The organism is Pseudomonas sp. SWRI18 (genome assembly GCF_014268345.1).
Lineage (GTDB): Bacteria > Pseudomonadota > Gammaproteobacteria > Pseudomonadales > Pseudomonadaceae > Aquipseudomonas > Aquipseudomonas cedrina.
In genome coordinates, this window is record NZ_JACCQQ010000015.1 from 1 (window position 1) to 57,671 (window position 57,671).

The following is a 57,671-nucleotide window of genomic DNA, read 5'->3' on the forward strand; positions in this document are numbered from 1 at the left end:
GATTTGCGGTCTAGCGACTGGCCCAATTCGAGCCGCTCCGCAGCTCAACTGTGGGAGCTGTCGAGCCCCGGCGAGGCTGCGAAGGCGGCGGAATTGCTGGCATTTTTTTCGCCTGACCCACCGCTTTCGCAGCCTCGCTAAAGCTCGACAGCTCCCACAGGGGATCGGCTGTGTACGCTGGATTTGCGGTTTGGCGGCGGGCGCAATATCAGCAGCACCGCAACTCAACTGTGGGAGCTGTCGAGCCCCGGCGAGGCTGCGAAGGCGGCGGAATTGCTGGCATTTTTTTCGCCTGACACTCCGCTATCGCTGCCTCGCTAAAGCTCGAGAGCTCCCACAGGGGCTCGGCTGTGTGGGTTGGATTTGCGGTCTAGCGACTGGCCCAATTCGAGCCGCTCCGCAGCTCAACTGTGGGAGCTGTCGAGCCCCGGCGAGGCTGCGAAGGCGGCGGCATTGCTGGCATTTTCATCGCCTGACACACCGCTATCGCTGCCTCGCTAAAGCTCGAGAGCTCCCACAGGGATCGGCTGTGTTAGTTAGATGTGCCAACTTCGGGCTATCGCAGCTCGCGAATGACCCGGCAAAACACCGGGTCATCCAGGTAGGCCACGTTCAGGCGGGTCCAGGGCGAAGTGCTTTTGGGTTGGGTCGAGAAGATCGAGCCCGGCGCCAGCATCACGCCTTGGGTCAGGCAGTGTCGGGTGAGGGCATTGGCGTCTTCGATATGCGGGAAGCGCGCCCACAGGTACAGGCTCTGTTCGGGGCGGCAAAACACCTCGGCGCCAAGTTCGTCGAGCAAGTCGAGGCCACGCGCGGTGGCGTGGCGCAGGCGGTCTTGCAGGCGCGACAGGTGTCGCAGGAATTGCCCTTCGCCCAGGATCACGTCAATGGTGCGCTCGCTGTATTCGGCGCCGCTGTTGTGCAGGATCATCTTGATATCCGCCAATTCCTCCACGCGTTGTTTGCTGCCGGCGATAAACCCCACGCGCAACGCTGCCGATACCGATTTGGAAAAACTGCCCACGTACAGCGTGCGGTTGAGCTGGTCGAGGGCCGACAGCTTGATCGCGGAGCTGGGCTTGAAGTCGGCCATTGCGTCGTTCTCCACCAGCAGCAGGTCGTAGGTCTCGGCAATGCGCAGCAGTTGGTGCGCCTTGGCCGGCGACAGGTCCGAGCCGGTGGGGTTATGGCCGATGGACTGCAAAAAGAACAGGCGCGGGCGATGGGCCTTGATCAACTGTTCCAGCGCCTGCAGGTTCGGCCCATCGGGCTCGCGGGGCACGCCGAACATGCGTGCGCCTTGCAATTGCAGCTTGCCGAACAGCGGGTAGTAGCCCGGGTCTTCCACCAGCACCGGATCGCCGGGGTTGAGGTACCGCCGGATGATCAGGTCCATGGCGTGGTTGGCGCCCAGGGTGGTCACCAGTTGCCGGGGCGAAACGGGCAGCGCGTAGTCCGCCAGCTTCTGCACAAGGCGTGCGCGCAGGCCTGCGTTGCCCAGGCGCGTGCCGTAGCGAAACAACGTGGTCACGCCGGCACGCACGACCTGGCGGTGGAACTTGTCCAGACGCATGTCCATCAGCCATTCCACGGGGGGAAAGCCTTCGCCCAGGTGCGAATGGCCCGGGTCGCGCACGAACTGCTGGCGCATCATCCAGATGGTGTCCAGGGCTCGGTTGTAGGGCTGACTGTCTTCCTCTTCGCTGGTATGCGCCACGCGCTTGATCACGAAAAAGCCCTGGCCGTGGCGCGCCTCGATCAGACCGTCGGCGGCCAAGTGCTCGTAGGCGGTGATCACCGTGTTCTTTGAATGCCCATGCAGGCGCATGTATTCGCGCAGCGACGGCAGCTTTTCGCCGGCCTTAAGCGCGCCATCGGTAATCTGCTGGGCGATGGCGCTGGCCACCTGGTGCGCGAGGGTCGGGCGCGACATCTGCAATTCCTTCTGAAGCTCTTGTTATGGGTACAGTGGCTGAACTGTCCGGCAAAACTGTACCTTCTTTAAGGGCTACAGATGGGGCAATTTGAAGGCATCCAATAACAAATGACTCCTTGAGGAGCCCCGAATGTCTATCGATTCCCGCTTGCCGAACTTCCGCAGCCTCACTCCCAGCCAGCGCCTTGAGCACCTGCAGCCCTTGCTCGGCTTGAGCGACGAAGACCTGGCGCTGCTGCGCGATGCCGGTGCGCTGCCGCTGGAAATCGCCGACGGCATGATCGAGAACGTCATCGGCAAATTCGAACTGCCGTATGCCGTCGCCAGCAACTTTCGCATCAACGGTCGCGATGTGGTGATCCCGCTGGTGGTGGAAGAACCTTCGGTGGTCGCCGCCGCGTCGTTCATGGCCAAGCTGACGCGCCCGGCCGGTGGGTTCCAGACTTCCAGCAGCGCACCGCTGATGCGCGCGCAGGTGCAGATCATCGGCATCAGCGACCCGTTCAACGCGCGTTTGAGCCTGTTGCGCAATAAAGACGAAATCATCGCCCTGGCCAACAGCAAGGACCAGTTGCTCAACACCCTGGGCGGCGGTTGCCGGGACGTCGAAGTGCATACCTTTGCCGACAGCCCGCGCGGGCCGATGCTGGTGGCGCACCTGATCGTCGATGTGCGCGATGCCATGGGCGCCAACACGGTCAACACCATGGCCGAGGCCGTGGCGCCGCTGATGGAGCGCCTCACCGGCGGCAGGGTGCGCCTGCGCATCCTGTCCAACCTCGCCGACCTGCGCCTGTGCCGCGCACAACTGCGCATTGCCCCTGAACACCTGGCCACCGCCGAGTACAGCGGCGAAGAGGTCATCGAGGGCGTGATCGACGCCTATGCCTTTGCCGCCATCGACCCGTACCGCGCCGCCACTCACAACAAGGGCATCATGAATGGCATCGACCCGTTGGTGGTCGCCACCGGCAATGATTGGCGCGCCGTCGAAGCGGGCGCACATGCCTATGCCTGCCGCAGCGGCCATTACGGTTCGCTGACCACCTGGGAAAAAGACCGCCAGGGCCACTTGGTGGGCACCCTGGAAATGCCCATGCCCCTGGGCCTGGTCGGCGGCGCCACCAAGACCCATCCGCTGGCGCAACTGTCGTTGCGCATTCTGGGCGTGAAAACCGCCCAGGAGCTGGGCGAAATCGCTGTTGCCGTGGGCCTGGCGCAAAACCTTGGCGCCTTGCGTGCCCTGGCCACCGAAGGCATCCAGCGCGGGCATATGGCGTTGCATGCGCGCAATGTGGCGCTGTCGGCCGGCGCTCGGGGAGACGAAGTGCAGTGGCTGGTCGAACGCATGGTGGCCACTCACGACGTGCGCGCCGACAGTGCCCGTGCGTTGCTGCTTGATAAGCGCGGTCAGTGAACATGGACCGCGTCAGGCTGGTGGAAGTGGGCGCGCGGGATGGCTTGCAGAACGAAGCCCGGTGCCTGCCGGTACATACCCGCATAGCCTTGGTGGAGCGCCTGGCCGACGCCGGTTTGCGCAGCATCGAGGCGGGCGCATTCGTGTCGCCGCGCTGGGTGCCGCAGATGGCGGGTTCGGATGCGGTGCTGCGCGGCCTCGGCCGGCGCCCCGGCGTGAGCTACACCGCGCTGGTGCCGAACTTGCAAGGCCTGGACATGGCCCTGGCCGCCGGTTGCCGCGAGGTGGCGGTGTTTGCGGCGGCCTCCGAGGCGTTCTCGCAGAAGAATATCAATTGCTCGATCGCCCAGAGCCTGGAGCGCTTCGAACCGGTGCTGGCCAGGGCCCTGGAGGCGGGCGTTGCCGTGCGCGGCTACGTATCCTGTGTGCTCGGCTGTCCGTTTACCGGTGTCGTGCCCGTCGAGCAAGTGGTTGCGGTCACCCAAGCCCTGTATGCCATGGGCTGCTATGAAGTCAGCCTGGGTGACACTATCGGCAGCGGCACGCCGGGCGCGACCACGCGGTTGATCCAGGCCTGTTCCGACGCGGTGCCGCTCGGTGCCCTGGCCGGGCATTTCCATGACACCTACGGCATGGCGGTGGCCAATGTGCAGGCCGCCTGGCAGGCCGGTGTGCGGGTGTTCGACAGTTCCGTCTCGGGTTTGGGCGGTTGCCCCTATTCGCCGGGCGCCACGGGCAACGTGGCGACCGAAGAGCTGGTGTACCTGTTTGAAGGGCAAGGCATCGCCACCGGCGTCGACCTTGCAAAATTGATCGAGGCAGGCGTCTTTATTGATAGCCAGCTGCAACGCAGCGGCGCATCGCGGGTCGCCCAGGCACTGCGCGCCCGCATCCAATAACAATAAACGGAGCACCCATGAACCCTCTTGCAACCACCCTGGCCGGCTTCGGCCCGCTCCAGGGCGTCACCATCCTCGACCTGACCCGCGTCGTGGCCGGGCCTTATTGCGCCATGCTGCTGGCAGACATGGGCGCCCAGGTGATCAAGATCGAACACCCCACCGATCCCGACCTGACCCGCGAATTCCCGCCCATGAGCCGCAGCGCCAGCGCCCCGGTCAGTGGTTTTTTCGCCCAGTTCAACCGTAACAAAACCGCGGTTTGCCTGGACCTCAAGCACCCGGACGGCAAGGCGACCTTCCTGGAAATGGTGCGCAAGGCCGATATCGTCATCGAAAATTTCCGCCCCGGTACCATGGACAAGCTGGGCCTGGGCTATGCGGTACTCAAGGCGGTCAACCCGGCGCTGGTCTTCACCGCCATCAGCGGCTTCGGCCAGCACGGGCCCAACTCTTCACGCCCGGCATTCGACAGCAGTGCCCAGGCCGCCGGCGGCTTGTGGTCGATGAATGGCACTGTCGAGGAACCGATGCGCGTCGGCACGGTGCTGGGGGATTTGTCCGCGGCGCTGTACGCGGCGATTGGCACCCTCGGCGCCTTGCGCGAAGCCGAGCGCAGCGGGCAGGGGCAACTGGTGGATGTGTCCCAGCAGGACTCGATCATCTCCCTGACCGAAAACGCCCTGGTCACCTACACCGAAACCGGCGAAGTGGTCGGGCCTACCGGCAACGGCCATCCCTTCGTCAAACCCTACGGCCGCTATGCGTGCAAGGACGGCTTCGTGTTCTTTGGCGCCTACACCGACAAGTTCTGGCGCGAGGCCTGCCATGCCTTCGGCGATGCGGCCCTCTCCATCGACCCGGAAATCGACACCATGGCCAAGCGTTTTGAGCACGCCACTTACCTGCGCCGGGTCAAGCCCATCGTCGAAGGCTGGTGTGCGGCCTACACCAAGGCCGAGCTGGAGGCGCTGACCGGCGACCGATTCCCGCTGTCGCCGATCAAAAGCATGGACGAAGTGGTGGCCGATCCCCATGTGCGCGAGCGGGACATGGTGATCAGCGTCGAATGCCAGGGCGCGCATTTCGAAGTGTTCGGCAACCCGGTCAAGCTTTCCGGCGGCACCCGTGAGAAGGGCGCCAGTGCCCCCGGCGTCGGTCAGCACAACCAACAGGTCTACCGTGAATGGCTGGGCCTGGACCAGGCCCAGTACGACCAATTGGTCGAGCGAGGTGTGATTTGAGCCTGCTCACCGAAGCGATCATGGGCTGCATCGGCCTGGCGTTGCCGCCGGTGCGCTTTGAAGTCAGCCGCCAGGACATCCGCAAATACGCGGTCGCCACCGGCCAGCGCCAGGCACGGTTCCTGGCGGGTGATGAAGCACCGTTGATGTTTCTGTTCAGCGTGCTGATGCCGGTATTGCCCCTGGAGCAACTGCGCGAAGACGGCCACTTCCCGGACAGCCCGCTGCTGCCGGAACTGCCGCTCAAGCGCATTCTGGCCGGGGGCAGCCGCTACCAGGTGCACCGACGGATTTATCCCGGTGATGTGCTGGTCTGCCGCCAGACGCTGGTGGATATCCACGAAAAACAGGGCAGCGATGGCCCGTTGATTTTCCTGGTGTTCGAAAACCGTTTCGAGAACGAGGCGGGCGAGCCGCTGGTGATCGAACACCTGACCCGGATAGCGAGATAACCATGCCCATTATCGAAATCGGCCAGGCCTTGCCCGAACGCCAGTACACCCCGGACACGGTGCAATTGTTCTTGTACAACGCGGCGATCTGGAACGCTCACCGCATCCACTACGACCTTGCCTACGCCCAGCAGAACGAGGGCCACCCTGCGCTGTTGGTGGACGGCCCGTTGCAGGGCGACTGGTTGACGCAGTTGCTTTACGACTGGATGCAGGGCACCGACGAACTGCTGGCGTTCGAGTACAGCAACCGCCGTGCGGCCTATATCGGTGATGTGCTCACCGCCAAGGGTGAAATCCTCGCGGTGGAAGGCGACTGCATCACGCTGGCGTTGCAGGTTGTCAATCAACAGGGCCAGGCGACCACGGTCGGTCGCGCCACCGTTCGAACGACGTGAAGGCTTCACCCCCCTTATAAAAACAACAAGCCCGAAAGGGCCGGAGGGCACCATGCAGCAAGACCTCAGGCAAAAACCGCTTTTACCGTCGGACCAGCAACATTTGTATGAAGTCTGGGGCGACACCATCGATGCGCGTCACCTTGCGCTGTCCATCGGGATTGGCGCGGTGGTCAGTCTTGGCGCTTACTTTGCCGCGCAACACCTGTTGCACTACCTGGTGGAATCGGCGCAGATGGCGCGTGCCTACGCCATGCTGATCGGCATCCTCGGCTGCCTGGCCGGTGGCGCGATCAGTGCCAAGCTGTTTGCACCCAAGCGTGACGTGCAGGAAAACGTGGCCGACCAGAGTTTCCGCGAGCAAGTGGTGACCGACCTGCTCAAGGAATACGGCAGCCTGGGACGCCTGGAGGATGTGTCCGCCGAGGTGATCGCCGAGCTGCGCGAGCTGCAGCTGTATGACTTGTTCCGCGAAGCCCAGTCCCGCGAAGAAAACCTACCCACTACGTCGGCGCCCGTACTCACGCCCAGCCTCAGCGGAGGGCGTGGGTGATGGAAATCCTACTGCATGAAATCATGATGGCCTTTGCGCTCGGCCTGCTCGGCGCAGTGGTGTTTGCCGCCATCGGCCTGGTCTCCGGCACCGACGAAACCACCACCCTCGCACCCCTGACCATGCTGGTGGTGCTGCTGGGCGCGCCACCGGCCGGGGTGCTGACGTTCTTCCTGGCAGGGGCGGTCGCCAAGCACATGACCCATGCCGTGCCCACCGCGTTGCTCGGGATTCCCGGTGACACCTCGGCCACGGCCTTGCTCGCCGATGCGAACTACCTGCGCAAACTCGGCGTGCCGCATATCGCCTTGCGCAAAATGATTTCCGGTGGCGCGGTGGCGGCGCTTATTGCCGTACCGCTGTCGGTGCTGTTCGCGGTGTTGCTGGCGCCGTTCGGTGGGGTGATCAAGCAGTTCGCACCCTGGGTGTTCCTGTGCGCTGCGTTCACCATCGCCTACTTCTCTGCCGGGCGTTGGGCCGCAGTATTGGCCCTGGTGCCGTTCGTGGTGGTGATCGTGGCATTGCAGGCGTTGACCGGGCAGTACGGGGTCAAGCTGTCGGTGAGCTACTTCCTCGGCATTGCCGTGGCGCCATTGATTGCCTCGCTGTTTTCCCTGCTGGCGCCCAGCGAGCGCCAGCGCATGCGCCGCGATCAATACCGGGTGTTTTCCCTGGCGCCGGACGTGAAGGGCTGGAGCGGCTATTTTCCGAACCCGTTCAAGGTCATCAACCCGCGCCAGGTACGCGTGACAGCCATGGCCGCCAGCGTGACCAGCGCCACCTTCGTGTTCAGCCCGGTGGCGATGACGGTGATCATGGGCGAAATCATCGGTTCACGGATCAAGCACGCCTATGACCGCCTGACCACGGTGATCACCGCGCGTAATGGCGTGACCGAGTCGACCTACATCGCCGAAACCCTGATCCCGCTGATCGCCTTCGGACTACCGCTTAGCCCGGTCGCGGCCGGCCCGGCCGCACCGTTGTTCAACGCACCGCCGCGCTTTTTCGTCGACAACGCCACCGGTGAGATCAACAACCTGCATAACCTGCTCAACACCTGGGAGTTCCTCGGCTACGGCATGCTCGCGGTGATCGTCGCAATCCTGGTGGCGTACCCGTTCACCATGAACTTTGCCCACGGCGCGGCGGCCTATGTGGTGCGCAAGATCAGCCATGAAGCGGTGATCACGACGTTCATCGGCCTGGTGCTGGTGATCGGCATCTGGGAAGGCGGCCTGCTCGGGTTGCTGGTGATTGTCACCGTGGGCTTGCTCGGCGGGTTCCTCGCGCGCTTCCTGGGGTTCAACATCGGCGTGCAATTCATGGGCTACTACACGGCGGTCCTCACGGTGCCTGCGATCATCGCGCTGACCGGCAACTGACCCGCAACACCTCACCTCAACCCTAAAGCCAGCGGATACCCGTTATCTGCGACGGGAGGCGTTTGCCTCCCAGAAAGGAATAATAAAAATGAAGATCCTTTTGCGCGCCAACCCTGTGGTTCTCACCTGCCTGGCGTTCAGCGCCAGCAGCAGCTATGCCGACGGCTTCCTGGAAGACAGCAAAGCCTCGCTGAACCTGCGCAACTTTTACCTGAACCGCAACTTCGTGGATGGCAACAACCCCCAGGCCAAGGCCGAAGAGTGGACCCAGAGCTTTATCCTCGATGCGCGCTCCGGCTATACGGCAGGCGTGGTCGGCTTTGGCGTGGACGTCTTGGGGCTGTATTCAGTGAAGCTTGATGGCGGCAGGGGCACCGCCAATACCCAACTGCTGCCGGTGCACGGTGACGGGCGCCCGGCGGACGATTTCGGTCGGTTGGGGGTGGCGCTCAAGGCCAAGCTTGCGAACACCGAACTGAAGGCCGGGGAGTGGGCGCCGGCCTTGCCGGTGTTGCGTTCGGATGACGGCCGTTCGCTGACCCAGACCTTTCGCGGCGCGCAGTTGACCTCCAAGGAAATCAGCGGCGTGACCCTGTACGGTGGTCAATTCCGGGCCAACAGCCCGCGCAACGATGCAAGCATGGAGGACATGTTCATGGGCGGCCGCCCGGATGCCACCTCCGACCGCTTCAGCTTCGGCGGCGCCGAGTACCTGTTCAATGACAAGAAAACCCAGGTCGGCGCCTGGTATTCGGAACTCGCCGACATCTACCAGCAGCGCTATTTCAACCTGACCCACAGCCAACCGGTGGGCGGCTGGGTGCTGGGCGCCAACCTCGGGTTTTTCTCCGGTGAGGAGAACGGCAAGGCCCTGGCCGGCGCCCTGGAGAACCGCGCCTTGTCGGCCATGCTCTCGGCCAGGACCGGCGCCCATACGGTCTACGTCGGCCTGCAACGCATGTCCGGCGACAACGGCTGGATGCGCGTCAATGGCACCGCCGGCACCAGCCTGGCCAACGACAGCTACAACTCCAGCTATGACGCGGCCAGGGAGCGCTCCTGGCAACTGCGCTATGACTACGATTTCGCCGCCCAAGGCCTGCCGGGCCTGACCTTGATGACGCGCTATATCCGCGGCAGCAATGCGCATGTCGGCACCGTCACCGATGGCGAGGAATGGGGCCGCGAATCGGAGCTGGCGTATGTGGTACAGAGCGGCCCGGCCAAGCTTCTCAATGTGCGCTGGCGCAACTCGACCTTGCGTCGGGACTTCAGCACTAACGAGTTTGATGAGAACCGGTTGATCATCAGTTATCCGCTGTCGTTGTTGTAGTCAGGGCCGCTGCGGCTTCACCGACGTACCGAACGTGTTGCCCATGCGCACGCTGGTCGCCGCCGGGGTGGATAAACCCACCGCGTTCGGCGGCCTTTTTTCGATGGGGATGTTTTGCGCTTCGCGGTTTTTGCTGGCGGCCTTGGTCGCATTTGTGTCATTGCCCATCTGCTGGCTCAGGCAACCATAGTTGGGTGCCTTATACCCGTCCACCGTGACTTCGGCGCAGCTGTCGGCGTGGGCAAACAGGGGCAGGGCGGCGCACAGCATCACGCTGGCAAAGGTCGTTAATAGCTTCATCGGGCCTCCTGGCGGGCCCGTAGGAGTGGCCCGGTAAGGCTTGAAAGTCTAGCGCAGCGGGCCTCTCGTCACCGTGATGTTTTTTTTGCTATCACCGTAACATCAGGTTCATAAACTGGCCTCAGGATGACGGTTTTCTAGGGCGCGTCGGCCGTGCAGCGATGCAGAGCAGGGGGTGAATGGGGAGTGTGGAGGCGCGCCGCATGCGCCCTGGTCTTGCTGTTGCTGCTGGCTGGCGGCCGTGCGGCGCAGGCAGAGTCGCCGTTGTTGACCTTGGATTTGCCGGCGCAAGACCTGGAACACGCCCTGCAAGCCTACAGCCGCGCCACCGGGATGGCGGTGCTGGTGGACCGCGAATTGACGCGCGGCCGGCGCTCCATTGGGGTGCGCGGGCGTTTTACGGCGCAAGAAGCACTGGCGATGTTGCTGACAGGGAGTGGCCTGATGGCACGTTATGCACGCAGCGATGCGTTCACCTTGCAGGCGCCGCAGCTCAGCCAGCCGCCGCCCACCAAGGGCGCGGCGGCTCGCAGCGCCGCGCGGATCAACAACAGCTACGCGACGGCGTTGCAGCAAGCGATCGAGACCAGCCTGTGCCGTTCGCCCTTGACCCGCCCCGGCAGTTTCCGGGCGCTGGTGCAGGTTTGGGTGAACCCGGACGGGGTGATTGAACACAGTCGGCTGGTCAGTTCCACCGGCGATGAACAACGCGATGAAGCACTGGTACGCAGCCTGGCAACGGCACGGGTGGAACGCCCGGCGCCGAGCTCACTGCGTCAACCGGTGACTTTACTTCTGATGCCTGACACAACGGGAACACGCATGGAATGCACAGCAGCAAAAGGAGCCTGGGGCGGATGAAAAATACCGGGCACAGTCCGATGGTCAGCTTGTTCCTGGCCTCCTACGAAGACTTCAAGGTGCGTTTGCGCAAGCGCCTGGGCTCGGAAGACCTGGCCAACGACGTGCTGCACGAAACCTACCTGCGGGTCGATCGCATGGACGTGCCGGCGAACCTGCAACAGCCCAACGCCTATCTGTATCGCATGGCCTTGAACATCGCCGCCGACCGCCGCCAGGCCGACGCGCGCCTGCTCACCGGCAGCGAAGTGCAAGAGCTGCTGCAAAGCGCCGACGAAGCCCAGGACCCCTCGCGGGTAGTGGGCGGCCAGAAAGAAATCCAGTCCCTGGTCAAGGCCCTCTACGAACTGCCGGCGCGCCGCCGCAAGATCCTCATCGCCGCCCGCCTGGAAGAAGCGCCACACCTGGAAATCTCCCAGCGCTTCGGCATTTCAACGCGCATGGTCGAGAAGGAAATCAAGGCCGCCCTGGGCCATTGTGCCAAGCGCCTGGAAAGAAAAGTGATTCAGCGGTTCGGTCCCGGGGCCGGAAAACCGTCTTAGTGTCGAGTCCCTGATAAATCCGTGAGTACGTGCGCGCTTGAATATTTTTAACCTCTCCACCGCCCGGCCATCTAACGCCAGCCCCCTGCACGATGAAGCCCGTGACTGGCTGGTCCTGCTGACGTCGGGCCGGGCCACCGTGGCCGATGCCAAGGCCCTGAAAGCCTGGTGCGCCCGAAGCCCGGAGCATGCCCAGGCGTTCGAGCAGGCCAGGACGTTGTGGCAGCAGTTGGCGCCGGCCCTCGATCAAGTGTCGCAACCGCGCAGCTTCGGCCGGCGTGCCTTCCTGGGCGGTGCGATTGCCGCTTCGGCGGCCGTGGTGATGGTGCGCGTCGGCGTGCCGGGCGGCTTTGCCGGGCTCACGGCCGACTACCGCACCGAGGTCGGCGAGCAGCGCCAAGTGTTGTTGAGCGAGGGCGTAAGCCTGGAACTCAATACCCAGACCCGCATCAGTCGGGTAGGGCAGGGCATCGAATTGTTCGAAGGTGAAGTCGAGGTCGTCGCCCACGTTGCACAACCGCTCAAGGTCCAGGCTGGCGAAGGCTGGGTAAGCGCGGCCCAGGCGCGCTTCAATGTGCGCAACACCGATCAAAATGTCTGCGTGACCTGCATCGAGGGTTCGCTGTCGGTGGACATTGCCGGTCGCAGTGTGCGCCTGGACGGTGGACGGCAACTGACCTATGGCGCTACCGGAGTCAGTGAAGTGACCACGGTGGACACCCAGGCCGTGGTGGCCTGGCGTGAACAGGTGCTGGTGTTCAACAACGCCACGCTGGCGACGGTGGTGGATGAGATCAACCGCTATCGGCCGGGGATGCTGGTGTTGTTGAATAAACAACTTGGCCAGCGCCGTGTGCAGGCGCGGTTCAGCTTGCAGCAACTGGCGGGCGTGGCGTTGTTGATTCGCGATGCGTATGGCGCCAAATGTACGGAGTTGCCGGGTGGGGTGGTGTTGTTGAGCTGACTCACTTTAACGGCCCCACCACCTGCCGATACTTTTCCACCCCCTGTGGCGTCTGTCGTACCAGCTTGATCTCCAGCCCCGCTGGATCGTCACGCCGGTTCCCGCTCAACTGCCGCCAGCCCTTGTCCGTCTCCCATACGCGCACCTGCAAGTCGCTGACGCCCGTCAGCACCACCACTGCGTCTTTCGCCGCCGGCAGCGGAAACCGGTCGCGTGCCGGCGCGGCTGCCCGATACAGCGAATCGCCCTTGAGCCACCAGCGCACCCGTTGCAGCCCGTCCCCGGTAACCGGGGCGCTGCGGATCACGTCCAGGCGAAAGCCCTTGCTGTCGGAACTGCGCACCGTGACCGCCGCCAATCCCTCGTCGCTCGGTGCATCCGGGGCCGTCAGTTCGACGCTGGCCCGCAAGCTGATATCGCGCTGCATCTGGTTCAGCGCGCGCAGCAATACCTCGGTCTGCTCGGTACTGGCCTGCAGGTGCTGGTCGGCGCGGGTCACGCTGTCGAGGCCGCGCCAGGCGATCAGGCTGACCAGCGCCATCAGCATGATCGCCACCATCACTTCGATCAGGGTGAAGCCTTGCTGGGTCCGGTTCATGGCAGGGCTTCCACGCGCATCAGGCCGGCGGCGTCGCGTTGCAGGCTGAGGCTGTGTTGCCCGTCGGACAGCACCACCCGCAGCGGCGGGTTGATCCATTCGGCGTTGAGCACCAGGGTTTGCCGGGGTTCGACAGTGACCTGCATCGGTGTGCTTTCCCATAGGCGCGGGCGCAGTTGGCTGTCGCCCTGGAAGGCTTCCACGCTCGTTCCATCATCACTGCGGCGGTTGAAGCGGAAGCCCTTGGCGTCGGCGCGCCAGGTAATGGGGCGGCCGTCGGCGTGGGCTTCGGCCTGGGCGACTTGCAGCAGTTGGCTCAGGCGCTCGGCGTCCTTGCGCAGCAGGTGCAGCGGGTCGGGCTTGATGGTGAGGCTGATGGCGGCGCTGGCGATGCCGATGATCACCAGCACCACCATCAGCTCGATCAGGGTGAAGCCTTGCTGTTTCATCGTGCGTTTCCTGGAAACTGGGGAGTGTGTGAAATAAAAGCGTGCGAATTGACCTGTAGGCTGGTGCGACGGACAAACAGGAGGTCCTGCCCATGACATTCGCCCCTCGTTTCACCCTGGCCCATGGCGTGCAGGCGCTGGGTGTGCTGGCGGCCTTGGCGGGCGCGGCGGTGTGGATGCCACTGCTGCTCACCAGCGCCGAGTCCCACACGCCCAGCGCCACGCCCCAGGCATTGGCGGCGCGCAGCGATAACCCGGCGCTGCAATGGTTTTCCAACGCGCCGACGGCGCTGCAGGTCAAAGTGACCGGCGTGCTGGCGGGCGCGCGTGGCGCGGTGGCGATCCTCAGCCTTAACGATGGGCCGCCGCGCAGTTTCCTGCTGGGCGAGCGCCTCAGCCCCGGCGTGCGGCTGACCGCCATCGAAGGCGATGGGGTAGAGATAGAACGCGGTGGCGAGAAGCTGCGCGTCAACCTCGAAAAGTTGCCGCAGGGGCCGGCGTTACCGTTGCTCACTCGGCCATGACCTGGGTGTCCAGGCGCGCCAGGGGCGGTGCTTCGCGGCTGGCGTCAAGCACCTGCAGGTTGACCTGAAACAGGCGGCCATCGGCGTTGATGGTCTGTTCGCAGCGCAGTTTCAGGCGGCCTTGATCGCACTCGAAGGTTTTCTTGCCGCTGCGCAGGTGGCCCTCCAGGCGCAGCTCCGCCAGGCGACTCTGCGCCGCCAGCAGCGCGATGGATTTGTCGCGCAGCAGGCCGTTGCTCTGGGCCATCAGCCCGGCCACGCGCACGGCGGCGGCCATGGCCACGGCAATGATCGCCAGCGCCACCAGCACCTCGATCAGGGTAAAACCTTGCTCCTTGCGACGGCCGTACATGGCGCTCTCAAAGCCGGGAAACAGGCCCGCAGACTAGCGCCGGCAGTTGACCGATTGGCGACCGAAACTCCCGAGCATTTTCAATACGACTGACATGTGTTCTTGCAACACTGCGCCCCCATTGCACTCAAGCCAAGGAATGTCGAGATGGATATCGCACGCCTAACGTCACCGCTGCCAGGCCCTCGCGGGCAACGTGGCTTCACTTTGATCGAGATCATGGTGGTGGTGGTCATCCTCGGGATCCTCGCCGCGATGGTGGTGCCCAAGGTCCTTGATCGGCCGGACCAGGCGCGCGCCACCGCGGCCAAGCAGGACATCGGCGGGTTGATGCAGGCGTTGAAACTCTACCGCCTGGACCACGGCAGTTACCCGAACATGAACCAGGGTTTGAAGGTGTTGGTGGAGCGCCCGGCGGATGCGAAGAACACCAACTGGCGCGCCTACCTCGACCGCCTGCCCAACGATCCGTGGGGCCACCCTTATCACTACCTCAACCCGGGCGCCAACGGTGAAGTGGACGTGTTCTCTCTCGGCGCCGACGGCCAGCCGGATGGCGATGGCGTGAATGCCGATATCGGCTCCTGGCAGCTCTAAGGCCCGCCATGAAAGGGTATTCGCCCCCAGCGGCGAAGCAGCGCGGCATGGCGATTATCAGCGCCTTGCTGATCGCGGCGGTGGTGGCGGTGTTGGCCGGCGCCATGCTCACGCGCCAGAGCGTATTCACCCGCAGCCTGGAGGCCGAGCAGTCGCGCATCCAGGGGCAATGGCTGTTGCAAGGTGGCCTTGAACACAGCCGTCAGATGCTCTGGGACGCACGCCGCAAGGACGTGCTGACCCGCCTCGATCAGCCCTGGGCGCACGCTCAAGTCGGTGCGTTTGCGGGGCGGATCGAGGACGAGCAGGGCAAGTTCAACCTGCGCAACCTGGTCAATCGCCAGCAGGTGGACGCCGAGCAATTGCAGAGCTTTGAGCGCCTGTGCCGGCTGATCGGCGTCGACCCGGCGGTGAGCCGGCGGATCAGCCAGCGGGTGATCGCTTCTTATGAGCCGTCCGCCAAATACCCGATGCTGCGCAGCCTGGATGACTTGAGCGGGATCGAAGGCCTGGACCCCGTTGTGCTGCAGCGCATGCAGGCGTACATCAGCGTGTTGCCCGGCCCTACCTGGGTCAATGGCAATACCGCCAGCGCCGAAGTGCTCAGTGCGGTGGTGCCGCAGCTCAGCCTGGCCCAGGCCCACGGGCTGGTGGCCGAGCGTGACAGCGGGCAGTGGTTTATCAACCGGGGGGATTTCGTCAACCGCCTGCGCTTGCCCCAGGTAGCGGTGGATGCGGTGCAAGTGGGCATCACCAGCGAGTGGTTCCGCCTGCAGGGCCAGGCGCGGCGTGAGCAAAGGCGGGTGACGATCGATGCATTGTTGCATCGTCCCGAAGACCGCGAACCGCGCGTGATCTGGTCGCGGGTGGGCGTATGAAACGCCTGCGCATTGGCTTACCGCCGCTGGATCAACTGAGCGCCGAGAGCCAGGTCAAATTTGCCTGGTTGGACCGTGGCGTGGTCATTGAAGAGGGTTATGCAAGCCTGGCGCAGTTGGGTAAGCCCCGCCAGGCCGTGGAATGTTTTCTGCACCCGCGTGACAGCCTGCTCACCAGCCTGGAGCTGCCGCCGTTACCGGCCGCGAAAACCGCTGCCGCTGTGGCCTGTGCCGCCCAAGCGTTGATCCTCGGCCCGGTGGAACACATGCACGTGGCCCACGGCCCGCGTGAAAGCGATGGACGCGTGCAGGTGGCCTGGGTGCCCAAGGCCGGGTTGGAGCGGCTGGCCCGGATGCCACTCAAACTGCGCGGCCTGTACCCGGCGCCCTTTGCCTTGCCGCTGGGCGCTGCTGCGTTGGACGACGGCTATCTGCTGACACGCGAGAGCCCGCAACAAGGCGCGGTGCACCCCTTGGGCGCGCAGACGCTGGACGCGCAGCTGGTAGACGCGGCACAGCGCTGGAGTGGGCCGTTGCCCGCGTGGGGGTTGCACGGCCACCTCAGCCAACCCTCGACCGGCGGATGGGGCCGGGCACTGGCCTGTGTGGCGCTGGCCACGGCCATTTGGGTTGTGGGCCTCAACCTCTATGCCGCACGCCAAGTGGACGAGGGCCAACGGCTCAAGGCGTTGATGAGCCAGCAGGTGCGCCAGGCGTTTCCCGAATTGCCGGTGGTGCTCAACCCTTTGCAGCAGGCCCGCCAGCAATTGGCCGCACGCCAGAGCGGCGCCGCCGGCGACCCCGGTCAACGCTTTGCCAGCCTGTTGCAACTGGCGGGCAGCAACCTGCCGTTCATGGTCGGCAGCGTCGCCAACCTGAGCTTTGAACAGGGGCGCTTGCGGGTTGAATTGGTCGCCGACAGTCGCAGCCCGAAAGCCGAGGGTGAATGGCAGGCGGCGTTGGCCCAGGCCGGTTTCACCGCCAACCGCGATGAGCAGGCCTGGGTCATTGGGCCGGCGCAGGCTGCGGAAAAACCGGGTGCCGACGATGAATAAAGCCCAGCGACTGCGCAGCCAGGCCCAGGTGTTCTGGAGCGGCCTGGCCCTGCGCGAAAAACGCCTGCTCAGCGGCGCCGGTCTGATTCTGGCGGGCCTGCTGACCTGGCTGGTGCTGGTGCAACCGGCGTTGAAGAAGATCGACTACTGGCAGGCTGAAACCCCCAAGTTGCGCGCCCAGGCCGCAGCCCTGCAGATGCTGTTGCAGGACGTATCCGCGCCAAGGCCGGGCGACGAAACCGCGCTGCGCCAGGCCCTGGATAACGCCGGCCTCAAAGGGCATTACCAATTGCAGGCGCTGGAACCCGGCGGCTGGCGGCTGACGTTCGACAACGCCCCGGCCGATGCGGTGGTGGGCTGGCTGCTGGGCAATCCCCGTTCGTTTTCCCTGGAGGTGTCCGAAGCGCGTTTGCAGCGTGCGATGGATGCCGTCGATAACTCGGCCGGCACTGTGTCCGGGATCGTTCGCATGGATCAGGCGCTTGGCGCTAAGGAAGCTTCATGAAGTGGTCAGTCCCCCCGTTTCGCATGCTCGCGCCGCTGCTGGTGCTGGCCCTGAGTGCGTGCAGCAACCCGTCAACCACGCCATTGCTGGTGGACAGTGAGCTTGGCCAACCCCTGGCGGAGACTCGTCGCAGCGCTGAGACGGTGCTGGACCGCCAAGGTGAACGTCCGCCCAGACCTCCCGTACAGCACCGCATCACCGACACCGCGCGCGGCCATGCCCCGGCGGCCGTCAAGGCGCGCAACCCGCTGGGTGACCAGCCGGTACAGCTCAATTTTGTCGATGCGGATATCCAGGCGGTGGTGCGCGCGCTGTCCCGCGCCACCGGGCTGCAATTTTTGGTGGACCCGCGCGTGAAAGGCAACCTCACCCTGGTCAGCGAAGGGCAGGTGCCGGCGCACCAGGCCTACGACATGCTGCTGGCGGCGCTGCGCATGCAGGGCTTCAGCGTGGTGGATGTGGGCGGTGTGGCCCAGGTGGTGCCCGAGGCCGATGCCAAGTTGCTCGGCGGGCCGATCTACAGCGCCGGCAACAGCGGCATGCAGACCCGCACCTTTCGCCTGCAATACGAAAACGCGGTGAACCTGATCCCGGTACTGCGCCCCATCGTATCGCCGAACAACCCGATCAATGCCTACCCCGGCAACAACAGCATTGTCATCACCGACTATGCGGAAAACCTCGCGCGGGTGGCGCAGATCATCAATGGCATCGATACCCCCAGCGCCATCGACACCGACGTGGTGACGGTGCAGAACGGCATCGCCGTGGACATCGCCGCCATGGTCTCCGAACTGCTGGAAACCCAGGGCGCCGACCAGACCCAGAAGATCAACGTGATCGGCGACCCGCGTTCCAACTCCGTCATCATCCGCTCCGGCAGCCCGGAGCGCACGGAGCTGGCGCGCAACCTGATCTACAAACTCGACAACGCCCAGAGCAACCCCAGCAATATGCACGTGGTGTACCTGCGCAACGCCCAGGCCGGCAAACTGGCCCAGTCGCTGCGCGGGCTGCTCACGGGCGAGAGTGATTCGGGGGTGAGTGACGATGCCCGTGGCAAGCTCAGCGCCATGGGTGGCAATGACAAAAACAGCCAGGGCGCGAGCAACACCCAGAACAGCACGGGGACACCGACCGGCAGCGGCGTGCAGCCGGGCTATGGGCAAAACGCCGGTTCGACCGGCGCCACCGGTATTGGCAAAACCGCCAATGACCAGGACACCGCCTTCAGCGCCGGCGGCGTGACCATCCAGGCCGACGCCACCACCAACACCTTGCTGATCTCCGCGCCGGACCCGCTGTACCGCAACCTGCGCGAAGTCATCGACATGCTCGACCAGCGCCGCGCCCAGGTGGTGATCGAAAGCCTGATCGTGGAAGTCAGCGAAGACGATGCCACCGAGTTCGGCGTGCAATGGCAGGCCGGCAATCTGGCGGGCAAGGGCGCGTTCGGCGGCGTGAATCTCGGCGGCAGCGGCGTGGTCGGCACGCCCGCCAGCCCGACCAGCATTGATGTACTGCCCAAGGGCCTGAACATCGGGTTGGTCAATGGCACGGTGGATATTCCCGGTATCGGCAAGGTGCTCGACCTCAAGGTGTTGGCCCGTGCGTTGAAGAGCAAGGGCGGCACCAACGTGCTGTCCACGCCGAACCTGCTGACCCTGGACAACGAGGCGGCGAGCATTTTCGTGGGGCAGACCATTCCGTTTGTCACCGGCAGTTATGTGACCGGAGGCGGGGGTACCAGCAACAACCCGTTCCAGACCGTGCAGCGTGAAGAGGTGGGGCTCAAGCTGAATGTACGGCCGCAGATCTCCGAGGGCGGCACGGTGAAGCTGGATATCTACCAGGAGGTCAGCACCGTCGATGAGCGTGCCTCGGTGACGGCGGGCACGGTGACCAACAAGCGTGCGATCGATACCAGCATTCTGTTGGATGACGGGCAGATCATGGTGCTCGGCGGGCTGCTGCAGGACGGGTACAGCCAGAGCAATGACGCGGTGCCGTGGTTGGCGGATATCCCGGGGTTGGGCGCGCTGTTTCGCAATGAGAAGCGCAGTGTGAGCAAGACCAACCTGATGGTGTTTTTGCGGCCCTACATTATTCGCGACAGTGGGGCGGGGCGCAGCATTACGTTGAACCGCTATGAGTTCATGCGCCGGGCCCAGGGTGGGTTGCAGCCGGAGCGCAGTTGGGCGATGCCGGACGTGCAGGCGCCGCAGTTGCCTTCGGTGGAGAAGGCGATTCCTGGGGTGCAGCAGCAGGGGCCTAGGGCGGTGATCAGGGCGGTGCCGGTTTCACAGGGGGCGCCGCGGTGATTGGGTACATATCCGTTTCTTCGGTGACGGCCACTTATGGTTCCGCTCTTACAGCGGGTCACTTTTGGAAGGACCCAAAAGTAACCAAAAGGTCCTCGCCCCACCACTCGGAGCCTCGCCTAGGCTCGGCATGCCCGAACGAAGGCTTGAATCCGTGGGCCGCCGCAATGCGCCATCCCTGGCCCAGTGCGGCTAACCCGGCGTCCTGCCGGGTTACCCACGGATTCAAGCCTGCGTTCGGCCAGCGTGGTTTTACGGGGCGCCGAAGATCAAAAGCAAAAGCAAAAGCAGAGCGCGGCGGCCTTAGAGCCGACCGGTATCTTACTGTCGAACTCGGTCAAATGTGGGAGCTGGCTTGCCTGCGAAGGCATCAACTGGATATGCCTGATTCACCTGGGCGTCCGCATCGCAGGCAAGCCAGCTCCCACAGAAAAGCAATTTGCGGTACACAAAAAAATGCTTTTGATCTCCACCACTCAAGCCGGCTGTCAGGCCGCTGTGCTTTCGCTTTTGATCTTGATTTTGATCTTAGGCGCCCCGTCAAACACGCTGGCCGGAATTCGACATGGGTTTGGGGGGTAAACCGGCAGGGATGCCGGTTTAGCCGCCCCGCGCCATGGATGGCGCGTGGCGGCGGCCCCCCAAATTCATGTCGGATTACGGGCACACCGAGCGTGAGCGAGGTGCCGAGTGTTGGGGCAAGAGCCCTTTGGTTACTTTGGGGCTTTTCCAAAGTGACTCGCCGTAAGGGCGAAACCATAAGCCGCCGTTACCCCAATAATGGATATGTACGCCTCCAAAAAAGGCCAACCCCATGAGCCTTCTACCCTACGCCTGGGCCAAATCCCAGCGCATCCTCCTGCGCCCTGGCGAGGACGGGATGCTGCTTACCGTTTGCCCCTCAACCCCCGGCTGGTCCATCAGTGAAGTCCACCGTCAGTTCGGCCAGGCCCACCTCGAACAGGTTCGCGACGATGAACTCGACGGCCTGCTCGCCAGTGCCTACGCCGACACCGGCAGCGCCGCCGCAGTGGTGGGCGCCGCCGAAAACGAGGTGGACCTTGACCGCCTGATGCAGGACATGCCCGAAATCACCGACCTGCTCGACACCCAGGACGGCGCGCCGGTGATTCGCATGATCAACGCCTTGCTCACCCAGGCCGCGCGCGATGAGGCCAGTGACATTCATATCGAGCCGTATGAAACCCATTCCGTGGTGCGCTATCGCGTCGACGGCACCCTGCGTGATGTGGTTTCGCCACGCAAGGCGCTGCACGGTGCGCTGGTGTCGCGGATCAAGATCATGGCCCAGCTCGATATCGCCGAGAAACGCTTGCCCCAGGACGGCCGTATCGCGTTGCGGGTGGCCGGGCGGCCGATTGATATCCGCGTGTCGACGGTGCCCACCGGGCATGGCGAGCGGGTGGTGATGCGGCTGTTGGACAAGCAGGCCGGGCGCTTGCAACTGGAAACCCTGGGCATGGAGCCGCAGGTGCTGGCGCGCCTGGACACGCTGATCCGCCAGCCCCACGGCATCGTGCTGGTCACCGGCCCCACCGGCAGCGGCAAGACCACCAGCCTCTACGCCGCCCTGGCGCGGCTGGATGCGAGCACCAGCAATATCCTCACCGTGGAAGACCCGGTGGAATACGACTTGCCGGGCATCAGCCAGATCCAGGTCAACGCCAAGATCGACATGACCTTCGGCCTGGCCCTGCGCGCGATCCTGCGCCAGGACCCGGACATCATCATGATCGGTGAAATCCGCGACCTGGAAACCGCGCAAATCGCCGTGCAGGCCTCGCTTACCGGGCACCTGGTGCTTGCCACCTTGCACACCAACGATGCGGTGTCGGCGGTCAATCGCTTGATCGACATGGGCGTGGAGCCGTTTCTGCTGGCCTCTTCATTGCTCGGCGTGTTGGCCCAGCGCCTGGTGCGCCGGCTGTGCCCGCACTGCAAGCAGCAAGACCCGGCCGCGCCCGGCACCTGGCGCCCGGTCGGCTGCGCGCAGTGCAACCAGACCGGCTACAGCGGCCGTACCGGCATCCATGAATTGTTTTGCGTCGACGACGACGTGCGCAGCCTGATCCACCAGGGCGCCGCCGAGCAGGACCTGCGCCTGGCCGCACGCCGCGCCGGGATGCTGAGCATGCGTGAAGACGGCGAACGCTGGGTGCGCAGCGGCGCCACGGCGCCCGAAGAAATCCTGCGCGTGACACGGGACGCCTGATGAATCGCTATCGCTATGAAGCCGCCGATGCCAGCGGCAAAATCGAGGCCGGGCACCTGGAGGCGGACAGCCAGAGCGGCGCGTTTGCGGTGTTGCGCAGCCGTGGCCTGACCGCGTTGCTGGTACAGGTGGAAGGCGGGCGGCCAACCACGGCTGGCGGCAGCCTGTTCAGCGCCAAGCTGTCGGACAACGACCTGGCCTGGGCCACGCGGCAACTGGCGAGCCTGCTCGGTGCCAGTTTGCCGCTGGAGGCAGCGCTGAGCGCCACGGTGGAACAGGCCGAGAAAAAGCACATCGCCCAGACCCTCGCCGCCGTGCGCGCCGATGTGCGCGGCGGCATGCGCCTGGCGGATGCGTTGGCGGCGCGGCCACGGGATTTCCCCTCGATCTACCGCGCGTTGATCGCGGCGGGGGAGGAGTCCGGCGACCTGGCCCAGGTGATGGAGCGTCTGGCGGACTACATCGAGGAGCGCAACAACCTGCGTGGCAAGATCCTCACCGCGTTTATCTACCCCGGCGTCGTGGGGCTGGTGTCCATCGGCATTGTGATTTTCCTGCTCAGCTACGTGGTGCCCCAAGTGGTCAGCGCGTTTTCCCAGGCGCGCCAGGACCTGCCGGGGCTGACCCTGGCGATGCTCAACGCCAGCGACTTTATCCGCGCCTGGGGCTGGTTGTGTTTTGCCGGGATCGTCGGCGGTTTCTGGAGTTGGCGCCTGTACTTGCGCAACCCGGTGGCACGCCTCAATTGGCATAGCCGCGTATTGAACCTGCCGCTGATCGGACGCTTCGTACTTGGCCTGAACACCGCCCGATTCGCCTCGACCCTGGCGATTCTCGGCGGTGCCGGCGTGCCCTTGTTGCGCGCCCTGGAAGCGGCGCGGCAGACCCTGTCCAATGACCGCCTGAGCCAGTGCGTCAACGACGCCACCGCCAAGGTGCGCGAAGGCGTCAACCTGGCCCCGGCGCTGGCGGTGGAAAAGGTATTTCCGCCGGTGCTGATCCACCTGATCGCCAGCGGCGAGAAAACCGGCTCGCTGCCGCCGATGCTGGAGCGTGCGGCGCAAACCTTGTCGCGCGATATCGAACGCCGCGCCATGGGCATGACCGCGTTGCTTGAACCGCTGATGATCGTGGTGATGGGCGCGGTGGTGCTGGTGATCGTCATGGCGGTGCTGTTGCCGATCATCGAGATCAACCAGTTGGTCACCTGAACACACGCGATCAAAAAATGTGGGAGCGGCGGTGCGACGATTCGACTTGCTCGCGAATGCGGTGGGTCAGATACATCTTCATTGACTGACCCACCGCATTCGCGAGCAAGCCCGCTCCCACATTGGAACTGTGTTTATTCAGCTGAATTCTGCTGGTTCCGCCAACCTCGGGTTCCTCATTCCGTCATATTCCGCCACCCGTTGCGGCCTTGCGCCACGCTCACTGAAACCTCGCTGTCACCTATCACCAAACCGCTCGAAATCATGACCGAAACACCCGAGAATCTTTTTAAAAATCAATGCGTTCCTCCCGAGGTTTTTTCCCATAACCGTCATCGGAAACTGCGACTTTCTCTCCATGGTTTTCACCCCCGGCCACCCCCGCAGCTACCCCAGGTAGCTCAAGCTTGGGACCGAAGCCATGGCGTCATGCAAGAGCCATCTACCCCAAACGTACAAACACGACGAAAGGAGCTTCTTCATGTTTAAGCGCAACGTTCTCGCGGTATCCATGACCCTCGCTGCACTGTGCTCGGCACAGGCTGCTATGGCTGACATTAATGGCGGCGGCGCAACCCTGCCACAAGCGCTGTATCAGACTTCCGGCGTACTCACTACCGGTTTCGCCCAGTACATCGGCGTGGGCAGCGGCAATGGCAAAGCAGCCTTCCTGAACAACGACTACACCAAGTTCGTGGCTGGCGTTACCAACAAGAATGTGCACTGGGCAGGTAGCGACTCCAAGCTGAGCGCCACTGAGCTGTCGACCTATGCTTCGACCAAGCAACCGACCTGGGGCAAGCTGATCCAAGTGCCATCGGTGGGTACTTCGGTTGCCATTCCTTTCAACAAAAGCGGTACCGCCGCTGTAGACCTGAGCGTTCAGGAACTGTGCGGCGTGTTCTCGGGCCGTATCAAGACCTGGGAAGGGATTTCCGGTTCTGGCCGTACCGGTCCGATCGTTGTTGTCTATCGCAGCGAAAGCAGCGGCACCACGGAGCTGTTCACCCGTTTCCTCAATGCCAAGTGCAATGCAGAAACAGGTAGCTTCGCCGTCACGACCAGCTTCGGCAGCAGTTTCTCCGGTGGCCTGCCCGCTGGCGCCGTTGCCGCCACTGGCAGCCAAGGTGTAATGACTGCCCTGGCCGCCGGCGATGGCCGCATCACCTACATGAGCCCTGACTTCGCTGCTCCAACATTGGCAGGTCTGGACGACGCGACTAAAGTCGCTCGCGTAGGCAAAAACACCGCTACCAACACCCTGGGCGTCTCGCCTGCAGCCGCCAACGTTTCTGCCGCCATTGGCGCAGTACCAGTACCGGCTGCCGCTGATCGCTCCAACCCGAACGCCTGGGTTCCGGTCTTCGGTCCGGACAACACCGCCGGTGTGCAACCTTACCCCACCTCGGGTTACCCGATCCTGGGCTTCACCAACCTGATCTTCAGCCAGTGCTACGCCGATGCTACCCAGACCACCCAAGTGCGTGATTTCTTTACCAAGCACTTCGGCGCCTCTGCCAACAACGACGCGGCCATCACCGCCAACGCGTTCGTACCGCTGCCATCCAACTGGAAACTGGCCATTCGCGGCAGCTTCCTGACCGCCACCAACGCCCTGAGTATCGGTAACACCAACGTTTGCAACGGCGTCGGTCGTCCGCTGTAACCCAAGCTTTCACCGACCTGCAACACCTGATCAGCAACGGCCTGTGCCGTTGCTGATTTTTTGCGTTGTATACCCGCCAGCTCCCACTTTCGATTGCAGGCATCCACGAAGTTATCGACAGCTAACAGCCCCATGTGAACTTTCCATGACAGAAGTTCAGTCCCGCCCCTCGCCAACCGCCTAACCCTCATACGTGAGCCTGTGTTGCTCCCTGCGGGATAACAAAGAAGGAAGATTCCGATGGTCCGCTGCAAATCTCCGGTCAACCTGAAAGCCCAAGATACCGTGCTGCGCCTCAAGCCCCTGGCCCATGCCATTGCCTTGTTGATGGTGGCAGGCAATGCGCAGGCGGCTACGGCGTTCAGTGCCAGCTGGTTTGCCGACAAGGGCGCGACTCAGGCGGCGACGGCTGCACGGCTCAGTGCCGGGCAGGTGCCGGGGATTCCGACGCTGAACCAGCAGGCGCGGGTCAACCAGCAGTTGGCGCGGTCCATCAGCACGCTCAACACCAGTGTCGCGGCGATTGCGGCGCAACAGGCGGCGCAGGCGGCGGGGCGGCAAGCGGCGTTTGGTCAGGTTTCGAACATTCCCGACGGCCTGGGCAAGGGCGGCCTGCAGGTGGATAACAGCCTCACCCAGGGTTGGCTCAATGCCAACGGGCCGAAGCAAAACCAGTCCGGCGGCAAGACCACAGTGACCATCGAACAGACCGCCGATAAGGCGATCCTCAACTGGGAGACGTTTAACGTCGGGCGCAACACCACGGTGGATTTCCAGCAGCAATCCAGCTGGGCGGTGCTCAACCGCGTCAACGACCCGAATGCGCGGCCCAGCGAGATCCAGGGCCAGATCAACGGCGCCGGCACGGTGATGATCGTCAACCGTAACGGTGTGGTCTTCAGCGGCACCAGCCAGGTCAACGTGCGTAACCTGGTCGCAGCTGCGGCGAACATCACCGACGAGCAGTTCACGCAACGCGGTATTTATGTCGACTCCACCGGCTCTCAACCGACCTTCACTGACGCTGCGGGCAAGGTCGTGGTGCAGCGTGGTGCATTGATCCAGACCCACAGCCCCGCCACCTCCACCGACGCCGGCGGCTATGCCTTGCTGCTCGGCTCCGAAGTCGAGAACGCCGGCACGATCAACACCGCCAAGGGCCAGACCACCCTCGCGGCCGGCGACAGCTTCTACATCCGCAAGGGCGTCGGCACCACCGGCAACGACCGTTCCACTACCCGTGGCAATGAAGTCGCCACCAGCCTCAACGCCGGCAGCAGCGCCGGCAAGGTCAGCAATAACGGGCTGATCATGGCCTCCACCGGTGACATCACCCTGACCGGACATCAGGTGCAGCAAAATGGCGTGGCCCTGGCCAGCACCTCAGTGGACACCCGCGGCACCATTCACTTGCTCAACTCCGCCACCGACACCACCGGCAGCGTGACCCTGGGCGAGGGCAGCACCACTGCGATCCTGCTGGACAGCAGCGGCAGCACTGCGTTGAACAGTCAGAAAGGCAACGGCTTGGTCAATCTCGATGGCACCCCTGCCAACCTGATCACCGGCCAGTTCAACAACCTCAGCGCCGTGGCCGACCGTACCGACCAGTCGCGTATCGAGATCGTCAGCGGCGGCACCGTGGACTTCCAGAAAGGCTCGGTCACCCTGGCCACCGGCGGCCAGGTGGCGGTCAGCGCCGCCGGGCGCAGCCTGGTGCGCGATGGCGCGATGATCGACGTGTCGGGCGCGGTCGGCGTCAAGGTGTCGATGGAATCCAACAACATCAAGATCAACGTGCAGGGCAACGAGCAGCGTGATGCGCCGGTCAACCGTGACGACGGGCAACTGATCAACAACGACGTGTGGGTCGACCTGCGCGAGCTGGTGTTTGTGCCGGCCGGTACCAATGGCTATGCGACGGATCGCTGGTACACCGCCGGCGGCTTGCTGGAGGTGGGCGGTTACCTCGGCACCCAGGGCCATTCGGTGGGCGAGTGGATGGCCCAGGGCGGCACCGTGACCTTTACCGGCAAGGATGTGGTGACCCAAAAGGGCGCGCAGATCAACTTGTCGGGCGGCACCGTGGACGTGCAGGCCGGGTATATCCAGCAGACTTGGCTCAAGGGCCCGGATGGGCGCTTGTACGAGGTGTCCAACGCACCGGGCGATATTCTCTATTCCGGGTTCTACAAAGGCTATGAAGACACCAGCAAACGCTGGGGCCAGACCGATTATTACTACAACCCGATGATCGCCAAGCAGCGCCGATACGAGAGCGGCTACACCGTGGGCCGCGATGCCGGCAAGCTGGTGATCGGCACCACCAGCGCGGTGCTCGAAGGCCAGGTGATCAGCGACGTATTCCAGGGCGATCGCCAGACCCAGGCGCCGAACATCAACCTCGACGGTTACCAGCAATCGCAGAAGGCCATGGCCCAGCGCGCGCAGTTGATCATTGGCGGGTACACGCCGGTCTACAACAAAGCCACCGGCACCCTGCGCTATGCCCTGACCGGCACTGCCAACGAGGTGCTGATCGACAGCAACACGCAGAAAATCGCCGATGGCCTGGACCTCACCGCCGCCTTGCCGGCGGATCGCCAGGGCAAGATGGTGCTCGACAGTGATCAGCTCAATGGCTATCAACTGGGTGCGATCAAGGTCGGCGCCAAACAGCAAATTACCGTCAACGGCGCGCTCAAGGTGGCGGATGGCGGCGACATTACCCTGCTCGGGCCTGGGGTCGATATCGACGCCAACCTCACGGCCCATGGTGGCAGTATCAATGCGGGCAACATCCTCAATCAGGTCAATCTCAATTCGGGCAATACCGTCGGGGATGTGATCCTGGCGGGTGGCGGGCGGGTCGATGTGGCGGCCGGCGTCAAGCTGGATGCCGGCGGGCGTTGGAACAACCTGATGCTGGACCCGAACAACCGCGAAGGCGTGGCGTATGTGAACGGTGGCAAGGTGTCGCTGCGCAGCACCGGCAACGTTAACCTGGCAACCGGCAGTGTGGTGGATGCGTCCTCCGGTGCCACCCTCGGCGTGGATGGCAAGCTCAGCGGCGGCAAAGGCGGCGACGTGACCCTGGGGGCGCTCGGCACCTTGGCGCTGGACGGCGAGATTCGCGGTTATGGCGTCAACGGCGGCGGTACCCTGGCGTTGCAGGCGCGCAAGGTGCAGATCGGAGACGGCGCGACGGCGCCCGCCGCCGATACGCTGAAACTGGCCGGGGATTTTTTCAATAAAGGCTTTTCGGCCTACGACATCACCGGCAACGAAGGGCTGCTCGTCACCGACGGCACCCAGGTGGACGTCATTACCCCGGTCTACCGCCTGGGCCAGCAAACATCGACCACGCCGAGTGGCAGTGATCCTGCGACCGCCCTGGAACGTTGGACGCCGACGTTGTACCAGGAAAACCCGACCCAAGGCGTGCTGACCCAGCGTCGCGGCGCCAGCCTGACGCTGACGGCCGGCTCCAAGGACTCCACCGCCGCACAACTGGCGACCACCGCCCTGACCGTGGGCCAGGGCGCGGTGATCAATGTCGACCCCGGCCAGGGCATCAACTTGCGCAGCGTCGGCCAATTGACCCTCAGCGGCAGCCTGAATGCCTGGGGTGGCAGTGTCAGCCTGGGCGGCCTGAGTGTATCGCCGCAGGCCTGGGAACAACCGATTGCCGCCGGTCATGACCGCTCGATCTGGGTGGGCGAGAACGCGCTGATCGACGTTGCCGCGCGCGCGGTCACGGCGGTGAGCAACCGAGGCAGCGTGTATGGCCAGGTACTCAATGGCGGCAAGATCAGCATCGGCGGCGATATCAACCTGGCCACCGGCATTGCCAGCGCCGGCGATGTGTTTGTGGTGGTGCGCGAAGGCGCGCGCCTGGAGGCGTCCGGTGCCCAGGCGGTGCTGGATGTTCCCGGCCAGGGCCGTATGCCGGTCGCCAGCAATGGCGGCAGCATCAGTTTTGCGTCCAACAATGGTCTGTACCTGGACGGCAGCTTTGTCGCGCGTGCCGGTGGTGCCGGCGCGGCGGGCGGCAGCTTGTCGCTCGCGCTGGAAAGCCCCTATTACGCGAAAAACGTTGTGAACGACCGAGTGCTCAAGGTGCGTGAGCTGGTACTCAGCCAGACCCATCAAGCCAGCGTCTTACCGAGCGCCGCCAGCCTGGAGTACGGTCATGGCCGTCTCGGTGTCGACCAGATCACCGCTGGCGGTTTCGACAACCTGGCCCTGCTCAGCAACGGTTTGCTCAGTTTCGACGGCGATGTGTCGTTGAACATGGGCCAGAGCCTGCGGTTGTACAGCGCCAGTTACAACCTCAGTGAGGGGGCGGCGGCCAGTTCGCGGGTCAACCTGTCGGCGCCTTACTTGCTGTTGGCCGGCATCCTTGCGCCGGCGCAAAGCGGTAAGGAAGCCTACGTGCGTGCGGTGCCGCTGCTGCCCAATCCGTCGCCGCTGGCAACGGCGGCGCAGTTGCGCGCCAGTGCCAACTTGATCGATGTACGCGGCAATGTGTTGTTCGGCAACAAGAGCAACGTGCCGCAGGCGAATAACGCTCAGGTCGCGGTCGAGCGTCGCGGGTTCGACAATGTGCAACTGACCAGCCAAGGCGACTTGCGCTTCCTGGCGGGTGCCGATGCGAACGTGATCTCCCAGGGCATCAGCACGCAATTGGCGACCCAGGGTGACATGACCCTGCGCGCCGCGCAGCTGTACCCCGCCACCGAAGTCGGGGCGCGGGTACTGGCGGGTTATCTGGACGGGAACTCAGCTTTTGACCCGACGCGCACATTGAGCATCGAACGCATCGGTGACGCCCCGGCCGCCTTACCGTACTCGGCCTTCGGCCGCCTGCAATTGGGCGGTGCCAATATCCGCCAGGGCGGCGTGGTGCGTGCGCCACTGGGGCTGATCGAAGTCGGGGTCTTGAACTCGGGCAAGGTTGAGCTGCTGCCGGGTAGCCTGACCTCCGTGAGTGGCAAGGGCCTGGTGCTGCCTTACGGCGGCACGGTGGATGGCCAGGCCTATATGTACAACGGCAAGAAAGTCACATTCGTTGGTCAGGGCGCAACGGATAACAATGGTGGCTTGTATATCGGGATGGTGCTGGGTGGCCAGTCGGTGGCCGTCCAGCCGGGCGCTACGGTGGATTTGTCCGGCGGTGGCGAACTGCTCGGGGCCGGGTTCATTTCCGGACGTGGCGGTTCCACCGATGCGCGCTACAACCCCTTGGTGCAGTTCGGCGCCAATGGCGGGTTTGTACTGCCGGGGCTGGCCTCCAACCCTATCTATGCGATTGTGCTGGGTGTGCAACCGGGCTATGCGCCCGTGGCGCCGGAAGGCGGCGCGGTCGACCCGCTGATTGGCCAGCAAATCACGATCGGCGCCGGCGTGCCGGGGCTGGCGGCGGGCACCTATACGCTGATGCCGTCCACCTATGCGCTGATGCCCGGTGCATTCCGGGTGGAAATTAATGGTCTGGCCGGGTCCGGTGGGGAAGGCGCAACGCAGCAGATGCGCAATGGCTCATGGTCGACGGCGGGGCGCCTGTCCATCGCCAATACCGGCATCGGCAACAGCCTGTCGAGCCAAGTGATCCTGACTTCCGCCGATACCTTGCGCCGTTACTCTCAGTACAACGAAACCGGTTACGGCCAATTCGCCGTGGCCGATGCGGCCAGGCTTGGCGTGCCCCGTGCCCTGCTGCCGGTGGATGCCAAGACCTTGAAACTGGCTTTGCGTCCGGGAGCAGGTGCACAGGCCTTTTCGTTCCAGGGCACCGGTCGCTTCGAGGCCGCTGACGGCGGTTACGGCGGTACAGTGGCGCTGATCAACACGGGCGGGGGGATTGGAGCGGACATCGAAATCGTGGCGGCGGGCAAGGGCGCCAGCAGTGGTTTCGACGGTATCAGCGTGCACGCGCAAAGCTTGAATGCCCTGGGCGCTTCACGTCTGGTGATCGGCGGGATGACGGTGGTTAATTACGGCCAGGCCGGCAACTATATTAACGTCGCCAGCGGCACTACCAGCTCCATTATTCTACGCGACGGTGCCAATCTGGCTGCGCCGGAAGTGCTGTTACTGACCGGCACAGGACGCATCGTCGTCGAGCAGGGTGCATCGATCAACACTATCGGCCGCGGCAAGGCCAGTTATGATGCCCGTGACGGTTTTGTCTACAACGTGACGAACATGTTGGCGGTGTCCAACGGTTTGCTCAACGTGGTAGGTGCGCGGCTAGTGGAATCCAGTCAGGGGATCCAATTGGGCGCATGCAGCAGCGGCGCGTGCAGTGGACAAACCGCCTTGTACTCCGAAGGCACTATTGTCGCGCTGACCGACAATACCTTGCAGATGGGCGAAGAGGTGCGCTATGGCACCCGCCACCTCAACCTCGGCGTGTCGAGCATCAACGTGGGCAGCCCCGAAGCCCTGGCCGCGGCGGCGGCCGGCAATCGCCTGCCGGTAGGCTTGACCCTCAACCAGCAAGTGTTGGAACGCCTGCTGCGCGGCGATACGCAATTCGGCGCCCCGGCCCTGGAAACCCTGCAACTGTCAGCGCGCGACAGCTTCAACTTCTACGGCACCACCACCCTGAACACCTATGACGCGGTGAGCGGCAAGTCGCTGCTGAGCAACCTGATGCTCTCCACGCCGGCCATTTATGGTTCAGGTGGCGCTAACGACGTGGCCACCATTCACACGGCCAACCTGATTTGGCAGGGGGCCGAGGCACCGCCTGTGGGGGCAGTGACCGGCGGTGCCGGCAGCGGCAGCGGACGCCTGGATATCAATGCCGAACGCATCGAGTTTGGCTATGGGGATTTTGCCCAGCCGAGCACCACCAAGTCCTTCGACCGCCTGGCCCTGGGCTTTGCCAATGTCAATCTGAACGCCAGCCAACGCATCACCGCCAACCACAAAGGCAGCCTGTCGGTGTACCAGCGCCAGGGTGCTTTTGACGCGCTCAAGGGTTTTGCCTACAGCGGTGGCAACCTGAATATCCTCACGCCGCTGATGACCGGTGAAGCCGGTTCGGTCAACCGTATTACCGCCGGTGGCGCGATTGATGTGAGCGCTTCGGCAGGCCCGGTGGGCAAGGTGGAAGGTATCGGCGCTGAGTTGTCGTTGCAGGGCGATAGCATTCGCCTGGCCAGCGCGGTGGTGTTGCCCAGTGGCAAAGTCACCCTGGGTGCGCGTGGCGATGTGGTGTTGACCGATGTCGCCTCGATTGATGTGGGGGGGCGTGCCATCCCCTTCAACGACCTGACCAAGTACAGCGCGGGAGGTGAGGTGCTGCTGGAAAGCCGCGCAGGTAATGTGCTGCAGGCGGCCGGTTCGACCATCGACCTGTCGGCGCAGCACAACCAGGCGGGCCGGTTGCGCGCAGTGGCCGTGGACGGCGCGGCGGGCATCGTCGACCTGTCGGGCAAAATCGTCGCCGGCAGCAGCGGTTACTACGACGCCGGCGGCACGCTGGTGCCGTACCTGGCCGGTTCGGTTGAAATCCAGGCCCAGCGCCTGGCTGCCAGTGGCACCCTGAGTGACCAGTTCGCGGCACTCAACCAACGCCTCAACCAGGGCCAGGTCTATGGCGCGCGCAGCTTTCAGTTCAAGCAGGGCGACTTGACCATCGGCAATGACGTCAAGGCCAACAGCGTCAATGTCTCGATCGACAACGGCAGCCTGCGCGTGACCGGCCTGGTAGATGCCAGCGGTGAGCGCGTGGGCAGCATCAACCTGGCCGCGAAAAATGGCCTGACCCTCGACGGCGGCGCCGTGCTGGACGCCCATGGCACGCAATTACGCGTGGACAGCTACGGCAAGATCATCGACTCGCCCAACCGTGCCATCGTGGTCCTCACCTCAGGCCAGGGCCAACTGACCCTGGCCAATGGAGCGCGGATCGACCTGCGCCATGGCACCGAGGCCGCGACCGGCAATGACGGGCGCAGCCGGGGCACGCTGGAACTCAACGTGCCGCGAATAGGCGGCGATGACATCGCCATCGACGCCAGCGGGCAGTTGACTATCCAGGGCGCGCGTTCGATCGCCCTCAATGGCATGAGAACCTACGACGATGCCCCGACCAAAACCGACGAAACGCCCAATGGGCGTCCGTACCAGGCGATTGACCAGGACTACCTCAAGGGCGTCGATGATGCGAATACGACATTCATCAAAGCAGCGCGCGTTAATAACAACTTGCTGCAAAAGCTCGCCGGCTTGAACAACGCCACCTACGGCGATGTTTTCCACCTGCGCCCCGGCGTAGAAATCATCAGCAAAACCCCGGACGGCGACCTGGTGGTGCAGGGCGATCTGGACTTGTCCAGCTATCGCTACGCCAGCCTCAAATCAACGGCCTTGACCGAGGCCGGTAGCCTGACCCTGCGCGCCGGCGGCGACCTGAATATCTACGGCAGCATCAACGATGGCTTTGCCGCGCCACCGCCCACCGACGATGACAATGGCTGGGTGCTGCGCGCCGGTATCGACTACACCGGCGGCACGGTGGTGGTGCCTGGCAGTGGCGTCACGCTGGAGGCCGGCACTGTGTTCCCTGGCGGAGCGACGCTGAACTTCGATGTACCGACCCAGCCGTTTTTTCTGGGTGCGGGCACTCGGTTGCCCGTCGCGGCAACGCTGCTCCAACCCCTGCTACTGCCGGCCGGGACGGTGTTGGCGGCCGCGGTTCGGGATGGATCGGGTAATGTGCTGTTAGCGGCAGGCACACTGCTGAGTCAGCCCCAGACCCTCGCCGCCGGCAGCATCCTGGATGCCGGTAGCCTGCTGAACAGTTCGGCCAACTTCAATGGGCTGACATGGCCCAAGGGTGTACCATTGGCAGCGACCTTGACACTGGCCGCCAGCAAGGTGCTGCCCCGTGGCGCTCTGTTGCCGTCGGGTACGGACGTCAAGTTGCCGGGCGGTGTGGAGTCGGTCGCGTTGCGCGACGCCGGTCACCAGGGAAAGAACTGGGCAATTGCGCCGATGCTGGCGGAGGGCTCGCAGTCGTGGTCGATTCGCCTGGTGGCGGGGGCTGATACAGAGGCGGCTGATAGTCGTCTGCTGCAGCCGCATCCGGTCACCGGCAATTTGCGTTTGGCGGACAGTCATTATGGGATGTTCGGTAAAGGTGCCCAGGTATGGACCGAGCTAGGCTCTCAGGACTTTTATGGGGACGATAGGATGGTGGGCAAGCCGGTCGACCCCTCTGACGGTATTGCTTATGAAGGCGTGTGTGAGGATGAACCTGCATACTGTGAAACCGATGACACTGTTTACACCTTGCTGGCGGGCGGCAGCACGCGCTTCAGCGTAATCCGCACTGGTGCGGCAGACCTTGACCTGCTGGCTGCCGGCAACCTGAGCATGGAGTCGCTGTTCGGTGTCTACACCGCCGGCAGCTCGTCAACTGGTACTTCGGCTAACGATCCGTATAACCTCAAGCGTGCCTTGGGCAGCAATAATAAAGTGCTGACTGACGCAGGTGGGAACGAAAAGCTGGTCAATGGTGATACAGGCAGCCTTTATCGCGCCTGGTACCCGGACACTGGCGGCAATCTGCTGCTGAAGGTGGGTGGCAACTTGACGGGTAACATCACCAGTGCGGCGAATAATGGCGTTGGTCGTCCGGTACCTACCGAGCTGGGACAGGATTCAGCCAATGTCGGCAACTGGTTGTGGCGCCAGGGCAACGGCCTGAGTGGCAGCCAGGCGCAAGCCACCGCGTGGTGGATCAACTTTGGTTCCTACGTGACCGGCATGACCTCCCCAAGTGCGGACCAGATGGCTGGGTTCACGGGCTTCGGCACCCTGGGGGGAGGCAACCTTAACGTTGATGTGGGCGGCGACGCGGGGATCCTCAAAGCCTCGTCGGAGCCGCAGAACGTCAGCCCCCGCAGCCAGGGGCTGGTACTGGCGGTAGGCAGCACCGGGCGCGTCGCGGCCGATGGCAGCGTACAACTGACGGGCGGCGGTGATCTGAACCTGCGGGTCGGCGGAGCGTTAAACCCTGCCAGTCAGGTCAACAGAGACCACCTCAACGGCGCGCTGGTGAATACGCGGGGTCACGTACTACTTACCGGCGGTGCCCTGGGTAGCCTGACCTTGCGTTATGGCAGCCAGTTCACAGACCAGAGCCCCAGCGAAGTGCGCGCCTACGACCCGCTGCGCTCCACGTCGGCCAGGGCGGCCGGCGGCTTGAGCCTGTTGCCGGGTGACGCCACCTTCAACCTGGCCACCCGCGGTGACTTGGTGCTGCAGGACGTTACCGATCCGGGCCGCGCGCCGCAAGTCAATGCGCTGGCATACACGAGCGGTGGCGTCAACGGCATTGGACATAGCTGGTTCAGCCTGTGGACCGACCGCACGGCGGTGGACCTGTTCTCCGCCGGGGGCAACCTCACCCCCCTGACCGAGACGCTGGACACCGATATGGCAGCGGTCTATCCAGCTACCTTGCGCGCCGTCGCCGCCAGCGGCAGTTTGTACTACGGCCGTGCATCAAGGAGTGACTCAAGTACTCTGCCACCGCTCAGGGCAATGGTGCTGGCGCCTTCGGCCAATGGCCAGCTGGAGCTGCTCGCAGGCGACTCGATCTACGGCGGCGACCTGACGATCAGCCGCTCCAGCGCAGCCCCGCAAAGCCGGGCGACGATTTTGCGCCCGGCGTTTCTCGGCTTCCTGGGTAATCACACCCCGGTAAACGGCAGCGGTAATCTCTCCAGCGATGGCAGCATTGCAAGCTTCGAAGTTTCCCCGCTGTTCGCCTTCGGTCCCAACACCGCCAGCACACTATGGGGCAATGCGTTGGAACCCGCGCGCTTCTACGCGCTGACGGGAGATCTGCTGGGCGTCAACAGTGGGCGCTCTATCACCATCACCAATAGTACCAGCATGGACGACCCGCGTTTGGGCCAGACCTACTATGAAGGCGCAGGCCCGGTCTGGATGCTGGCCGGGCGCGATATCGTCAGCAGCGGTACCGGCCTGAGTGGGGCCACTGGTGGTGAAGACAAAACCGGTCGATACACCTTTGCCGGCAACCTGTTCGTCCACAACAACCCCACCGATATCTCCATCGCCAGCGCCGGCCGCGACATCCTCTACAGCAGCTTCAACGTCGCCGGCCCCGGCAACCTCGAAGTGACCGCCGGCCGCAATATCCTGATGGATGACAAGGTCGGCATTACCAGCCTCGGCGCCGTGGCCCCAGGCGACAACCGCCCCGGCGCGAGCATCGTCATGCAAGCCGGCGTAGGCCCCAACGGCCCGGATTACCTGCGTTTCGTCGAGGCCTACCTGAACCCCGTCAACCTGGCGCAACCGGGTGAGTCGATCCAGGGCGACAAGGTCGCCAAAACCTACGAAAACGAACTGGTCGGCTGGCTTGCCACGCGCTTCGGTTTCGTCGGCAACACCGAGCAGGCCCGCGCCTACTACACGGCCCTGCCGGTCGAGCAACAACGGGTATTCGCCCGTGACGTGTACTTCGCCGAACTCAAGGCCGCCGGCCGCGAATACAACCAGGCTGGCAGCGTGCGCGAGGGCAGTTACCTGCGTGGCCGTGAGGCGATTGCGGCGCTGTTCCCGAGCACGGACGTGGCCGGCAACCCGATCACCTACAAGGGCGACATCACGATGTTCGGCGGCGCGGGCGTGCACACCAACTTCGGTGGCTCGATCCAGATGCTCACCCCCGGTGGCCGTCAGACCTTCGGCATCGAAGGCGCGGCCCCCCCGTCCACCGCGGGCGTGATCACCCAGGGTTCCGGTGATATCCAGCTGTATTCCATGGGCAGCATCCTGCTTGGCCAGAGCCGCATCATGACCACCTTCGGCGGCTCGATCATGGGCTGGACCAGCGAGGGCGACATCAACGCCGGGCGTGGTTCCAAGACCACCGTGGTGTACACGCCGCCCAAGCGCGTCTATGACAACTGGGGCAACGTGAGCCTGTCGCCGTCGGTGCCGAGCACGGGCGCGGGGATCGCCACGCTCAACCCGATCCCGGAAGTGCCGGCGGGGGACATCGACCTGATCGCGCCGTTGGGCACCATCGATGCAGGCGAGGCGGGGATTCGGGTGTCCGGCAACGTCAACATCGCCGCCTTGCGCGTGGTGAATGCGACGAACATCCAGACCCAGGGCAAATCGTCCGGGGTGCCGGTGTCGGCCGCCGTCAACACCGGGGCCATGAGTTCGGCCAGCGCGGCGGGGGCGGCGGCGTCCCAGGCGGCGGAAGACGCGGCGCGCAGCCAGCAGGCCGCGGCCAAGCAGGGCCGGCCGTCGATCATGACCGTGGAAGTATTGAGCCTGGGCAGCGAACCGTTGCCCCGTGAGCCGCAACCGCAGCAAAAAAACTCCAGCTACAACCCCGACAGCCCGGTGCAGGTGCTGGGCGCAGGGCCGTTGAGCGAACAGGCGCGGGCGCGGTTGACGGATGAGGAGCGCAAGCAGATCAGTTTGTAAAACCTTGAAAGGACCTCTCGATGGACCGTTTGGGGCGATCAGTGATCGCCCCGTTTTTTTGTCTGCGGGAACGATCAAATGAAGCTTTCATGACAAAAGTTCGGTAGCTCCCACCCACGCCCGTCTCTCCTATGTAACGCGCTGGAGGCCGCCACACGTGGCCTCCCCAGCCGTCAGCAAGACGCCAGGAGTGGGGCACGTGGGAACTATGGAACGTTACTCGAAAGTAGGCATGCAGGAGCTCGATCAGCGCTTGTCGAAGATCGTCGAAGCGGCGCGCAAGAAGCCGGTTTCGGTGTATCGCTACGGCGCGCCGTGGGTGTGGATCGTCTCGCAGGACGACTGGCAGGGCGCGCTGAAGGAAGTGTCCAGCTACATCCCGGCGGGGCATTCGCTGGTGCTGCTGCGCCCCCGGATCGATGAGGTGCTGGACCAGCACCGTGACTGGCTGGTGGCTGACGCCCCGATGTCGATCGCCCCGCACACCGTGTTGCAAATTCTGTTGCTGCAACTGCTGTATTCGGTGCCCAGCGAGCAGCAGCTGCACGAACAGCTGAACTACAACCTGCTGTTCCGCTGGTTCGTCGGCCTGGACCTGAACCAGAAGGTCTGGAGCATTCATGCACTGACCCGCGACATCGCCACGCTGCTGAACCACCCACAGGCGGTGCAACTCATCCAGAAAATCATCGGTGACGTGTTTTGTGGCGCCTTGCTGCACATGCCGGAGTTCTCGTTGAACTTCGCCTTGCTGCACACCTGGCTGGCCCGGCACGGCAATACCTCGATCACCAGCAATTGAGCAGGCCGCACGCCGGGCAATCGGCGATGGCACACAACAACAGAAAGTCAGGGGGCGGTGTGGAGCATCTGTTCAAATTAACGCTGGCGCTGTGTTGCGTGACGCTGGGGAGCGTGACGCAAATAGCGCTGGCCGAGGAAGAAGCGGCGGCGCGCAAGGTCGACGTCAACGAGTACTTCGTGCGCGGCAACACGGTGCTGGACGCGGCGACCATCGAGGAGGCGGTGTACCCGTTCCTCGGCCCGCAGAAGACCTTGGGCGATATCGAAGGCGCCCGCGATGCGTTGCAGAAGATCTACCAGTCGCGCGGCTACCAGTCGGTGTTTGTCGAGCTGCCCGAGCAGAAGGTCGACGATGGGATCGTCTACCTGCAAGTCAGCGAAACCAAGGTGGGCCGTGTGCGTGTGGTCGGCGCCAAACACTACTCGCCAGTGGAAATCCGCGAGCAGGTGCCAGCCTTGGAAGAGGGCGCGGTGCCGGACTTTGCCACTGTGCAAACCCAGTTGGCCGGTCTCAACCGCAGTGCTGGTCGCCAGGTCACGCCACTGGTACGCGAAGGCCAGCGCCCCGGCACCATGGATGTGGATTTGCAAGTGGAAGACCAGAACCCCTGGCACGCCAGCATCGGCCTGAACAACGACTACAGCGCCGACACCGAAAAGCTGCGCTCGGTGGCAACCCTGGGCTACGACAACCTGTGGCAACTGGGGCACAGCATTTCCCTGACCTACTTCACCGCGCCCCAGGATACCGAGAATGCCAAGGTCTGGTCGGGCTCCTACAGCGCCCCATTGAACGAGCGCTGGACCTTGCAGTTCTCCGGTTACCAGTCCGACAGCAACATCGCCACCATCGGCGGCAGCAACGTATTGGGCAAGGGGCATTCCTACGGCGTGTCGGCGATCTACAACCTGCCGGCGGCCGGTAACTGGGCCAACTCGTTCTCGTTCGGCGTCGACTTCAAGGACTTCGACGAAGAAATGAAGTTCGGCGCCAGCAGCGATCAGGTGCCGCTCAAGTACGCCCCATTCACCTTGGGCTACAACGGTTATCGCTACACCGAGCAATCCCAGTTGGGCCTCGGCTTGAACCTGGTGGTCGGCACCCGCGCATTCTTCGGTTATGGCAGCGACGCCGAGGAATTCGACTACAAGCGCTACAAGGCCAGCGCCAGTTTCGCCGTGCTCAAGGGCGACCTGAATTACACCTACACCTTCGCCAACGATTGGCAGTCGGCCACCAAAGGCGGCTTCCAGCTCGCCTCCGGACCGCTGGTGTCCAACGAGCAGTACTCCGCCGGCGGCGCCACCTCGGTGCGCGGTTACCTGGCGGCGGAGCGCACCGGGGATGAGGGCTACTTGCTCTCCCAGGAGTTGCGCACGCCGTCCCTGGTCAAGTTTCTCGGCAGTTATGTGCAGGAGTGGCGCTTCTATGCGTTCGCCGAAGGCGCGCGCATGCGCCTGCACGACCCACTGCCCGAGCAAGAAGACGAATACAGCCTGGCCAGTGTCGGCCTGGGCACCCGCGCCAGTTTGAGCAAATGGTTGTCCGGCAGCCTGGATTGGGGCTTGCCGCTGCTCGATGGACCGAACACCCAGAAACAGGACTCGCGACTGCACTTCAGTGTGCAGGCGACTTTCTGACTTTTTCTTTCGGAGATTTCACCCATGCAACGCCTATTCCTGAGCCTGTTGATCTGCCTGGGCTTCGCGCTCCCGGCCACCGCCCATGCCTGGTGGCAGGACGACTGGCACTACCGCAAGCAGATCTCGGTCGACACCACCGCCCAAGGCGCGGCGATCAACCAGGCCCTGGGCCGCACCGCGCTGCTGGTGCGCCTGCACACCGGCAACTTCAGCTTCGACGGGGTCAAGGATGACGGCTCCGATTTGCGCTTTGTGAGTGCCGATGACAAAACCGTGTTCAACCACCAGATCGAAAGCTTCGACCCGTTGATGGGCATGGCGCTGATCTGGGTCGATGTACCCAAGGTCGAAGGCGGCCAGCGCCAGGACCTGTGGATGTACTACGGCAACCAGAAAGCCGCGGCCAGCGCCAACGGCCAACTGACCTTCGACCCGAACTACACCGCGCTCTACCACTTCGACGGCGCCAACGGCACCCCGGTCCGCGACACCACGGCCTACGCCAACACCGCGTTGAACGCCACCGGTGCGAGCATCGACGGTGTGATCGGCCGCGCCTTGCAGCTCGGCGGCCAGCCGCTGATGCTGCCGGCCAGCCCATCGCTGCAACAGGCTGCCGGCGGCGCGTTCACCTTCAGCGCCTGGTTGCGCCTGGACCAGGCCAGTGGCGAGCAGGTGCTGCTGGCCCGTCGCGACGCGCCTCACAGCTTGTTGCTGGGCGTGAACCAAGGCATGCCCTTCGTCGAAATCGACGGCCAGCGCGCCGTGTCGACCCAGCCGCTCAACCCCGGCCAATGGCAGCACCTGGCATTCACCGCCGAGGGCGCCAAGGTCACGCTGTATGTGAATGGCCGCGAAACCGCGACCCTGGCCGTCGCCTTGCCGGCATTCAATGCCCAACTGGCGATCGGCGCCGATTTGCCGGAGGCGGGCAGTACGCATCTGCCTTTCGCCGGGGCCATCGATGAGCTGCGCCTGTCCAAGGTCGCACGCCCGGCCGCGCTGTTGCTGGCCGATGCCAGCGCCCAGGGCGCCGAGTCGAAACTGGTGGCCTATGGCGTGGACGAAGAACAGTCCGGCATTGGTTTCGGCAGCCTGGGCTTCTTGCTCAACGCCGTGCCGGTGGACGCCTGGGTGATCATCCTGGTGCTGGTGGCGATGATGTTCCAGTCGTGGGTCATCATGCTGCGCAAGAACCGTCAGGTCAGCCGCCTCAGCAGTGCCAACGAGATATTCCGCGAGCACTTCGCGCAAATCGGCACCCGCCTGGAGATGTACGCCGACGATACGCAACTGGCCGAGCGCCTGACCCATTCTTCGCTGTGGCGCCTGTACCTGGTAGCGGTCAAGGAGATCCGCACCCGCCGAGCCCAGGGCGCCGACACCTCATCGGTCTCGGCCGCGACCATCGAAGCCATCCGCTGCTCCATGGACGGCGTGCGCACCCGCGAAAACCAGGCGCTCAGTTCCAAGCTCTCTACGCTGTCCAACGCTATCGCCGGCGGCCCCTACATTGGCCTGCTCGGTACGGTGCTGGGGATCATGGTGGTGTTCCTCGGCACGGCGATGGCCGGTGACGTCAACATCAACGCCATCGCCCCCGGTATGGCGGCGGCCCTGCTGGCCACGGCCATGGGCCTGTTCGTCGCGATCCCGGCGCTGTTTGGCTACAACCGCCTGATCACGCGCAACAAGGAAGTCAGCGCGGACATGCGTGTGTTCGTCGACGAGTTCATCACCCGCCTGGCGGAGATGCACGGCGAGAGCCAGCACAGTGAAGCGGCGCACCGCGTTGCGCATCACGCACCGGTTCCGGCCTGAGGAGAATCGCCATGGCTTCCGTAAATAGCTCCCATGACGATGACGATGATGCCGCCGTCGACAGCATCAACATCACGCCCTTGGTGGACGTGCTGATGGTGGTGCTGGTGATGTTCATCCTCACCGCCACCGCCCAGGTGTCGGGCATCCAGATCCATTTGCCCAAGGCCAGCGCCTCGGTGTCGCTGTCGGAGGCCAAGACCAAGGCGATCTCCGTGAATGACGGCGGGCAGGTGTTCCTCGACGCCTACCCGGTGACCCTCGGCGAGCTGGAAGAGCGCCTGCGTATCGAGAAAGCGCTGAACCCGGATTTCCCGGTGATCGTGCGTGGCGATGCGATGGTGCAGTACCAGAAGGTGATCGAAGTGCTCGACCTGTTGCGCCGGCTGGAGCTGTCCCAGGTCGGGCTGGTCACCGGCAAACCGAGCCAGGGCTGAGTCATGACCGCACAGATCCCGATTGCGCCCATGCCCGTGAAGAATAAGCCGCCGCTGCGCCCGCTGAAGTGGGGCGTCGGCCTGTTGCTGGGCGCTGTGGCGGCCTGGTTTTTATGGCAGTGGGCCAATGACATGAGCGGCGTGCGCCGCGAAGCGCCGAAGGTGCCGACGATTATTCCGTTGCCGCCACCACCGCCACCGCCGCCGGAAAAACCCAAGGAGCCTGAGCCTCAGGTCGAGGAAAAAATCCCCGAACCGGTGCCCAGCCCCGAACCGGAGGAGGTCAAGCCGGCCGAGGAAGCACCGCCTTCGCCCGCCGCCGACCTGGCCAACCCGATGCAGATCGATGGCGACGCCCAGTCCGGCAATGACGGTTTCAACATCGGCGCCGGTAAAGGCGGCGGCATGGCCGGCAGCGGTGGCGGCGGCGGGTTGGGGACCGGCACGTACAAGCAGTACCTGGCCGGCACCTATCAACGGCTGATGCGCGAGGACCCTGAATTACGCAAGAAGGCTTTCTCGATACAGATAGACCTGTGGCTGGGCGCCGATGGCCAGGTCACCAAGGCGTTGGTGGCCAAGTCCAGCGGCGATGCCGAGACCGACGCGCAAATGCTTGCTTTGATACAGGCGCCGCGTGCCACACAGAAGCCGCCGGCGTCGCTGACGCTGCCCATGCGCCTGTCGCTCAAGGGCCGGCGCCCGGAATGACCGAGCACGTGTTCTTGGATTTTTCTCAACGGATTTTTGTAGGAGTTGCGTACACATGATTTCCCCCGTGAATCGACTGACCCTGGCGGTCGGCATGGTCATCGCGACCCTGGTCGGCCAGGCGACGGCGGCCCCGGTCGCCCCCTCGGAAAACGTCACCATCAACCTGATTCGCCTGTTGGTGCAGCAAGGCGTGCTCAAGCAGGAAACCGCCAACGGTCTGATTGCCCAGGCTGAAAAAGAAGCCCTGCAGGCACGTCAGGCTAATGCCGCTCCGGTGGTTGCCAGCGGCCCGGCGACTGCTCCCGGCGACGTACGCGTGCAGTACGTGCCGCAGGCGGTGCGCGATCAGATTCGTGACCAGGTGAAGGCTGAGGTCATGTCCACTGCGAAAAAGGAAAACTGGGCGCAGCCCAATACCTTCCCGGACTGGATCTCGCGCATCAGCTTTGACGGCGATATCCGTTTGCGCGACGAGTCGCGTTATTTTTCGGGGCGTAACGACAACACCATCACCGACTACGCCAAGCTCAATGACACCGGCCCCTACGACGTCAACAAAAACTCCAACACCAGGTTCCCACCCTTGCTCAATACCCGCGAGGACCGCGAAAACCTGTTCCGCCTGCGTGCACGCCTGGGCATGAAAGCAGTGCTGTCGCCGGAATGGACCGCCGGCATCCGCATCGCCACCGGCTCCGACAATAACCCGGTGTCCACCACCCAGACCTTGGGCGGTGGCTTTGGCAAAAAAGACATCTGGCTCGATCAGGGTTACCTCACCTGGGCCACCACCGACTACATGAAATTGACTGCCGGGCGCATCGGCAACCCGTTCTATTCCACCGACATGATGTATTCCAACGACCTCAACTTCGACGGTGTGGCGGCCATCTTCAATCACACGCTCAATAGCGAATGGGGCCTGTTCGGCACACTCGGCGCCTTCCCGGTCGAATATACCTCCGACACCGCCAGCATCAATGGCATCGACAAGGAAGACAGCGAGACCAAATGGCTGTTCGGCGGGCAGATCGGCGCGGACTGGAAGATCAATCGCAGCAACCGCCTCAAGCTGGCGGCTGCCTATTACCAGTTCCAGGACATCGAAGGCGAGCGCTCCAGCCCTTGTTCAACGTGGTCGGGCGCGGCGGGTTGCGACACCGACGGCACGCGCGTGGCTTTCATGCAAAAAGGCAACACGGTGTTCAACCTGCGCAACAACACCACTAACCCCACGGACCCCGCGCGGACGCCGGATCCTCAATTCGTAGGCCTGGCCTCCAAGTTCGATGTGCTCGACCTCAACCTGGTCTGGGACAGCGAATTGCCCAGCGATTTCAAATTGCGCTCCCAAGGCAACTTCATCCACAACCTGGCCTACGACAAGGGCGAGATGCTCAAGCGCAGCGAGGGCGAGATCGTCAACAACATCAACAGCAAAGGCCAGTTTGAAAGCGGCGGCAATGCGCTGATGGTCTCGTTCACCCTCGGCAGCGCGCTGGAGATGCGCAAGCGTGGCGACTGGAACGTGCTGGCCGGCTACAAGTACATCCAGCCCGACGCCTTGCCCGACGGCTTCAACGACTCGTCGTTTCACCTGGGCGGCACCAACGCCAAGGGTTACTTCATTGGCGCCAACTACGGCATCGAAAAGAACATCTACGCCAGCGCGCGTTGGTTGAGTGCGTCCGAAGTGTATGGCCAGCCGTTCGAAGTCGATGTGATGCAACTGGAACTCAACACGCGCTTTTAATGCGCAGGGAGATGCCACATGAACACACGAATCTGCGCGCTGCTCTTGGTGTTCGTCGCCACGGCGGCGTCGGCTGAAGGCATGGAGGAACGCCTGCGCACGCAACTGCGCAGCACCACCCAGCAATTGCAGGCGCTGCAAAGCGAACAGGCCCAGGCCAGCGCGGCGCGCCTTGCCGCCGAAAGCCAGGCCAAGCAGGCCCAGGCGCAAATCAAGCAGCTGACGGCCGAACTCGCCCAGGCCCGGGGCGTGGCCGAGCAACTGGCCGGCCAGCAACAGAGCCTGCACAGCCAGGCGCAAGCCCAGGTGGCGGCGAGCAACGAGCAGATCGGCAAGTTCAAGAAGGCTTATGACGAACTGCTGCTGCTGGCCAAGGGCAAGGAAGCCGAGCGCGCCCGCCTGCAGGCGCAGTTGAGCGAACGTGACACACAAGTGCAGCAATGTTCAGTCAAGAATCAACAGATGTATGGCGTGGCCCAGCAGTTGCTCGCGGCCTACGAAAAAATCGATGTGACCGAGGTGATGAGTATCCGCCAGCCGTTCGCCAGCAGCGCGCGGGTCAAGTTCGAGGAACTGGCCCAGGGCTTTGGCGACGATTTGTACAAGAGCCGTTTCGATGCGCCCCAGGCAACCGCCAATCATTGATAGAGACAGGGAAGAATTGACATGACCGATTTGATCACCAGCGTCACCACCCAGAGCCTCACCGAACTGCTGCAGGAAGCTGGCTACCGGGTCAACCAGACCGAACAGAACGGCATCGTGCAGTTGCTCAGCGCCAGCCAGGGCATCGGCTTTGCCGTGCGTTTCGGCAACCCGGCGGCGGAGCAGGGCGCGTACGTGGACTTCACCTACAGCTGCGCGCTACGCGTCCAGGGCGAGTTGCCTGAAGGTCTGGCCCAGGTGTGGAACGCATCGCGGCGCTTTGCGCGGTTGTCGGTGCAGGGCGAATTTTTGCTGATGGAAATGGACGTAGTGGTGGCCGGCGTCGGCGCCACGCACCTGCGCAGCCAACTGGAGCTGTGGGACCGCCTGTTGCAGGAATTCATTGTCTATCTGCGTGAATACAGCCAGCAGGCGGCGCAGTTGCAGGCTGCATCGATTGGCGAAGAGGCGCCTGTATTGTGAAAAAACCAACCCTGATGGTCGGCGCGGGCGCGTTGGCCTTGCTGGTGGTGGCGGTGGGCTTGAGCCTGCGGCCGGGCAGCGACCCGGTGGCGGCGCAGCAACCGGCGCCGGTGATCAACCCTGTATCGGCCGGACCGGCGGTGGCCCGCCTGGGCAATCAGCAGATCGACCTGACGGAACTGAAAACCGTACTGGCCAGCCTGCCGGCCGAGTCCCGCGAGCAACTGCGCGGCAACCGGGGCGCACTGGAGACCTGGATTCGTTCACGCCTGGCGCAAAAAGCCGTGCTCGAACAGGCCGATGCCCAAGGCTGGCGCCAGCGCCCGGACGTGGAGCAGCAGACCCGCGCCGCCGCCGAGCAGATCGTGTTTCGCGACTACATGCTTTCGGTCAGCCAGGTGCCGGCCGACTACCCCAGCGCGGCGGAGTTGCAGCAGGCCTACGACAGCGGCAAGGCGCAATGGGTGACGCCGCCGTTGTACCGGGTGAGCCAGATTTTCCTTGCGGTGAACGATCCGCAGAATATCGAGGCCATACGCCGCCAGGCCCAGGAGCTGAGCCGTCGGGCCCAGGCGGCGCCGGCGGATTTCGCCGCCCTGGCCACGCAGTTTTCCCAGGACACCGAATCCGCCGCGCGCGGCGGCGACTCGGGCATGCAACCCCTGCAACAGCTGGTGCCGGAAGTACGCAGTGCGGTGTCGCGCCTCAAGGTCGGCGCGGTGTCGGACGTGGTGCAGAGCGCAGCGGGGTTTCATGTGCTCAAGCTCACCGGTCAACAACCGGCGCGCACCGCGACCCTCGACGAACTGCGTGAACGCCTGACACAGGCCTTGCGTACCCAGCGTCAGGAACAGATCGCCAAGGCCTACCTCGAAGGCATGCTCAACACGGCAACCCTGAGCATCGACGGCGCCGAGTTGAACAAGGTGCTGGAGTAACCCGCATCACTTCGCATTGGATGCACCGATCGACAAGACAGGGAGTCTCCCATGGCATTACTGGAACCGTCCGCCCCTCAAGGGCCATCCGTTTATCGCGCCCCGGCCGAGGCACGCGGCCCCTGGCTGGCCCTGGCCGATGACATTGACCCGGAGGTGGCGCGCTATTTCCTGGTGAGCGCGCGCTGCGGTTGCTTCATGCAGGCGGCGCGCAGTCTGAATATCAAGGCCACGCTGTTGCGCAAGCGCCTGGCGCAGTTGGAACAACAGGTGCGCCATTCGCTGTTCAGCTACCAGGGCAATGGCCTGGTGCTCAGCCGTGACGGCCAGCAGTTGCAGGCGCAACTGATTGCCCTGGCCCATGAACGGCGCTTGCCGGTAACGGAGCAGCCGTTGATTCGGCTGGCGGTGGCTGAGCCGATCCTGCACGACATTCTAGGGCGCGACCTGATCGCCTTGTTGCGCCGCAATGCCAGCGTGCGCCTGGAGATCATCTCCATCGACAGCCGGTTGTCGCTGCAAGCGGTGGATGTAGACGTGGTGCTGTGGTTGTCGGACGCCGATGGCCCAGGCCCGAGCTTCGCCACCGAAGCGCCGCTGGCGCTGGCGCGGTTGCAGTATGTGCCGCATATCGCCAAGCGCTATTCACGCCTGACCACGCGGCCGGACTGTGTCGAAGACCTCGACGATTACATGCTGGTGCAGTGGCAGCCGGATGCCGAGGTCGGCGCCTTGCAACCCTGGAACCTGCTGGTGCAACAACGCCTGGCGGCGGTGGCGCAGGTGCACGCCTATTCACTGATGCTTGAGATGATTCGTTGCGGCGCCTGCATCGGTTTGCTGCCGCAATACATGAGCAGCGTTGATCGGGGTTTGGTGGCGTTGCCGGGGTTGTTGGCCGAGAGCATGCAGCGCCAGGTATGGCTGGCGGTGAATGTTCAGGTACGGGATATTGAGGCGGTGCGGATGATTGTGGAGTTGATTGTCGGTACGTTTGAGGGGCGGCGCGAGTGGTTTGATTAATCCGGGGCAGCCTCGCTTAAGCTATCCCGGACTGACTGACACAACACGGTTAGTGTGGGAGCGACGGTGGTGTTCCTGGCACAAGGCGTTGCGCCCTGGCGCTAACTGCGCCAGTCTTAGTGGCCTCGTCCCCGTCATTGAGGCAAACCGTGCTGCAGTCCACTCGTTTGACACTCATTTGCCATGCCGTGACGCCTCAGCAGAAAAAGGGCAGCTTTCCCGATGACGAGTCCGTCGCGATGGATTGGCGAAATGCAGGTTTGTCCCTTGCCGGTCGTTACAGGAACCCGCGTGTGTTATGCGGCCCCGAGGCTCGTACCCGGCAGACGGCAGGGCTGTTCAGCCGCAATCCCGTGGTCGAGAAAGCCTTGCGTGATGGCGACTTTGGTCGTTGGAAAGGTAAGGACCTCAACGAGGTTGATCGTGACGAGTTGGCGGATTGGATTGGCAACAGCGCCAGTACAGCCCATGGCGGCGAATCCGTGGACCAGGTGTGTGCACGGGTAGGCCGGTGGATGAAATCCCTGGAAACCCACCCCGGTCATGTTGTCGCCGTCACCCACCCGTTTGTGATCCGCGCCGCGATGCTGTACGTCATGCAATTTCCGATCTCGATGTTCTACCTGATCGACGTCGAGCCTTTGTCCGCCACCGAGCTGCGCTTCAACCAGGTATGGCGCCTGCGCCTGCAAACTCACGCCCAGGCGCCTGAACATGGCAAAATCCACGCCCCGCACTGAGAGCAACCCATGAAACGCATCCTGATCATCGGCATCGGCGCCGGCAACCCTGACTACATCACGATGCAGGCCGTAAAGGCGCTGAACCGCACCGACGTGTTTTTCCTGATGGACAAGGGCCAGAGCAAGGACAAGTTGATCGACCTGCGCCGCGAGATCTGCCAGACCAACATCACCGAGCCCGGCTACCGCTTCGTCGAGGCCGCCTGCCCCGAGCGCGTGCGCGGCGATGTCGACTACACCACGGCCGTGCAGGACCTCAACCGCGACAAGCAGCAGACCTTCGAACGCATGATCAACGAGGAAATGGCTGACGGTGAAGTGGGCGCTTTCCTGGCCTGGGGCGACCCTGCGCTGTACGACAGCACCATTCGCATCCTGCAGGCGATCCTGGCCAGTGGCCGTTGCACCTTCGAGTTCGAAGTGATCCCGGGTATAACCAGCGTGCAGGCCCTGGCCGCGCAGCACAAAGTGGCGCTGAACCGCATTGGCAAGTCCGTCGAGATCACCACCGGGCGGCGCTTGGCGGCGGGGCAGGCGAGTGATGCCGATACGCTGGTGGTCATGCTCGACGCCGACGACGCCTACCGCACCGTGGCCGATCAAGACCTGGAGATTTATTGGGGGGCCTACCTGGGTACGCCGGACGAGATCCTTATCAGCGGCAAAGTCAGCGAGGTCGCGCAAGAAATCGAAAGGGTGCGCAAGGCTGCGCGCCTGGAAAATGGCTGGATCATGGACACTTATCTGTTACGCAAACCATGAGGTCACCTCCCATGCTCAAACTGTTTGCCCTGGCGCTGACCCTGCTGGTCGGCACCGCCCATGCCGACGATACGTTGCACACCGATTTGCCGTTGTCGTACCTGGAACAGACCCAGGGCGACGCACGTAACCAGCCGCTGGTGATTTTCCTGCACGGTTTCGGCAGCAACGAGCAAGACCTGTTCGGTATCAAGGACGCGTTGCCCGCTACCTGGACCTACTTGTCGGTGCGCGCGCCCATGCCGGTGGACGCGAATGGATTCCGCTGGTTTACCAAGACCCCCGGCGACGGCGAGTACGACGGCGTGACGGCCGACCTGCAGAGCAGTGCCCGGTTGATCAAGGATTTTGTCGGCAAAGCCACCGCCAAGTACCACACCCGCAGCGATCGGGTGTTCCTGGTGGGGTTCAGCCAGGGCGCGATCATGTCGTATGAAGTGGCGTTGCGTGACCCGCAGTTGGTGCGTGGGATTGCGGCCTTGAGTGGCAGCGTGTTGCCGGTGCTCAAGGCGCAGTTGAAGCCGGATACGGCACTGGACAAGTTGGCGATCTTTATTGGCCACGGAACGTTGGATCAGGTGTTGCCGTATGCGTCGGCGACCCGGGCGAATCAGGTGCTGACGGGGTTGGGGTTGAGGCCGGAGTTTCATGGGTATGCGGGAATGAACCACACCATCAATGAGGCGGAGGTGCAGGACTTGAAGGTCTGGCTGGAGAAAAGCCTGAAATAGACGCGGTTGAAAATGTGGGAGCGGGCTTGCTCGCGAAAGCGGTGGATCAGTCATATATCCTTCACTGACACACCGCATTCGCGAGCAAGCCCGCTCCCACATTTGATCGAGTTACTTGCCGCCGGTAATTTGCTTCACCAGCGCGGCATGCCCCTTCGCATCATCAGCCCGCGAAATCGCCTGGATCACCAATAACTGATTACCCGAGCCACCCAGGAACGTGGAGTTCAAGGTCTTGCCGCCGCCCTGGGTCGCGGTGCTGTCCACCTGGCGCAGGCCCAGGCCCTTGAAGGTCAGCTTTTTCTCGCTCTGTTTCTTGAAGTCAGGCAGGGCGGCGCTCTGGTCCTTGATGAAACCGGCCACGGCGCCGTCAAGGAACTGCGCGTCGTTGTCCTTGATGCTGACCCCGTCGTTGCGCAGGGTCTCGGCGACAATCACCACGCTTTTGGTGGTCTGGTTGGCGTACATCGTGCCTTGGGTATCGGCTGTACCGTCTTCGGCCTTGCCGGCCGGCAGGGTGTCGGCAACATAGGCCTTGGGCAGGGTGAAAGTGAACTTGCCGCCCAAGGTGGAGATGGTTTGCGTCGCCGGCTTGGACGCGGCGAAGACGCTGCCGGCGGTCAGCGCGAGGGCCAGCAGGGCGGCGGTCTTGGTGAAAGTGGCCATGAAGCGCTCCAGGGATGAACGAGGTTGCGGCGTATTCTGTCAGAAATTTCGCAAAATCGTTCATCCCCAACCTCACACCTTGTCGGACTCTTCCTCAAGGCGATCCATCTCGAACAGCCGCGCCAGTTCCGCCCGCGCTTCCTGGGCGGTTTGCATGACCTTGGCGGCGTCGTCGTATACCGCGTGTTGCGCGGCCAGCACTTGCAAGTCGTGGTTCTTGAAGCGGGTGATGCGCGCGTCGGCCTGGGCTTGGCTCAGGCCCAGGCCGACCAGGGTACGGCGGCTCATTTCCAGGCTGGAGTAGAACGTCTCACGAATCGGCGAGGCATCCAGGTCCACCAGGCGATGCACGTGCTGGCGGTTACGCGCGCGGGCGATGATCTTCATGTGCGGGTAGAGGTTGCGCACCAGCTCGGCGGTCTTGATGTTGATCTCCGGGTCATCCATGGCGATCACGAAGAACTCCGCCTGGTCGACCTTGGCCGCGTGCAGGATCTCGGGGCGTTGCGGGTCGCCGTAGAACACCGGCATGCCACCGAAGCTGCGGGTCAGTTCGATGGTTTCCACCGAGGTGTCCAGGGCGATGAATGAAATGTTCTGCGCGCGCAGGATGCGCGCGACGATCTGGCCCATGCGGCCCATGCCAGCGATGACCACGCGCGGTGCGTCGCTTTCGATGGCGCGGTATTCATCGGGCACTTCCACCGGCTTGACCTTGGGCTTGAACAGCTTCGGGCACACCAGCAACAGCAGCGGCGTCACCGCCATGGAGAGGGTGATGGTCAGCACCAGAATGTCGTACAGGTGGGGTTCGAACAGGCCCTGGTCGCGACCGATTTTGAACACCACGAAGGCAAACTCGCCGCCGGCCGCCAGTACAACCCCCAGGCGCAGGGCGCTTTCGCGGTTGAGATCGCCCACCAGGCGGCCCACGGCGTAGAGCAGGGGCAGTTTCAAACCGATCAGCAGCAGCGTCAGCCCGATCACCACCAGCGGCGAGCTGAGCAGCAAACCGAGGTTGGCGCCCATGCCCACGCTGATGAAAAACAGCCCCAGCAACAAGCCCTTGAACGGCTCGATCTGGGATTCCAATTCGTGGCGGTATTCCGAATCCGCCAGCAGCAGGCCGGCGAGGAAGGCGCCCAAAGCCATGGACACGCCCACCAATTCCATCAACCAGGCGGTGCCGATCACCACCAACAACGCGGTGGCGGTGGAGACTTCGCGCAGGCCGGTCTTGGCGACGATGCGAAACACCGGTCGCAACAGATAGCGACCGCCGATGATCACCACGGCGATGCTGCCCAGGACCTGCAAGACATGCCGCAGGCCCTCGGCTTCGGTGGTCGGATGGTTGCTGCCGGCCAGCAGCGGCACCAGAGCGATCAGCGGGATCGCGGCGATGTCCTGGAACAGCAGGATGGCGAATGCCAGGCGACCGTGTGGCTGGTTCAACTCCTTGCGCTCGGCCAGGCTTTGCAGGCCGAAGGCCGTCGAGGACAACGCCAGGCCCAGCCCCAGCACGATGGCGCTGTTCCAAGACTGGCCAAACAGCCACAGCGCTACCGCGCCCATCACTACGCCGGTCAGCAGCACCTGGGCCAGGCCGACACCAAACACCGCCTTGCGCATCACCCACAGACGCTTGGGCGACAATTCCAGGCCGATGATGAACAACAGCAACACCACCCCCAGCTCGGAGAATTGCGCGACGCTTTGCGGGTTGCCGATCAGGCCCAGCACCGACGGGCCGATGATCACACCGGCGAACAGATAACCCAGCACCGCGCCCAACTGCAGACGCTTGGCCAGGGGCACGGTCAGCACGGCGGCGAGCAGGAACACCACGGCTGCTTGTAACAGGTTGCCTTCATGGGGCATTGCGAACTCCAGAATCTTCAAAACCAAATCAACAGGCGCGTATTAGAGCGCTTTTTACAATTTGATAATTGTGTTTTTGCAGCGTGTGGAACTGAATGAAAGCCTTATTCCTGTTGAGAGCGGAAGGTTCTGCGGCCCGTCTGGAAAGACGTACAAACAATTCCCCAGCGTGAGCGAGTGGCGGTTCGTCCGGTTCGTCTACTAATTTTTATGCTCTTGAGTTTATATTCCTTGGGTGGCATATTTGCATGGATTGGGACATTGAATACACGGATGAATTCGGAGCATGGTGGGGACAATTGGAAGCGAAGGAACAAGTCTCGGTGTCCGCCAGCGTTGATTTACTGGGGCTTTTCGGGCCGGGTTTGCGCTTTCCCCACAGCAGTGACATCAAGGGTTCCCGGCATGGGGGCATGCGTGAACTGCGCATACAGCATGCGGGGAAGCCCTATCGAGTGTTGTACGTTTTTGATCCACGACGATGCGCGCTCTTGCTGCTCGGCGGTGATAAAACCGGCCAACGACGATGGTATGACGAGCAGGTCCCAGTGGCAGAAAAACTGTATGACGTACATTTGGAATCATTGCGTAGAGAGGGCCTGACCCATGGCTAAAAAATTCGCTGAACTTCAAGCCGGCATGACGCCGGAGTCTCGAGCCGAGGCAAAGCAGTTGTTCCAGCAACACCTCAAGGAAATGCCCCTGCACGAGCTGCGCAAGGCTCAGCAGTTGAGCCAGGAGAACCTGGCCAAGGCATTGAATATCAACCAGGCGGCCGTTTCCAAGATGGAGCGGCGCACCGACATGTACATCAGCACGTTGCGCAACTACATCCGTGCGATGGGCGGTGAGTTGGAGATCATTGCGACGTTTCCTGATGGTCAGGTCAAGATCGACAATTTTGCCTACTGAACGCGGGTGCAATCGCCAAGCCTGGTGCCGCGCATGATTGGATAGACCAACGGAGGCCTTTTCCCCCAGCGGCACGCCTTTGAAACGCAGCCTTTGATACTATCACCCTCCCTCGTCACCAGGAGTCACCGCCCCATGCAGCAGCAGTGGGATGAAATGCACCGTACCCGCAAGCCCACGTTCTTACTGTGTGGCGAGCCCCAGGGCGATGTGCTCAATCTCTACGTTCACGGTTATTCGGCGTTCTTCAACCGGCAACAACTGGGTAGCTTCAAGGCGCAGTTGGCAAGCATCGAAGGTTCGACCAACCTGATGCTGTTCTGGCCAGCCGGACATTTCCTGGAAAACCTGTTTGCCCCCTTCAAGGATGTGATGGGCGCGATGCTCGGCGGCGGTAGCCTGGGCGCGGCCACGGTGGGGGTAGGCAAGGCCATTGCATATTTTCTCGATCACTATAAAAGCGTCGAGGCACGGGTGGACGAAGTCGCCAGGAGCCTGTTGCCGGAACTCGCCAGCTACCTGCACGGTGAGTCCCTTGAGGTGCGGCGTATCAACCTGATCGGCCATTCCCTGGGCGCGCGCATTCTGGTCAAGAGCCTGCTGGCCAGCCCTGAAACCGCCCGCGAACTGCCGTTGGACAACTTGCTGTTGATGGGCGGTGCGATCTGCACGTCAAGCCCGTGGGATGAAGTGTCGGCGCCGCTCAAGGGACGCGTGATCAACTGCCATTCCAGCAAGGACTGGGCCCTGGCCATGAAGCCGGATACCGAGCGCTGCATTGGCCGTTACGCGATACCGGTGACGCCGGCGCTCAAGACCAAGGTCACCAATGTGCACCTGGCAAGCTTCGACCACGCCGCCTATTGGCCGCAGTTGCAGACAGTGGTGCAGTACACCGATCTGTTGCACGAGAGGCGCGGCATGATCCGCTCCGACCAGCGCAGCACCGAGGTACGTTTTGCCGAAGAGGACGCGCAGTTGTTCCCGGCGCTGGTGCAGGCGCGCCCGGAAGAGCTGAAGTTCCTCGCCGAACTGATGGCGCAAAAGCGCAGTGCATCCGTCGATGCCACGGTGCGTGAGCCGCTCAAGCTGGCCATCGAGCTACAACGCATGGGCGGCGATACCTTTATGAACCTGGCCCGTGGCCATGGCGTGAGTTATCGCCAGATCGCCGAGGATGTGGTGCGGCGTTTGGGAATCAAGTTTGAGGTGCCTCTGGATACCGTTGAGTTGGCGGACCTTGAGGCCCAGGTCGCGGAAAAACTCATCGCGCAGTACAAGGACAAACTCAGCCACGCTGACCGGCAGGTGTTCGACGCGCAACTCAAAGCCGCCGCGCAAAAGGAGCAGGGGTTTTTCAGCCGTTTCGATGTCGGCCGATCGGCCACCACGGCGTTGAGTGGCACGGCGTTGGCCGGGCTGACCGGGTTTATCCTGCGCCGTGGTGCAGCTTCGGCGATTCCGGTGGTAGGGCAAGCGGTGGCGGCGGCGATGCTGCTGGTGAGTGGTGTGCGCGCGTTTTCCGGGCCGGCGTATTCGATCACCACGCTGGCGGTGCTGGTGATCGGGGTGATCCGCCAGCGCATGGAGCGTGAAGCATTGAATCAGGAGCTGGACCTGGTGGTGCAGGTGGTCGAAGCGTTCGACCTGCCGCGGGAAACGGTGATGCGCACCGTTGCGTCAGACTGATAAGCTGCGCCTCCATCGAGTGTGTTTGCCTGGAATACCGCGTGAAATTCAGCCTGCCAAAAATCGCCACCGCCCCGTTTTGCCCGCCGGAAGTGGCGGGCTCCGTCGCCGTTGATCCCAAGGCCTCGTTCTTCAAGCGCGTGCTTATGTTCGCAGGCCCAGGCCTGCTGATTTCCATCGGCTACATGGACCCGGGAAACTGGGCCACGGCCATCGAGGCCGGCTCACGTTATGGTTACAGCCTGTTGTTTGTGGTGTTGCTGGCCAGCCTGGCAGGAATGGCGGTGCAGTGCCTGTGCTCGCGGTTGGGCATCGCCACCGGCAAGGACCTGGCGCAATTGTGCCGTGAACGCTACAGCAAGCGTTCCGCCCGCACCCAGTGGGCGCTGGCGGAAATTTCCATCATCGCCACCGACCTTGCCGAAGTGCTGGGCTGTGCCCTGGCATTTCACCTGCTGCTTGGCGTTTCGCTGACCACCGGTATTGTTATCACCGCCTTCGACACGTTGCTGATCCTGGCCCTCCAGAACCGCGGTTTCCGCCGCCTGGAAGCGATCATGCTGGCGCTGGTGGCAACCATCGGCGTGTGTTTCTTTATCGAATTGGTTCTGATCAAACCCTATTGGCCCGACGTGTTCAGCGGTTTCACGCCGTCATTTTCGGCCATCAGCGATGCCGCGCCGTTGTACCTGGCCATCGGTATTCTCGGTGCCACGGTGATGCCCCATAACCTCTACTTGCACAGCTCCATCGTACAGACCCGCATGATCGGCAAGGACCTTGCCAGCAAACAGGACGCGGTCAAGCTGGCCCGTATCGACACCATCGGCTCGCTGGCCCTGGCCTTGCTGGTCAACGCTGCCATCCTGGTACTCGCCGCAGCCGCCTTCCATAAGACGGGCCACACCGACGTGGTCGAGATCCAGGATGCCTATCATCTGCTCGACCCGCTGGTAGGCGGTGCGTTTGCCAGCATCCTGTTTGGCGTGGCCCTGCTGGCCTCCGGCCAAAGCTCCACCTTCACCGGTACCATCGCCGGGCAGGTGATCATGGAGGGCTACCTCAACCTGCGTATTCCTTGCTGGCAACGGCGCCTGATCACCCGCGGGCTGGCGCTGATCCCGGCGTTTCTTGGCGTGTGGCTGATGGGCGACGATGCCATCGGCAAACTACTGGTGCTCAGCCAGGTGGTGCTCAGTCTGCAGCTGCCGTTCGCGCTGTACCCATTGATTCGCATGACCGGCGATAAACAGTTGATGGGACCGTTCGTGAATCGGCTGCCGACGCGGATGCTGGCGTGGTTTCTGTTTGCGGTGATCAGTGGGGCGAATGCGTGGTTGATCGGGCAGTGGGTGTTTTGACTCGTGGTTCAGGTTAAACAAATGGACCTGCATTCGAACGCATCCAGCGTGTCGTCTGGAAGCGGCGAACCAAAGTCTGCTGGGATTATAAGTTTTCCCTTCATCGCGCCGATCCGGCGTCCAGGTTGCAACTCTGCGGCCACGAGCCGGGCAAGTGCGCGTCCATCCTGAGTGATCGTTATGATTTTCCCGGCGCTGGCTTGATGTACCAGTTTTGAAAAGTTTGCCTTTGCTAGATCGAACGTAATCTTAAGTTGAGCGCATGTCGCGTTCATGACTTCTCTCCATAACGGAAGTTGCCAAAGTCTGCCGCAGTGCACGACGGTAAAAAATGCTGGCCAGTAAAATCAGAATTGAACTACTTATTCTCGTAGGAAATGTACCCGGCGAACCGCTCGGCTATTAACGATCCCAATACGGCACCGCCCCAAAACATTCCACAAAATAATCAATTACCGTACGCACCTTCAGCGACAAGCGCCGGCTGCCCGGCCACAACGCTGCAATCTGCTGCGGCTCCAGGGTTGTCGCTACGTCGTACTCGGTGAGCACCGCCTGCAACGTACCGGCACGCAAGCCTTCGCCGATCAACCATGAAGGAAACACCACCAGCCCCAGCCCTTGCTCGGCAGCGTGGGTGAGGGTGTCGGCATGGTTGCCGGTGATCGGACCCTTGACGCTGTAGGGCGTCCAGTCACCCTGGCCCTTGCGGAAGAACCAGCGTTGCTGGCCGGTGATGCCTTTGTAGGCCAGGCACTGGTGGTTGGCCAGTTCGTCGGGGTGGCGCGGCGTGCCATGCCTGGCCAGGTAAGTGGGGCTGGCGGCAATGCGAAAGCGTTGCGGCGCGAAAATGCGTGCCTGCATGCTGGAGTCGTTGAGCACGCCGATGCGAAACAGCAGGTCGGTGCCATCTTGCAGAGGGTCGACGAAGGTGTCGGTCTGCTGGATATCCAGTTGCAGCTTCGGATAGCGCCTGCACAGCTCGCCAAGCCAAGGTGACAGATGACGCTGGCCAAACACCATCGGCGCATTGATGCGCACCAGGCCGCTGGGCTCGCTTTCCTGTTCCTGCAGGGCCTGGCCGGCGACTTCCAGCTGTTCGAGCATCAAGCGTGCATGCCGGCCCAATAAGCGGCCCGCCTCGGTGGGGCTGACCGCCCGGGTATGGCGGTAGAGCAATTGCTGGCCGAGGGCCTGTTCCATCAGTTGTATCTGCCGGGAGATGGAAGAGGGCGCCAGGCCTTCACGGCGCGCCACTTCGGAAAAGCTGCCGAGGTCCAGCACGGCGACGAACAGGCGCAAGGCCTTGAAACTCAATTCATTCAGACCTTGCATCACGTCTCCTGGGTTGTGCGTTTTGTGCAAAGGTGTTGTCGACATGCTCCCATTTATCGCACAGCATGACCACTGGATAATGCGCGCCATCCAATCCTTTGTTGATGTGCAGGTGATGTATGCAAGCAAGTGCTATCGAGGGCGCGGCCCAGGCCAGGCCGAAG

Annotated in this window: 47 protein-coding genes and 1 pseudogene (1 of these 48 running past the window's edge); 39 read left to right on the forward strand and 9 right to left on the reverse strand. The window is 63.3% G+C overall.

Annotation, left to right across the window (positions count from 1 at the left end; genetic code table 11):
* Window positions 1-556 precede the first annotated feature (556 nt).
* The gene (locus H0Z09_RS17045) at window positions 557-1,933 is read right to left on the reverse strand and encodes a PLP-dependent aminotransferase family protein (protein ID WP_186691616.1); all 1,377 of its coding nucleotides are present in this window, start codon (window positions 1,931-1,933) and stop codon (window positions 557-559) included.
* Window positions 1,934-2,066: 133 nt separating this feature from the next.
* On the opposite strand from H0Z09_RS17045, the gene H0Z09_RS17050 reads away from it, so the two are divergent.
* The 8 genes from H0Z09_RS17050 to H0Z09_RS17085 all read left to right on the forward strand — a co-directional run bounded on the left by H0Z09_RS17050 (window position 2,067) and on the right by H0Z09_RS17085 (window position 9,617).
* Complete coding sequence (locus tag H0Z09_RS17050) at window positions 2,067-3,353, forward strand: hydroxymethylglutaryl-CoA reductase, degradative (RefSeq protein WP_186691618.1); 1,287 nt, start codon at window positions 2,067-2,069, stop codon at window positions 3,351-3,353.
* The gene (locus H0Z09_RS17055) at window positions 3,350-4,252 is read left to right on the forward strand and encodes a hydroxymethylglutaryl-CoA lyase (RefSeq protein ID WP_346656796.1); all 903 of its coding nucleotides are present in this window, start codon (window positions 3,350-3,352) and stop codon (window positions 4,250-4,252) included. Before H0Z09_RS17050 ends, H0Z09_RS17055 begins: the two co-directional genes overlap by 4 nt.
* Window positions 4,253-4,269: 17 nt before the next feature.
* The gene (locus H0Z09_RS17060; protein WP_186691622.1) at window positions 4,270-5,496 is read left to right on the forward strand and encodes a CoA transferase; all 1,227 of its coding nucleotides are present in this window, start codon (window positions 4,270-4,272) and stop codon (window positions 5,494-5,496) included.
* Window positions 5,493-5,948: a MaoC family dehydratase N-terminal domain-containing protein gene (locus tag H0Z09_RS17065; protein ID WP_186691624.1), complete on the forward strand. Its 456-nt coding sequence runs from the start codon at window positions 5,493-5,495 to the stop codon at window positions 5,946-5,948. The genes H0Z09_RS17060 and H0Z09_RS17065 overlap by 4 nt, the downstream gene beginning before the upstream one ends.
* A gap of 2 nt (window positions 5,949-5,950) precedes the next feature.
* Window positions 5,951-6,346, forward strand: a complete 396-nt coding sequence (locus H0Z09_RS17070; RefSeq protein WP_186691626.1) for a hypothetical protein — start codon at window positions 5,951-5,953, stop codon at window positions 6,344-6,346.
* Window positions 6,347-6,398: 52 nt separating this feature from the next.
* Entirely contained in the window at window positions 6,399-6,899 is a 501-nt protein-coding gene (locus H0Z09_RS17075) for a hypothetical protein (RefSeq protein WP_186691628.1), read from the forward strand.
* Window positions 6,899-8,284: a tripartite tricarboxylate transporter permease gene (locus H0Z09_RS17080; RefSeq protein WP_186691638.1), complete on the forward strand. Its 1,386-nt coding sequence runs from the start codon at window positions 6,899-6,901 to the stop codon at window positions 8,282-8,284. The genes H0Z09_RS17075 and H0Z09_RS17080 overlap by 1 nt, the downstream gene beginning before the upstream one ends.
* Before the next feature lie 88 nt (window positions 8,285-8,372).
* Window positions 8,373-9,617, forward strand: a complete 1,245-nt coding sequence (locus H0Z09_RS17085) for an OprD family porin (protein ID WP_186691640.1) — start codon at window positions 8,373-8,375, stop codon at window positions 9,615-9,617.
* On the opposite strand, the gene H0Z09_RS17090 is transcribed toward H0Z09_RS17085, so the two are convergent.
* Window positions 9,618-9,917, reverse strand: coding sequence for a hypothetical protein (locus H0Z09_RS17090; protein WP_076954301.1), 300 nt, complete (start codon window positions 9,915-9,917; stop codon window positions 9,618-9,620). It abuts the gene before it with no gap.
* 216 nt (window positions 9,918-10,133) lie between these two features.
* On the opposite strand from H0Z09_RS17090, the gene H0Z09_RS17095 reads away from it, so the two are divergent.
* Genes H0Z09_RS17095 through H0Z09_RS17105 form a run of 3 tightly spaced genes read left to right on the forward strand, consistent with a single transcriptional unit; the run spans window position 10,134 to window position 12,284 of the window.
* Window positions 10,134-10,778, forward strand: coding sequence for a TonB family protein (locus tag H0Z09_RS17095; protein WP_076954300.1), 645 nt, complete (start codon window positions 10,134-10,136; stop codon window positions 10,776-10,778).
* Window positions 10,775-11,320 (forward strand): sigma-70 family RNA polymerase sigma factor, encoded by a 546-nt coding sequence (locus H0Z09_RS17100; protein WP_076954299.1) that lies wholly within the window; start codon window positions 10,775-10,777, stop codon window positions 11,318-11,320. Before H0Z09_RS17095 ends, H0Z09_RS17100 begins: the two co-directional genes overlap by 4 nt.
* A gap of 37 nt (window positions 11,321-11,357) precedes the next feature.
* Window positions 11,358-12,284 (forward strand): DUF4880 domain-containing protein, encoded by a 927-nt coding sequence (locus H0Z09_RS17105; RefSeq protein WP_186691642.1) that lies wholly within the window; start codon window positions 11,358-11,360, stop codon window positions 12,282-12,284.
* Window position 12,285: 1 nt separating this feature from the next.
* Here H0Z09_RS17105 and H0Z09_RS17110 read toward each other — a convergent pair whose 3' ends face one another.
* Window positions 12,286-12,882, reverse strand: coding sequence for a type II secretion system protein GspJ (locus tag H0Z09_RS17110; RefSeq protein ID WP_186691644.1), 597 nt, complete (start codon window positions 12,880-12,882; stop codon window positions 12,286-12,288).
* The gene (gspH, locus tag H0Z09_RS17115) at window positions 12,879-13,331 is read right to left on the reverse strand and encodes a type II secretion system minor pseudopilin GspH (RefSeq protein ID WP_186691653.1); all 453 of its coding nucleotides are present in this window, start codon (window positions 13,329-13,331) and stop codon (window positions 12,879-12,881) included. Before gspH ends, H0Z09_RS17110 begins: the two co-directional genes overlap by 4 nt.
* A 92-nt stretch (window positions 13,332-13,423) precedes the next feature.
* On the opposite strand from gspH, the gene H0Z09_RS17120 reads away from it, so the two are divergent.
* The gene (locus H0Z09_RS17120; protein WP_076954295.1) at window positions 13,424-13,855 is read left to right on the forward strand and encodes a type II secretion system protein N; all 432 of its coding nucleotides are present in this window, start codon (window positions 13,424-13,426) and stop codon (window positions 13,853-13,855) included.
* Here H0Z09_RS17120 and gspI read toward each other — a convergent pair.
* The gene (gene gspI, locus H0Z09_RS17125; RefSeq protein ID WP_049708806.1) at window positions 13,842-14,207 is read right to left on the reverse strand and encodes a type II secretion system minor pseudopilin GspI; all 366 of its coding nucleotides are present in this window, start codon (window positions 14,205-14,207) and stop codon (window positions 13,842-13,844) included. The genes H0Z09_RS17120 and gspI overlap by 14 nt on opposite strands.
* Window positions 14,208-14,354: 147 nt before the next feature.
* Between gspI and gspG the strand changes: the two genes are divergently transcribed.
* From gspG to H0Z09_RS17235, 22 genes and pseudogenes are all read left to right on the forward strand, one after another.
* Complete coding sequence (gene gspG / locus H0Z09_RS17130; protein WP_076954293.1) at window positions 14,355-14,804, forward strand: type II secretion system major pseudopilin GspG; 450 nt, start codon at window positions 14,355-14,357, stop codon at window positions 14,802-14,804.
* Window positions 14,805-14,812: 8 nt separating this feature from the next.
* Window positions 14,813-15,682, forward strand: a complete 870-nt coding sequence (gene gspK / locus H0Z09_RS17135; RefSeq protein WP_186691655.1) for a type II secretion system minor pseudopilin GspK — start codon at window positions 14,813-14,815, stop codon at window positions 15,680-15,682.
* On the forward strand, window positions 15,679-16,737 hold the full coding sequence (gene gspL / locus H0Z09_RS17140) for a type II secretion system protein GspL (protein WP_186691657.1): 1,059 nt from the start codon (window positions 15,679-15,681) through the stop codon (window positions 16,735-16,737). The genes gspK and gspL overlap by 4 nt, the downstream gene beginning before the upstream one ends.
* Window positions 16,730-17,242 (forward strand): type II secretion system protein GspM, encoded by a 513-nt coding sequence (gene gspM / locus H0Z09_RS17145; protein WP_186691659.1) that lies wholly within the window; start codon window positions 16,730-16,732, stop codon window positions 17,240-17,242. Before gspL ends, gspM begins: the two co-directional genes overlap by 8 nt.
* Window positions 17,239-19,563 carry a type II secretion system secretin GspD gene (gspD, locus tag H0Z09_RS17150; protein WP_186691669.1) on the forward strand — a complete coding sequence of 775 codons (2,325 nt, stop codon included), beginning with the start codon at window positions 17,239-17,241 and terminating at the stop codon, window positions 19,561-19,563. The genes gspM and gspD overlap by 4 nt, the downstream gene beginning before the upstream one ends.
* Window positions 19,564-20,377: 814 nt before the next feature.
* On the forward strand, window positions 20,378-21,796 hold the full coding sequence (gspE, locus tag H0Z09_RS17155; protein ID WP_186691671.1) for a type II secretion system ATPase GspE: 1,419 nt from the start codon (window positions 20,378-20,380) through the stop codon (window positions 21,794-21,796).
* Window positions 21,796-23,007, forward strand: a complete 1,212-nt coding sequence (gene gspF / locus H0Z09_RS17160) for a type II secretion system inner membrane protein GspF (protein WP_186691673.1) — start codon at window positions 21,796-21,798, stop codon at window positions 23,005-23,007. The genes gspE and gspF overlap by 1 nt, the downstream gene beginning before the upstream one ends.
* Before the next feature lie 481 nt (window positions 23,008-23,488).
* Window positions 23,489-24,673, forward strand: coding sequence for a substrate-binding domain-containing protein (locus H0Z09_RS17165; RefSeq protein WP_186691675.1), 1,185 nt, complete (start codon window positions 23,489-23,491; stop codon window positions 24,671-24,673).
* A 240-nt stretch (window positions 24,674-24,913) separates the two neighbouring features.
* On the forward strand, window positions 24,914-37,165 hold the full coding sequence (locus tag H0Z09_RS17170) for a filamentous haemagglutinin family protein (RefSeq protein ID WP_186691677.1): 12,252 nt from the start codon (window positions 24,914-24,916) through the stop codon (window positions 37,163-37,165).
* Window positions 37,166-37,634: 469 nt separating this feature from the next.
* Window positions 37,635-37,967 (forward strand): annotated as a pseudogene (locus H0Z09_RS27500) (transposase); the annotation flags it as partial.
* Window positions 37,968-38,026: 59 nt separating this feature from the next.
* Window positions 38,027-39,610, forward strand: coding sequence for a ShlB/FhaC/HecB family hemolysin secretion/activation protein (locus H0Z09_RS17180; RefSeq protein WP_186691681.1), 1,584 nt, complete (start codon window positions 38,027-38,029; stop codon window positions 39,608-39,610).
* A 24-nt stretch (window positions 39,611-39,634) separates the two neighbouring features.
* Entirely contained in the window at window positions 39,635-41,434 is a 1,800-nt protein-coding gene (locus H0Z09_RS17185; RefSeq protein ID WP_186691683.1) for a MotA/TolQ/ExbB proton channel family protein, read from the forward strand.
* 11 nt (window positions 41,435-41,445) lie between these two features.
* Entirely contained in the window at window positions 41,446-41,871 is a 426-nt protein-coding gene (locus tag H0Z09_RS17190; protein WP_076955068.1) for a biopolymer transporter ExbD, read from the forward strand.
* A gap of 3 nt (window positions 41,872-41,874) precedes the next feature.
* A complete protein-coding gene (locus H0Z09_RS17195; RefSeq protein WP_186691685.1) occupies window positions 41,875-42,582 on the forward strand; it encodes an energy transducer TonB in 708 nt (235 codons plus the stop codon).
* A 55-nt stretch (window positions 42,583-42,637) separates the two neighbouring features.
* Window positions 42,638-44,338, forward strand: a complete 1,701-nt coding sequence (locus tag H0Z09_RS17200) for a putative porin (protein ID WP_186691687.1) — start codon at window positions 42,638-42,640, stop codon at window positions 44,336-44,338.
* A gap of 18 nt (window positions 44,339-44,356) precedes the next feature.
* Window positions 44,357-44,983, forward strand: a complete 627-nt coding sequence (locus tag H0Z09_RS17205) for a DNA repair protein (protein ID WP_186691689.1) — start codon at window positions 44,357-44,359, stop codon at window positions 44,981-44,983.
* 21 nt (window positions 44,984-45,004) lie between these two features.
* The gene (locus H0Z09_RS17210) at window positions 45,005-45,466 is read left to right on the forward strand and encodes a YbjN domain-containing protein (RefSeq protein WP_186691691.1); all 462 of its coding nucleotides are present in this window, start codon (window positions 45,005-45,007) and stop codon (window positions 45,464-45,466) included.
* Window positions 45,463-46,404, forward strand: coding sequence for a peptidylprolyl isomerase (locus H0Z09_RS17215; RefSeq protein WP_186691693.1), 942 nt, complete (start codon window positions 45,463-45,465; stop codon window positions 46,402-46,404). The genes H0Z09_RS17210 and H0Z09_RS17215 overlap by 4 nt, the downstream gene beginning before the upstream one ends.
* A gap of 51 nt (window positions 46,405-46,455) precedes the next feature.
* Window positions 46,456-47,427, forward strand: coding sequence for a LysR family transcriptional regulator (locus H0Z09_RS17220; protein WP_186691695.1), 972 nt, complete (start codon window positions 46,456-46,458; stop codon window positions 47,425-47,427).
* A 152-nt stretch (window positions 47,428-47,579) separates the two neighbouring features.
* Complete coding sequence (locus tag H0Z09_RS17225) at window positions 47,580-48,167, forward strand: histidine phosphatase family protein (protein ID WP_186691903.1); 588 nt, start codon at window positions 47,580-47,582, stop codon at window positions 48,165-48,167.
* Between the two features lie 9 nt (window positions 48,168-48,176).
* Complete coding sequence (cobF, locus tag H0Z09_RS17230; RefSeq protein ID WP_186691698.1) at window positions 48,177-48,932, forward strand: precorrin-6A synthase (deacetylating); 756 nt, start codon at window positions 48,177-48,179, stop codon at window positions 48,930-48,932.
* An 11-nt stretch (window positions 48,933-48,943) separates the two neighbouring features.
* On the forward strand, window positions 48,944-49,663 hold the full coding sequence (locus H0Z09_RS17235; protein ID WP_186691700.1) for a dienelactone hydrolase family protein: 720 nt from the start codon (window positions 48,944-48,946) through the stop codon (window positions 49,661-49,663).
* 111 nt (window positions 49,664-49,774) lie between these two features.
* Here H0Z09_RS17235 and H0Z09_RS17240 read toward each other — a convergent pair whose 3' ends face one another.
* Window positions 49,775-50,329, reverse strand: coding sequence for a hypothetical protein (locus H0Z09_RS17240; protein WP_186691702.1), 555 nt, complete (start codon window positions 50,327-50,329; stop codon window positions 49,775-49,777).
* A gap of 72 nt (window positions 50,330-50,401) precedes the next feature.
* On the reverse strand, window positions 50,402-52,210 hold the full coding sequence (locus tag H0Z09_RS17245; protein WP_186691711.1) for a monovalent cation:proton antiporter-2 (CPA2) family protein: 1,809 nt from the start codon (window positions 52,208-52,210) through the stop codon (window positions 50,402-50,404).
* Window positions 52,211-52,458: 248 nt separating this feature from the next.
* Between H0Z09_RS17245 and H0Z09_RS17250 the strand changes: the two genes are divergently transcribed.
* From H0Z09_RS17250 to H0Z09_RS17265, 4 genes are all read left to right on the forward strand, one after another.
* The gene (locus H0Z09_RS17250; RefSeq protein WP_186691713.1) at window positions 52,459-52,824 is read left to right on the forward strand and encodes a type II toxin-antitoxin system RelE/ParE family toxin; all 366 of its coding nucleotides are present in this window, start codon (window positions 52,459-52,461) and stop codon (window positions 52,822-52,824) included.
* Window positions 52,817-53,122: an XRE family transcriptional regulator gene (locus H0Z09_RS17255; protein WP_186691715.1), complete on the forward strand. Its 306-nt coding sequence runs from the start codon at window positions 52,817-52,819 to the stop codon at window positions 53,120-53,122. The genes H0Z09_RS17250 and H0Z09_RS17255 overlap by 8 nt, the downstream gene beginning before the upstream one ends.
* A gap of 135 nt (window positions 53,123-53,257) precedes the next feature.
* Entirely contained in the window at window positions 53,258-54,811 is a 1,554-nt protein-coding gene (locus H0Z09_RS17260; RefSeq protein WP_186691717.1) for a DUF726 domain-containing protein, read from the forward strand.
* 41 nt (window positions 54,812-54,852) lie between these two features.
* Window positions 54,853-56,172 (forward strand): Nramp family divalent metal transporter, encoded by a 1,320-nt coding sequence (locus H0Z09_RS17265; RefSeq protein WP_186691719.1) that lies wholly within the window; start codon window positions 54,853-54,855, stop codon window positions 56,170-56,172.
* 8 nt (window positions 56,173-56,180) lie between these two features.
* Here H0Z09_RS17265 and H0Z09_RS17270 read toward each other — a convergent pair whose 3' ends face one another.
* Window positions 56,181-56,447 carry a type II toxin-antitoxin system prevent-host-death family antitoxin gene (locus tag H0Z09_RS17270; RefSeq protein WP_186691721.1) on the reverse strand — a complete coding sequence of 89 codons (267 nt, stop codon included), beginning with the start codon at window positions 56,445-56,447 and terminating at the stop codon, window positions 56,181-56,183.
* Between the two features lie 127 nt (window positions 56,448-56,574).
* Window positions 56,575-57,507 (reverse strand): LysR family transcriptional regulator, encoded by a 933-nt coding sequence (locus H0Z09_RS17275; protein ID WP_186691723.1) that lies wholly within the window; start codon window positions 57,505-57,507, stop codon window positions 56,575-56,577.
* A 119-nt stretch (window positions 57,508-57,626) separates the two neighbouring features.
* Here H0Z09_RS17275 and H0Z09_RS17280 point away from each other — a divergent pair, with 119 nt between their 5' ends.
* Window positions 57,627-57,671 carry the beginning of a DMT family transporter gene (locus H0Z09_RS17280; RefSeq protein WP_076955052.1) on the forward strand. The gene runs 444 nt beyond the window's last position, so the window shows 45 of its 489 coding nt (coding positions 1-45); its start codon is at window positions 57,627-57,629; its stop codon lies off the right edge, out of view.

What these genes read in the sequence shown, in the direction of transcription:
- H0Z09_RS17045 (WP_186691616.1), bottom strand. Translation starts at nt 1,933, where the DNA reads ATGTCGCGCCCGACCCTCGCGCACCAGGTGGCCAGCGCCATCGCCCAG.
- H0Z09_RS17050 (WP_186691618.1), top strand. Translation starts at nt 2,067, where the DNA reads ATGTCTATCGATTCCCGCTTGCCGAACTTCCGCAGCCTCACTCCCAGC.
- H0Z09_RS17060 (WP_186691622.1), top strand. Translation starts at nt 4,270, where the DNA reads ATGAACCCTCTTGCAACCACCCTGGCCGGCTTCGGCCCGCTCCAGGGC.
- H0Z09_RS17070 (WP_186691626.1), top strand. Translation starts at nt 5,951, where the DNA reads ATGCCCATTATCGAAATCGGCCAGGCCTTGCCCGAACGCCAGTACACC.
- H0Z09_RS17075 (WP_186691628.1), top strand. Translation starts at nt 6,399, where the DNA reads ATGCAGCAAGACCTCAGGCAAAAACCGCTTTTACCGTCGGACCAGCAA.
- H0Z09_RS17080 (WP_186691638.1), top strand. Translation starts at nt 6,899, where the DNA reads ATGGAAATCCTACTGCATGAAATCATGATGGCCTTTGCGCTCGGCCTG.
- H0Z09_RS17085 (WP_186691640.1), top strand. Translation starts at nt 8,373, where the DNA reads ATGAAGATCCTTTTGCGCGCCAACCCTGTGGTTCTCACCTGCCTGGCG.
- H0Z09_RS17090 (WP_076954301.1), bottom strand. Translation starts at nt 9,917, where the DNA reads ATGAAGCTATTAACGACCTTTGCCAGCGTGATGCTGTGCGCCGCCCTG.
- H0Z09_RS17100 (WP_076954299.1), top strand. Translation starts at nt 10,775, where the DNA reads ATGAAAAATACCGGGCACAGTCCGATGGTCAGCTTGTTCCTGGCCTCC.
- H0Z09_RS17110 (WP_186691644.1), bottom strand. Translation starts at nt 12,882, where the DNA reads ATGAACCGGACCCAGCAAGGCTTCACCCTGATCGAAGTGATGGTGGCG.
- gspH (WP_186691653.1), bottom strand. Translation starts at nt 13,331, where the DNA reads ATGAAACAGCAAGGCTTCACCCTGATCGAGCTGATGGTGGTGCTGGTG.
- H0Z09_RS17120 (WP_076954295.1), top strand. Translation starts at nt 13,424, where the DNA reads ATGACATTCGCCCCTCGTTTCACCCTGGCCCATGGCGTGCAGGCGCTG.
- gspI (WP_049708806.1), bottom strand. Translation starts at nt 14,207, where the DNA reads ATGTACGGCCGTCGCAAGGAGCAAGGTTTTACCCTGATCGAGGTGCTG.
- gspG (WP_076954293.1), top strand. Translation starts at nt 14,355, where the DNA reads ATGGATATCGCACGCCTAACGTCACCGCTGCCAGGCCCTCGCGGGCAA.
- gspK (WP_186691655.1), top strand. Translation starts at nt 14,813, where the DNA reads ATGAAAGGGTATTCGCCCCCAGCGGCGAAGCAGCGCGGCATGGCGATT.
- gspL (WP_186691657.1), top strand. Translation starts at nt 15,679, where the DNA reads ATGAAACGCCTGCGCATTGGCTTACCGCCGCTGGATCAACTGAGCGCC.
- gspM (WP_186691659.1), top strand. Translation starts at nt 16,730, where the DNA reads ATGAATAAAGCCCAGCGACTGCGCAGCCAGGCCCAGGTGTTCTGGAGC.
- gspD (WP_186691669.1), top strand. Translation starts at nt 17,239, where the DNA reads ATGAAGTGGTCAGTCCCCCCGTTTCGCATGCTCGCGCCGCTGCTGGTG.
- gspE (WP_186691671.1), top strand. Translation starts at nt 20,378, where the DNA reads ATGAGCCTTCTACCCTACGCCTGGGCCAAATCCCAGCGCATCCTCCTG.
- gspF (WP_186691673.1), top strand. Translation starts at nt 21,796, where the DNA reads ATGAATCGCTATCGCTATGAAGCCGCCGATGCCAGCGGCAAAATCGAG.
- H0Z09_RS17165 (WP_186691675.1), top strand. Translation starts at nt 23,489, where the DNA reads ATGTTTAAGCGCAACGTTCTCGCGGTATCCATGACCCTCGCTGCACTG.
- H0Z09_RS17170 (WP_186691677.1), top strand. Translation starts at nt 24,914, where the DNA reads ATGGTCCGCTGCAAATCTCCGGTCAACCTGAAAGCCCAAGATACCGTG.
- H0Z09_RS17185 (WP_186691683.1), top strand. Translation starts at nt 39,635, where the DNA reads ATGCAACGCCTATTCCTGAGCCTGTTGATCTGCCTGGGCTTCGCGCTC.
- H0Z09_RS17190 (WP_076955068.1), top strand. Translation starts at nt 41,446, where the DNA reads ATGGCTTCCGTAAATAGCTCCCATGACGATGACGATGATGCCGCCGTC.
- H0Z09_RS17195 (WP_186691685.1), top strand. Translation starts at nt 41,875, where the DNA reads ATGACCGCACAGATCCCGATTGCGCCCATGCCCGTGAAGAATAAGCCG.
- H0Z09_RS17200 (WP_186691687.1), top strand. Translation starts at nt 42,638, where the DNA reads ATGATTTCCCCCGTGAATCGACTGACCCTGGCGGTCGGCATGGTCATC.
- H0Z09_RS17205 (WP_186691689.1), top strand. Translation starts at nt 44,357, where the DNA reads ATGAACACACGAATCTGCGCGCTGCTCTTGGTGTTCGTCGCCACGGCG.
- H0Z09_RS17210 (WP_186691691.1), top strand. Translation starts at nt 45,005, where the DNA reads ATGACCGATTTGATCACCAGCGTCACCACCCAGAGCCTCACCGAACTG.
- H0Z09_RS17220 (WP_186691695.1), top strand. Translation starts at nt 46,456, where the DNA reads ATGGCATTACTGGAACCGTCCGCCCCTCAAGGGCCATCCGTTTATCGC.
- cobF (WP_186691698.1), top strand. Translation starts at nt 48,177, where the DNA reads ATGAAACGCATCCTGATCATCGGCATCGGCGCCGGCAACCCTGACTAC.
- H0Z09_RS17235 (WP_186691700.1), top strand. Translation starts at nt 48,944, where the DNA reads ATGCTCAAACTGTTTGCCCTGGCGCTGACCCTGCTGGTCGGCACCGCC.
- H0Z09_RS17240 (WP_186691702.1), bottom strand. Translation starts at nt 50,329, where the DNA reads ATGGCCACTTTCACCAAGACCGCCGCCCTGCTGGCCCTCGCGCTGACC.
- H0Z09_RS17245 (WP_186691711.1), bottom strand. Translation starts at nt 52,210, where the DNA reads ATGCCCCATGAAGGCAACCTGTTACAAGCAGCCGTGGTGTTCCTGCTC.
- H0Z09_RS17250 (WP_186691713.1), top strand. Translation starts at nt 52,459, where the DNA reads ATGGATTGGGACATTGAATACACGGATGAATTCGGAGCATGGTGGGGA.
- H0Z09_RS17255 (WP_186691715.1), top strand. Translation starts at nt 52,817, where the DNA reads ATGGCTAAAAAATTCGCTGAACTTCAAGCCGGCATGACGCCGGAGTCT.
- H0Z09_RS17260 (WP_186691717.1), top strand. Translation starts at nt 53,258, where the DNA reads ATGCAGCAGCAGTGGGATGAAATGCACCGTACCCGCAAGCCCACGTTC.
- H0Z09_RS17270 (WP_186691721.1), bottom strand. Translation starts at nt 56,447, where the DNA reads ATGAACGCGACATGCGCTCAACTTAAGATTACGTTCGATCTAGCAAAG.
- H0Z09_RS17275 (WP_186691723.1), bottom strand. Translation starts at nt 57,507, where the DNA reads ATGCAAGGTCTGAATGAATTGAGTTTCAAGGCCTTGCGCCTGTTCGTC.